45 protein-coding genes and 3 pseudogenes are annotated in these 47,248 nt (G+C 59.5%); 30 read left to right on the top strand and 18 right to left on the bottom strand.

The window, feature by feature from the left end; translation table 11 throughout:
• Positions 1 to 110: 110 nt before the first annotated feature.
• From AACY52_RS24650 to recX, 5 genes and pseudogenes are all read left to right on the top strand, one after another.
• Entirely contained in the window at positions 111 to 617 is a 507-nt protein-coding gene (locus tag AACY52_RS24650; protein ID WP_339560870.1) for a glycoside hydrolase family 19 protein, read from the top strand.
• A 13-nt stretch (positions 618 to 630) separates the two neighbouring features.
• Positions 631 to 846: pseudogene (locus AACY52_RS24645) on the top strand (lysis protein); the annotation flags it as partial.
• Between the two features lie 81 nt (positions 847 to 927).
• A complete protein-coding gene (locus tag AACY52_RS24640) occupies positions 928 to 1,428 on the top strand; it encodes a nicotinamide-nucleotide amidohydrolase family protein (protein WP_339418236.1) in 501 nt (166 codons plus the stop codon).
• 84 nt (positions 1,429 to 1,512) lie between these two features.
• Positions 1,513 to 2,571 carry a recombinase RecA gene (gene recA, locus AACY52_RS24635; RefSeq protein WP_048720087.1) on the top strand — a complete coding sequence of 353 codons (1,059 nt, stop codon included), beginning with the start codon at positions 1,513 to 1,515 and terminating at the stop codon, positions 2,569 to 2,571.
• Positions 2,572 to 2,579: 8 nt separating this feature from the next.
• A complete protein-coding gene (gene recX, locus AACY52_RS24630) occupies positions 2,580 to 3,047 on the top strand; it encodes a recombination regulator RecX (protein WP_339418233.1) in 468 nt (155 codons plus the stop codon).
• Positions 3,048 to 3,178: 131 nt separating this feature from the next.
• On the opposite strand, the gene AACY52_RS24625 is transcribed toward recX, so the two are convergent.
• Positions 3,179 to 4,291 (bottom strand): TIGR00730 family Rossman fold protein, encoded by a 1,113-nt coding sequence (locus AACY52_RS24625; RefSeq protein WP_339493530.1) that lies wholly within the window; start codon positions 4,289 to 4,291, stop codon positions 3,179 to 3,181.
• A gap of 293 nt (positions 4,292 to 4,584) precedes the next feature.
• Positions 4,585 to 5,025: a PA3611 family quorum-sensing-regulated virulence factor gene (locus tag AACY52_RS24620; protein WP_049709734.1), complete on the bottom strand. Its 441-nt coding sequence runs from the start codon at positions 5,023 to 5,025 to the stop codon at positions 4,585 to 4,587.
• Between the two features lie 179 nt (positions 5,026 to 5,204).
• Here AACY52_RS24620 and AACY52_RS24615 point away from each other — a divergent pair, with 179 nt between their 5' ends.
• The 3 genes from AACY52_RS24615 (at position 5,205) to AACY52_RS24605 (ending at position 7,265) form a co-directional block, all read left to right on the top strand.
• Entirely contained in the window at positions 5,205 to 5,924 is a 720-nt protein-coding gene (locus AACY52_RS24615; protein ID WP_339427108.1) for a tRNA-uridine aminocarboxypropyltransferase, read from the top strand.
• A 252-nt stretch (positions 5,925 to 6,176) separates the two neighbouring features.
• A complete protein-coding gene (erdR, locus tag AACY52_RS24610) occupies positions 6,177 to 6,827 on the top strand; it encodes a response regulator transcription factor ErdR (RefSeq protein WP_065872500.1) in 651 nt (216 codons plus the stop codon).
• A 75-nt stretch (positions 6,828 to 6,902) separates the two neighbouring features.
• Positions 6,903 to 7,265, top strand: coding sequence for a diacylglycerol kinase (locus tag AACY52_RS24605; protein ID WP_339418227.1), 363 nt, complete (start codon positions 6,903 to 6,905; stop codon positions 7,263 to 7,265).
• Between the two features lie 3 nt (positions 7,266 to 7,268).
• Here AACY52_RS24605 and AACY52_RS24600 read toward each other — a convergent pair whose 3' ends face one another.
• On the bottom strand, positions 7,269 to 8,195 hold the full coding sequence (locus AACY52_RS24600) for a LysR family transcriptional regulator (RefSeq protein ID WP_049709730.1): 927 nt from the start codon (positions 8,193 to 8,195) through the stop codon (positions 7,269 to 7,271).
• Positions 8,196 to 8,320: 125 nt separating this feature from the next.
• Here AACY52_RS24600 and fpr point away from each other — a divergent pair, with 125 nt between their 5' ends.
• Complete coding sequence (fpr, locus tag AACY52_RS24595; protein ID WP_003189055.1) at positions 8,321 to 9,100, top strand: ferredoxin-NADP reductase; 780 nt, start codon at positions 8,321 to 8,323, stop codon at positions 9,098 to 9,100.
• Between the two features lie 45 nt (positions 9,101 to 9,145).
• Here the strand turns inward: fpr and tsaA are convergent, their stop codons facing one another.
• From tsaA to AACY52_RS24560, 7 genes and pseudogenes are all read right to left on the bottom strand, one after another.
• Complete coding sequence (gene tsaA, locus AACY52_RS24590) at positions 9,146 to 9,841, bottom strand: tRNA (N6-threonylcarbamoyladenosine(37)-N6)-methyltransferase TrmO (protein ID WP_339560869.1); 696 nt, start codon at positions 9,839 to 9,841, stop codon at positions 9,146 to 9,148.
• Between the two features lie 3 nt (positions 9,842 to 9,844).
• Positions 9,845 to 10,306 carry a DUF1456 family protein gene (locus AACY52_RS24585; RefSeq protein WP_049709728.1) on the bottom strand — a complete coding sequence of 154 codons (462 nt, stop codon included), beginning with the start codon at positions 10,304 to 10,306 and terminating at the stop codon, positions 9,845 to 9,847.
• A 68-nt stretch (positions 10,307 to 10,374) separates the two neighbouring features.
• Entirely contained in the window at positions 10,375 to 11,085 is a 711-nt protein-coding gene (locus AACY52_RS24580) for an rRNA pseudouridine synthase (protein WP_339560868.1), read from the bottom strand.
• A 71-nt stretch (positions 11,086 to 11,156) separates the two neighbouring features.
• Positions 11,157 to 11,630 carry a GNAT family N-acetyltransferase gene (locus tag AACY52_RS24575; protein WP_339418222.1) on the bottom strand — a complete coding sequence of 158 codons (474 nt, stop codon included), beginning with the start codon at positions 11,628 to 11,630 and terminating at the stop codon, positions 11,157 to 11,159.
• A gap of 97 nt (positions 11,631 to 11,727) precedes the next feature.
• Positions 11,728 to 13,053 carry a 30S ribosomal protein S12 methylthiotransferase RimO gene (rimO, locus tag AACY52_RS24570; protein WP_339418220.1) on the bottom strand — a complete coding sequence of 442 codons (1,326 nt, stop codon included), beginning with the start codon at positions 13,051 to 13,053 and terminating at the stop codon, positions 11,728 to 11,730.
• A gap of 127 nt (positions 13,054 to 13,180) precedes the next feature.
• Positions 13,181 to 13,438, bottom strand: a pseudogene (locus AACY52_RS24565) (transposase); the annotation flags it as partial.
• 395 nt (positions 13,439 to 13,833) lie between these two features.
• Positions 13,834 to 14,778, bottom strand: coding sequence for a fimbrial protein (locus tag AACY52_RS24560; RefSeq protein ID WP_339560867.1), 945 nt, complete (start codon positions 14,776 to 14,778; stop codon positions 13,834 to 13,836).
• A 168-nt stretch (positions 14,779 to 14,946) separates the two neighbouring features.
• Between AACY52_RS24560 and AACY52_RS24555 the strand changes: the two are divergent.
• From AACY52_RS24555 to AACY52_RS24540, 4 genes and pseudogenes are all read left to right on the top strand, one after another.
• A pseudogene (locus AACY52_RS24555) lies at positions 14,947 to 15,455 on the top strand (helix-turn-helix domain-containing protein); the annotation flags it as partial.
• 343 nt (positions 15,456 to 15,798) lie between these two features.
• A complete protein-coding gene (locus tag AACY52_RS24550; RefSeq protein ID WP_339560866.1) occupies positions 15,799 to 17,700 on the top strand; it encodes a potassium transporter Kup in 1,902 nt (633 codons plus the stop codon).
• Between the two features lie 126 nt (positions 17,701 to 17,826).
• Positions 17,827 to 18,933: an NADH:flavin oxidoreductase/NADH oxidase gene (locus AACY52_RS24545; RefSeq protein WP_339560865.1), complete on the top strand. Its 1,107-nt coding sequence runs from the start codon at positions 17,827 to 17,829 to the stop codon at positions 18,931 to 18,933.
• Positions 18,934 to 19,207: 274 nt separating this feature from the next.
• Positions 19,208 to 19,393 (top strand): hypothetical protein, encoded by a 186-nt coding sequence (locus AACY52_RS24540; RefSeq protein ID WP_339418214.1) that lies wholly within the window; start codon positions 19,208 to 19,210, stop codon positions 19,391 to 19,393.
• 49 nt (positions 19,394 to 19,442) lie between these two features.
• Here the strand turns inward: AACY52_RS24540 and AACY52_RS24535 are convergent, their stop codons facing one another.
• The 8 genes from AACY52_RS24535 to AACY52_RS24500 form a co-directional block, all read right to left on the bottom strand.
• A complete protein-coding gene (locus AACY52_RS24535; protein ID WP_339435873.1) occupies positions 19,443 to 21,068 on the bottom strand; it encodes a glucan biosynthesis protein D in 1,626 nt (541 codons plus the stop codon).
• A 316-nt stretch (positions 21,069 to 21,384) separates the two neighbouring features.
• Entirely contained in the window at positions 21,385 to 22,809 is a 1,425-nt protein-coding gene (locus tag AACY52_RS24530; protein ID WP_339560864.1) for a gamma-aminobutyraldehyde dehydrogenase, read from the bottom strand.
• A 179-nt stretch (positions 22,810 to 22,988) separates the two neighbouring features.
• Complete coding sequence (locus AACY52_RS24525; RefSeq protein ID WP_339418211.1) at positions 22,989 to 23,798, bottom strand: ABC transporter permease; 810 nt, start codon at positions 23,796 to 23,798, stop codon at positions 22,989 to 22,991.
• Positions 23,788 to 24,717, bottom strand: coding sequence for an ABC transporter permease (locus AACY52_RS24520; protein WP_339418209.1), 930 nt, complete (start codon positions 24,715 to 24,717; stop codon positions 23,788 to 23,790). Before AACY52_RS24520 ends, AACY52_RS24525 begins: the two co-directional genes overlap by 11 nt.
• Position 24,718: 1 nt before the next feature.
• Entirely contained in the window at positions 24,719 to 25,753 is a 1,035-nt protein-coding gene (locus AACY52_RS24515) for an ABC transporter ATP-binding protein (RefSeq protein ID WP_339530409.1), read from the bottom strand.
• A gap of 138 nt (positions 25,754 to 25,891) precedes the next feature.
• A complete protein-coding gene (gene ydcS / locus AACY52_RS24510; protein ID WP_339418207.1) occupies positions 25,892 to 27,043 on the bottom strand; it encodes a putative ABC transporter substrate-binding protein YdcS in 1,152 nt (383 codons plus the stop codon).
• A gap of 149 nt (positions 27,044 to 27,192) precedes the next feature.
• Positions 27,193 to 28,650: a gamma-aminobutyraldehyde dehydrogenase gene (locus tag AACY52_RS24505; RefSeq protein WP_339418206.1), complete on the bottom strand. Its 1,458-nt coding sequence runs from the start codon at positions 28,648 to 28,650 to the stop codon at positions 27,193 to 27,195.
• A 133-nt stretch (positions 28,651 to 28,783) separates the two neighbouring features.
• Positions 28,784 to 29,695, bottom strand: coding sequence for a LysR family transcriptional regulator (locus AACY52_RS24500; RefSeq protein ID WP_339418205.1), 912 nt, complete (start codon positions 29,693 to 29,695; stop codon positions 28,784 to 28,786).
• Between the two features lie 191 nt (positions 29,696 to 29,886).
• On the opposite strand from AACY52_RS24500, the gene AACY52_RS24495 reads away from it, so the two are divergent.
• The 17 genes from AACY52_RS24495 (at position 29,887) to AACY52_RS24415 (ending at position 47,118) form a co-directional block, all read left to right on the top strand.
• Positions 29,887 to 30,597, top strand: coding sequence for a tellurite resistance TerB family protein (locus AACY52_RS24495; protein ID WP_065872488.1), 711 nt, complete (start codon positions 29,887 to 29,889; stop codon positions 30,595 to 30,597).
• Positions 30,598 to 30,744: 147 nt separating this feature from the next.
• Positions 30,745 to 32,367: a methyl-accepting chemotaxis protein gene (locus AACY52_RS24490; protein ID WP_339418203.1), complete on the top strand. Its 1,623-nt coding sequence runs from the start codon at positions 30,745 to 30,747 to the stop codon at positions 32,365 to 32,367.
• Positions 32,367 to 32,879, top strand: coding sequence for a chemotaxis protein CheW (locus AACY52_RS24485; RefSeq protein ID WP_339418201.1), 513 nt, complete (start codon positions 32,367 to 32,369; stop codon positions 32,877 to 32,879). The genes AACY52_RS24490 and AACY52_RS24485 overlap by 1 nt, the downstream gene beginning before the upstream one ends.
• Positions 32,876 to 34,135: a protein-glutamate O-methyltransferase CheR gene (locus AACY52_RS24480; RefSeq protein WP_339418199.1), complete on the top strand. Its 1,260-nt coding sequence runs from the start codon at positions 32,876 to 32,878 to the stop codon at positions 34,133 to 34,135. Before AACY52_RS24485 ends, AACY52_RS24480 begins: the two co-directional genes overlap by 4 nt.
• Positions 34,132 to 34,833, top strand: coding sequence for a chemotaxis protein CheW (locus AACY52_RS24475; RefSeq protein WP_339418197.1), 702 nt, complete (start codon positions 34,132 to 34,134; stop codon positions 34,831 to 34,833). Before AACY52_RS24480 ends, AACY52_RS24475 begins: the two co-directional genes overlap by 4 nt.
• The gene (locus AACY52_RS24470) at positions 34,830 to 37,097 is read left to right on the top strand and encodes a hybrid sensor histidine kinase/response regulator (RefSeq protein WP_339418195.1); all 2,268 of its coding nucleotides are present in this window, start codon (positions 34,830 to 34,832) and stop codon (positions 37,095 to 37,097) included. Before AACY52_RS24475 ends, AACY52_RS24470 begins: the two co-directional genes overlap by 4 nt.
• Positions 37,094 to 38,104 carry a chemotaxis response regulator protein-glutamate methylesterase gene (locus AACY52_RS24465; RefSeq protein WP_339418194.1) on the top strand — a complete coding sequence of 337 codons (1,011 nt, stop codon included), beginning with the start codon at positions 37,094 to 37,096 and terminating at the stop codon, positions 38,102 to 38,104. Before AACY52_RS24470 ends, AACY52_RS24465 begins: the two co-directional genes overlap by 4 nt.
• Positions 38,105 to 38,156: 52 nt before the next feature.
• Positions 38,157 to 39,158 carry a diguanylate cyclase gene (locus tag AACY52_RS24460; RefSeq protein WP_339455821.1) on the top strand — a complete coding sequence of 334 codons (1,002 nt, stop codon included), beginning with the start codon at positions 38,157 to 38,159 and terminating at the stop codon, positions 39,156 to 39,158.
• Between the two features lie 173 nt (positions 39,159 to 39,331).
• A protein-coding gene (gene prfB / locus AACY52_RS24455; protein WP_339418192.1) for a peptide chain release factor 2 occupies positions 39,332 to 40,427 on the top strand; the annotation gives its coding sequence in 2 pieces (ribosomal slippage) (positions 39,332 to 39,403 and positions 39,405 to 40,427; 1,095 coding nt in all).
• Positions 40,428 to 40,505: 78 nt separating this feature from the next.
• On the top strand, positions 40,506 to 42,005 hold the full coding sequence (lysS, locus tag AACY52_RS24450; RefSeq protein WP_339418191.1) for a lysine--tRNA ligase: 1,500 nt from the start codon (positions 40,506 to 40,508) through the stop codon (positions 42,003 to 42,005).
• Positions 42,006 to 42,111: 106 nt separating this feature from the next.
• Entirely contained in the window at positions 42,112 to 42,828 is a 717-nt protein-coding gene (locus tag AACY52_RS24445) for a TetR family transcriptional regulator (RefSeq protein WP_339418190.1), read from the top strand.
• Between the two features lie 146 nt (positions 42,829 to 42,974).
• Positions 42,975 to 43,535 carry a hypothetical protein gene (locus tag AACY52_RS24440; RefSeq protein WP_339560863.1) on the top strand — a complete coding sequence of 187 codons (561 nt, stop codon included), beginning with the start codon at positions 42,975 to 42,977 and terminating at the stop codon, positions 43,533 to 43,535.
• 21 nt (positions 43,536 to 43,556) lie between these two features.
• Positions 43,557 to 44,834, top strand: a complete 1,278-nt coding sequence (locus AACY52_RS24435) for a flavohemoglobin expression-modulating QEGLA motif protein (protein WP_339418188.1) — start codon at positions 43,557 to 43,559, stop codon at positions 44,832 to 44,834.
• A gap of 163 nt (positions 44,835 to 44,997) precedes the next feature.
• Positions 44,998 to 45,903: an alpha/beta hydrolase gene (locus AACY52_RS24430; protein ID WP_339560862.1), complete on the top strand. Its 906-nt coding sequence runs from the start codon at positions 44,998 to 45,000 to the stop codon at positions 45,901 to 45,903.
• Positions 45,900 to 46,226 carry a hypothetical protein gene (locus AACY52_RS24425; protein ID WP_017738324.1) on the top strand — a complete coding sequence of 109 codons (327 nt, stop codon included), beginning with the start codon at positions 45,900 to 45,902 and terminating at the stop codon, positions 46,224 to 46,226. The genes AACY52_RS24430 and AACY52_RS24425 overlap by 4 nt, the downstream gene beginning before the upstream one ends.
• Before the next feature lie 168 nt (positions 46,227 to 46,394).
• Positions 46,395 to 46,721, top strand: a complete 327-nt coding sequence (locus AACY52_RS24420; protein ID WP_339560861.1) for a hypothetical protein — start codon at positions 46,395 to 46,397, stop codon at positions 46,719 to 46,721.
• Between the two features lie 202 nt (positions 46,722 to 46,923).
• Positions 46,924 to 47,118, top strand: coding sequence for a hypothetical protein (locus AACY52_RS24415; RefSeq protein ID WP_339418185.1), 195 nt, complete (start codon positions 46,924 to 46,926; stop codon positions 47,116 to 47,118).
• Positions 47,119 to 47,248 lie beyond the last annotated feature (130 nt).

The raw sequence follows: 47,248 nt of genomic DNA, 5'->3' as shown, positions 1-47,248 counted from the left end.
AAGAAAAGTATTAATATCACGCATAAGAACGCCGGTTTTTTAGATGTGTTTGCTCGCACGAACATCATCCATCAAATCGGCGTTCTTGTTTCTGTCTTTCCCGTGATTCCGTGAAGAACCTTTTTTTAACGCCCTTGAATGCGGCTTTCGTTCGCTTCGAGATTAACCGTGCGAAGCGCATCGCCGCCTTCCTCGCCCAGATCGGTCACGAATCCGGCGAGCTGCGTTACGTCCGTGAACTGGGCAGCGATTACTATCTGAGCAAATACGACACCGGCAGCCTGGCCGCGCGCCTGGGCAATCGCCCCGAAGCGGATGGCGATGGTCAGTTGTACCGGGGCAGGGGGCTGATCCAGATCACCGGTCGGCGCAATTACCTGGCCTGCAGTCAGGCGTTGTTTGGTGATGATCGTCTGTTAAGAGATCCCATGTTGTTGGAGCAACCGCGGTGGGCGGCTGAGTCGGCCGCCTGGTTCTGGCAGAGCAATGGCCTGAATGAGCTGGCCGACGAGGACCAGTTCACCACCATTACGCGGCGCATCAATGGTGGGCTGAATGGGCTGGAGGATCGATTGCGGCTATGGGCGCGCGCGAAGGCGGTGTTATGCGTTTCCTAGTGGCCTGCCGCTTGATGTGCGGTTGTCAGTCCTTCTCGACGCCGCCGAACCCGTCAGTGGCGGTGCAGTGCCAGCCGCCACCGCCACCGGCAGCCTGGTTCATGCAACCCCGCGAGCCCGACTTGACCCGGCGCATGCTCAGCGAATTATCGGCATCACCGACGATGGTGATAACGCCCTGATCGCCTTGCGCGCCTGTCAGGCGTACGTGCGCGCCGTCGCCCGCTAGCTTCTTGAGACAGTTCGTCACTTGCGCGTGCGATTGGCTCCTGTAGGGTAAGCAAACCCCCGCCTACGTCTGGAGACGACCGTGAATGAAATCACTCAACTGGCTGCTGAACTGGGTCGCCGTCTACAGGTGCTGAACGCCCATATCACCGCTGCCGAGTCCTGCACCGGCGGCGGTATCGCGGAAGCTATCACGCGTATTCCGGGGAGTTCGGCCTGGTTCGAGGCGGGTTATGTCACTTATTCCAATCGGCAGAAGACGCGGCAATTGAATGTGCCGGAAACGTTGTTTCCAAAAGTTGGCGCCGTCAGCCAGGAAGTGGTGGAAGCAATGGTGCGTGGCGCGCAGGAAAAGAGCCTGGCGCGATTTGCTGTCGCGGTCAGCGGTGTGGCGGGGCCGGATGGCGGTTCGCCGGACAAACCGGTGGGCACCGTCTGGCTGGCCTTTGGCGTGGGTGAGGACGTCACGGCCGAACTCGAACACTTTACCGGCAACCGCGACGAGGTCCGCCGACAAACGGTAAAAGCCGCGCTAGAGGGTTTGTTGCGACGAGCTGCAGCAGAAATAGAAAATCAGGGGTAGGCGATCTCCGATCTTTGTGGAACAATACTGTCTACTTATACAGGTGTTGGCCGCCCCGGCCTTATTGATTACGTGAGGACTTTAATGGACGACAACAAGAAGAAAGCCTTGGCTGCGGCCCTGGGTCAGATCGAACGTCAATTCGGCAAGGGTGCCGTAATGCGTATGGGCGATCACGACCGTCAGGCGATCCCGGCTATTTCCACTGGCTCTCTGGGTCTGGACATTGCGCTCGGCATTGGCGGCCTGCCAAAAGGCCGTATCGTTGAAATCTACGGTCCTGAATCTTCCGGTAAAACTACCCTGACTCTGTCAGTGATTGCCCAGGCGCAGAAAATGGGCGCCACCTGTGCGTTTGTCGACGCCGAGCACGCACTGGACCCTGAATACGCCGGCAAACTGGGCGTCAACGTGGACGACCTTCTGGTTTCTCAGCCGGACACAGGTGAGCAAGCCCTGGAAATCACTGACATGCTGGTGCGCTCCAACGCCATTGACGTGATCGTGGTCGACTCCGTGGCTGCCCTGGTTCCCAAGGCTGAAATCGAAGGCGAAATGGGCGATATGCACGTGGGCCTGCAGGCCCGTCTGATGTCCCAGGCGCTGCGTAAAATCACCGGTAACATCAAGAACGCCAACTGCCTGGTGATCTTCATCAACCAGATCCGTATGAAGATCGGCGTGATGTTCGGCAGCCCGGAAACCACCACCGGTGGTAACGCGTTGAAGTTCTACGCTTCGGTCCGTCTTGATATCCGCCGTACCGGCGCGGTGAAAGAAGGTGACGAGGTTGTGGGTAGCGAAACCCGCGTTAAAGTCGTGAAGAACAAGGTGGCCCCGCCTTTCCGTCAGGCCGAATTCCAGATTCTCTACGGCAAGGGTATCTACCTGAACGGCGAAATGATCGACCTAGGCGTGCTGCACGGTTTCGTCGAAAAATCCGGTGCCTGGTATGCCTACAATGGCAGCAAGATCGGTCAAGGCAAGGCCAACTCGGCCAAGTTCCTGGCAGACAACCCGGACATCGCGGCCACGCTTGAGAAGCAGATCCGCGACAAGCTGCTGACCCCTGCGCCAGACGTGAAAGCTGCCGCCAACCGTGAGCCGGTTGAAGAAGTGGAAGAAGCCGACACTGATATCTGAAGCAAACGATGACAGTTGTACTGGATACACTCGTCGCCGTTCGGCGCACCGCGATGGACCTGCTCGCTCGACGCGAGCATGGTCGAGTCGAGCTGACGCGTAAATTGCGTCAGCGCGGCGGGGAACCCGAGATGATCGAAACTGCCCTCGACCGTTTGACGGAAGAGGGACTGCTTTCGGAAGCCCGTTACCTCGAAAGCTTTGTCTCCTATCGAGCCCGCTCCGGCTATGGCCCTGCGCGTATTCGCGAAGAACTGAGCCAGCGTGGCTTGCAGCGTGCGGATATCGATCTTGCCCTGCGTGAGTGCGGTATCAGCTGGCAGGCGCAGCTGGAAGACACCTGGCGGCGCAAGTTTTCTGGCCATCTTCCGATCGATGCCAGAGAGCGTGCGAAGCAGGGACGCTTCCTGAGTTATCGCGGGTTTTCGATGGAGATGATCAGTCGCTTGTTGAGCGGTCGGGATATGGACGACTGAACGCAGTTGGTCTAGTTAACGGGCGCTGCGACGATTCGACAAGCCCGCTCACTACAACAGTGTGTAGATACCTAAGCCGCCATAAGAAAGGCCCGCTATGAAAATAGTGGGCCTTTTTTTTGCTCAAAAAATCACGCCGGCTCCGGCGCCACCCGCTGCTGAGCCTTCCCCTGAGCCTGCGCCCAGTTCTCCGGTAAATTGATGTAATCCACCAGCTCCCGTAGCCGGCCCTGGTCGCGCCCGTTGAAGTTGAACACCAGTCGCGTCAAATGACTGAACCTTGGCTCGTCATGTTCTTTGCCGGTATACCCGTGCTGCTGGAAGTCCCCACTCAGCCGCAAGCTGGCAAACTCGCTCTGCAAATGGGCCAATGCCCGCTCACTGAGCGGATGATTCATGCGTACTACAAACTCACGTTTCAACCAGCGCGTGGAGTGGAAGTTGGCATAAAACTGGTTGATCTCTTCCACTGCCTCTTCGGCGCTGTACACCAGGCGTACCAGCTTGAGGTCGGTAGGCAGGATATAGCGGTTGGCTTCCAACTGACTGCGGATAAAATCCAGGGCACCCTGCCAAAACCCGCCGCCTGGCGCGTCCAACAGCACTACCGGTACCAGCGGGCTCTTGCCGGTCTGGATCAGGGTTAACACTTCCAACGCTTCATCCAGCGTGCCGAAACCGCCTGGGCACAACACCAATGCGTCGGCTTCCTTGACGAAGAACAGCTTGCGGGTAAAGAAGAAGTGGAAGGACAGCAGGTTCTCAGTGCCATCAATGGTCGGGTTGGCATGCTGTTCAAACGGCAGGGTGATGTTGAACCCCAGGCTGTGTTCAAGGCCGGCGCCTTCATGGGCGGCGGCCATGATGCCGCCGCCACCGCCGGTGATCACCATCAGGTTCGAGCGTGCCAGCGCTGCGCCGACTTCCCGGGCGAGGGCGTACAGCGGGCTTTCCACTGGAGTGCGTGCCGAGCCGAACACTGTCACTTTGCGGCGACCCTTGAACTGTTCGAGCGCGCGGAAGGCATGGTCCAATTCGCGGATAGCTTGGAGGGTGATCTTGGCGTTCCAGCGGTTGCGGTCGTCCTGGGCCATGCGCAGCACGGTGAGGATCATGTCGCGATACAGGGGGATATTCGGGCTGTTGGGAGCGATCAGTTGGAGTTGAGCTTCGACCTGCTGCGTGAGGTCGGCCCCGTTCTCTTCAAAATGTCGAAGCAGGCGGTCATTCGGTTCGTAAGGCATTCAACGTCTCCTTCTTGCAGGGCCCGGGTGGCCGACGAGAGGTTCGCCGGAGGCTACGACACTGCATGTGTCGCTGCTTGCCGCAGGGGGCAACCTTCTTTTGCCCTGAAAATGTTACAGAACAGCATGAACAATGCTGTGAATAAATGGCTGGAATGACTTGATCATGTGCCGAAAAACCCTTGGCTGGCAACCACTTATTGGTCGCTCAATAGGGGGGGCTTAGTTGCCTGGAAGGAGTTGGCGCGGGGGGAGTGCGCGCTGCCGGACAGCAGCGCGCGAAGGTAAAACGGCTACTTTTTCTTTTTCGCCGCAGCCGGTGCCGGGCAATCTGCTTCAACGAATTTGACCGACGCCACAGGACGGTTGGTCTTGTTCTCGGTGATTTCGTAGCGCATCACTGCACCTTTGGCCATCAGTTCGCGGTAGCCTTTGTTCAGGCACACGCTTTGGCCAAGCTGGAAGTACACAGCCTTGGGGTTGGCGCGCATCTGTTCGGCGCGGTCGGACATCACGCTCAGGTGATCGATCAGTTGCATGCCTTCAACGGTGTAGGCCACTTCCAGGGTTTTTTCGTCGATTTCCCGGGGCAGGTCCTTATTGCTCTCAGCCGCGACGCTTTGCAGCTTTCTGTTCATTTGGGCCTCCAGCAGCGAGGCCGCCTGGGCGCACACGGGCAATACCAGCGCGAGGGCGACGGATGGGGCGACAAGACGCAGCATGGAACGCAGCATGAAACTCTCCTGATTCGGTTACTGGTGCATAGACCAGCCACTGTGCTGTGCGTTCAGTGGCGCGCAATTATAGGTGTGCCCTTGCCACTACAGCCAGGCGTATCGCTGGTAAACTGCGGCCACTTAAGCCTTTCACGAGTTTCCACCGTGTCGATTTACCCGTTTCACCGGCGCATCCGATGAGCCACGCCGTCTCCCGCCTGCGTACCCAACGTCTGGCTCGCGCCGTGCGGCCGTTCCTCAATCGTGGGTCGCGTGCCGAACGCTGCCCCGGTTGCCGGGTCATCCCGCAATACTGCCTGTGTGCCTGGCGCCCCGAAGTCGAGGCCCGATCTGCCATGTGTCTACTGATGCATGACGTGGAACCGATGAAGCCCAGCAACACCGGCTGGCTGATCGCCGACGTAATCGACGACACCACCGCATTCGCCTGGTCGCGCACCGAAGTCGATCCGGACTTGCTCACCTTGTTGGCCGATCCGCAGTGGCAGCCCTACATCGTGTTCCCTGGTGAATTTGTGGCGCCCGAGCGTGTTGTCAGTGAAGTAAAGGTGGAGGAGGGCAAGCGCCCGTTGTTCATCTTGCTGGATGGCACTTGGAGTGAAGCGCGCAAGATGTTCCGCAAAAGCCCCTACCTTGAGCATTTGCCGGTACTCAGCCTGGCGCCGGAGCAACTGTCGCGCTATAAACTGCGCCGGTCCAAGCGTGATGATCATTTTTGCACCGCCGAAGTCGCCGCCCTGTGCCTCGAATTGGCCGATGACCAGGCTGCCTGCGAAGTACTCGATGCCTACCTCGACGTGTTCAGCACGCATTACCTGGCGGCCAAATTCCAGTTACCCCTGGACCCGACGGACATCGTCCATACTCGTCTTGCTCCCTATATACCTGCGGGATAGCCAGACGACGTTTGCATGATGGCACCCTAAACCCGCACGCCGCTAAAATGCCCGTGGGCGTAGTGCTTGACCCCCCAGGCTACGCTGGGCATGCTGAGCGCCGATTGGGGTGCAACCGTGAATTTTCGACGTCGTTTCAGGTGCTTTTGACGTTGAGCGTGCCCTGTGGCGACAGCTGCCTGGCTGCCGCCTTGTGTACTGGCGAGCCCTGAACCCATCAGGGCTCCCATAAAAAACAGGATCATTTAATCAATGGCCACATACGAAATCCTGATAGCCGATGACCACCCGCTGTTTCGCAGTGCGCTGCATCAAGCCGTGACCCTGGGCCTTGGCCCGGACGTGCGGCTGGTCGAAGTGGCCAGCATTGCCGAGCTGGAAGCCCGCCTTGCCGAAAAGTCCGACTGGGACTTGGTGCTGCTCGACCTGAATATGCCCGGCGCCTATGGTTTTTCCGGGCTGGTGCTGTTGCGCGGGCAATACCCGCAGATCCCCGTGGTGATGGTTTCGGCCCAGGAAGACGCCGATGTGGTGGTGCGCTCCAAGGAGTTTGGCGCCAGTGGTTTCATCCCCAAGTCCAGTGCCATGGAAGATATCCAGAAAGCCGTGCGCACCGTGCTTGATGGCGATGTGTCCTGGCCGCCGCAAGCGTTTGAAGAAATTAACGTGTCCGACGAAGCCAAGGCCGCGCGCGATGGACTGGCCAGCCTGACGCCGCAGCAGTTTCGTGTGCTGACCATGGTTTGCGAAGGTTTGTTGAACAAGCAGATTGCCTACGAGCTGAGCGTATCTGAAGCGACCATCAAGGCCCATGTCACGGCGATCTTCCGCAAGCTGGGCGTGCGTACGCGCACCCAGGCGGCATTGCTCCTACAACAACTTGAGTCAATCTCGCAGCATTAAGCGTTGAGCGGTTCACGCTTTTTTGACTTGGCGTGATCTAGTTTCCCCACTTCTTTGGTTCAGTTGCCTACGTCTATGTCGCCTTTCAAGGGTCAAACCGGTATCAAGCGTATCTTTAATGCAGGGGGTTATTCCCTGGATGGCCTGCGCGCGGCCTTCACAGGCGAGGCAGCATTCCGCCAGTTGGTGTTGCTGAACGTCATCCTGATCCCGCTGAGCTTTTTCCTGACTGTCAGCCGCGTCGAACGCGCGTTGTTGATCGCCGTGTGCCTGCTGGCCTTGATCGTCGAGCTGCTCAACTCGGCGGTTGAAGCCGCCATCGACCGCATCTCCCTGGACCGCCACCCGCTGTCGAAAAACGCCAAGGACATGGGCAGCGCTGCGCAGTTTGTCGCGTTGACCATGATCACGCTGGTGTGGGCTGTGATCCTGATCTAAGGCTCAGGCAATGCTCGGCAGCACGATCTCGTCGCTGCGCTGGACTCCAGCGGTAAAGGCCCGGCAAAGTTCCAGGAACTCGCGCATCGCTGAGGTCTGGTACTTCTGTTTATGCCAGATGAAGTAGAACTGCCGGGCCAGGTCCAGGTCCGGGGTTTCCACCGGCACCAAACTGCCACGTCGGAACGCGTCGCGCAGCGCCAGCCGCGAAATACAGCCAATCCCCAACCCTGACTCCACCGCCCGTTTGATGGCCTCAGTGTGTTCCAGCTCCAGGCGGATATTCAGCGCGCTGCGGTGATGGCGCATGGCCTGGTCAAACGTCAAGCGCGTGCCTGAGCCTTGTTCGCGCAAAATCCAGGCTTCATGAGTCAACTCTGCCATGGTCGCCACGCCACGCTTGGCCAGGTGATGCTGCGGCGCACAAAACACCACCAGCTCATCTTCCACCCAGGTTTGCACCTCGATGTCCGGGTGGCTGCAATCGCCTTCGATTAGACCCAAGTCAATTTCGTAGTGCGCGACTTGGTGCACGATATGTGCAGTGTTCTGCACATGCAGCTTCACCTGGCTCTCGGGATGTTGCTGCATAAAGCTGCCGATCAGCAGCGTGGCGAGGTAATTTCCGATGGTCAGGGTGGCGCCGACCGCCAGGGAGCCAAAACCGGACTTGCCGTTAAGCAGATCCTCGATCTCCTTGGCCTGGTCCAAAAGCGCTACGGCCTGGGGCAACAGCTGATGACCGAGGGCGTTGAGGCTCAGGCGCTTGCCCGCACGGTCGAATAATTGGCAGCTGGATTGACGCTCCAGTTCGGTGATCGAGGTGCTGGCGGCGGATTGAGATAAGGCCAGAAGGCCAGCAGCGCGGGAGACGCTTTCCTGCTGGGCGACGGCGACGAAGACTTGCAGTTGACGGAGAGTAAATCGCATATCGATATAACCGATAACCCTTATCTTAATAATCCAGTTAACAGATATTGTCGCCGCCATTAGAATGCTGTGCAATTGCGCATCTACACCTTTGGCGCAGACCCATTTCCAGGAGTCCCCCGTACATGAGCAACATGAACCACGAGCGTGTCCTCAGTGTTCATCACTGGAACGACACTCTGTTCAGCTTCAAGTGCACCCGTGATCCGGGCCTGCGCTTCGAGAACGGTCAGTTCGTGATGATCGGCCTGCAACAGCCCAACGGCCGCCCGCTCATGCGCGCTTACTCCATTGCCAGCCCGAACTGGGAAGAGCATCTGGAGTTCTTCAGTATCAAGGTGCCAGATGGCCCGCTGACTTCCCAGTTGCAGCACTTGAAGGAAGGCGACGAGATCATCATCAGCAAGAAACCGACAGGCACCCTCGTGCTTGACGATTTGAAGCCGGGCAAACACTTGTACCTGCTCAGCACCGGTACCGGCCTTGCTCCGTTCATGAGCGTGATCCAGGACCCGGAAACCTACGAGCGCTTTGAAAAAGTGATCCTGTGCCACGGCGTGCGTTACGTCAACGAAGTCGCTTACCGCGAATTCATCACCGAGCACCTGCCGCAGAACGAATTCTTCGGCGAGGCCCTGCGTGACAAGTTGATCTACTACCCAACCGTGACGCGCGAGCCTTTCGAAAACGAAGGCCGCCTGACCGACCTGATGCGCAGCGGTAAGTTGTTCAGCGACATCGGCCTGCCACCGATCAACCCCGAGGACGACCGCGCCATGCTGTGCGGCAGCCCGAGCATGCTGGATGAAACCAGTGAGGTGTTGAACAGCTTCGGCCTGAAAGTGTCGCCACGCATGCGTGAGCCAGGTGATTACCTGATCGAGCGCGCGTTCGTCGAGAAGTGATACTGGGTTAGTAAAAACACAGATCAAAAAATGCTTCCGGTTTCTTCAGTTGGCTGGAAGCACTTCCAACACACAAATCAGCCCAGCCTCGGGATAGTGCCAACGCACATCCACATCCCAGAACTGCGCGCCGTACTGTCGCTCCGGCCCCGGCGTCTGATACGCCGGCCGCGGGTCCTGCGCCAGGCACTGTTCAATCAACGCCACCAGCGGCTCATCCAAGCGCTGAGCGTGGCTCTGCGCCTGATGCAGCGCAGTCTTCAGCCATTGCACGGGAATCAGCTGCGGCGCAGCGCTGGCGATCCCGTTGGTGGCCGTGTCGACAATGTCGGCATACGGCACATACGGTTTGATATCCAGTACCGGCGTGCCATCAAGCAGGTCTATCCCGGAAATCCACAATCGCCCTGGCTCGACCCTGTCCAGTTTCACCACCGACTGGCCAATACCATTGGGGCGATGAGTCGCGCGGGTAGCAAACACGCCCATGGAGGTGTTGCCACCCAAGCGCGGCGGGCGCACTTTCAGGCGTGGCTTGTCTTCCAGGGCCTGGTGGAACAGAAACAACAGCCACACATGGCTGACCTGCTCCAGGCCCTGCACCGCCTCACCCCCGTCGAACGGCGCCACCAATTCCAGCACGCCCCGCGCGGCGGGTGCCAGCTGCGGTTGGCGCGGGATCGCGAACTTCTCCTTGAAGCAGGAGCGCACGAAACCGACGGGCGAGACGTGGTAATTCATGGCTTACGCACGAACCCGCAGGGTCAGGCCCTTGAGGAAGTTGCGCAGCAACTGGTCACCGCAGGTCCGGTAGTTGGTGTGGCCGAACTTGCGGAACAGCGCGCTCAACTCAGGCTTGGACACCGGGAACTCGGCCGCCTTGAGGATGGCGTGCATGTCGTCTTCCTTCAGTTCAAAGGCCACGCGCAGCTTCTTGAGGATGATGTTGTTGGTGATCGGGGTTTCAATCGGCTGCGGCGGACGGCTTTCGTCCTTGCCGCGCTTGAAGATCACCAGGCCATCAAGGAAGTGCGCCATGACTTCATCCGGGCAGAACACGAAACCTTCTTCCTCATCCTTCTTGAGGTAGGTCAGCAGGTCTTCCTTGGTTACGTCCATGCCGCCGAGCTTGGTGATCTCGACCATCTTGTTGTCGCTGATGTCGAGCATGTAGCGCACGCTGCGCAGTACGTCATTGTGAATCATGGTGGGCAATCCTGGTTTTCAACGGTGGACACCGCCCAGGCAGGCGGTGTCGATAATAGGGGAGCGGCTTAGAACTTCTCTTTGCCGGACAGGTAACGCCATTGGCCAACCGGCACTTTGCCGATGGACACGCCGCCGATGCGGATACGACGAATGGCGATGACCTTGAGGCCAACCGCTTCGCAAAACAGCGCGATTACACCCGGCTGCGGGTTTTTCATTGCAAAACGCAGGCGGTTTTCGTTCTGCCAGCTGGCTTTGACGGCCGGCAGTTCCTTGCCTTTGTATGTCAGGCCGTGGTTCAGGCGGTTGAGGCCGTGGGCAACCATGTCACCTTCGACTTCCACCACGTATTCCTGCTCGATCTTGGCGGCATCGGCGGTCAGCTTGCGTAGGATCTTCCAATCCTGGGTAAACACCAGAAGGCCGCTGGCCTTGGCTTGAAGGTCGGCGCTGGCGGTCAGGCGCAGGAAATGGCCCTTGAGCGGGCGCTTGCTAAAGCGGTGTTCTTCCGAGAGTGTTTCGGCGCTAATCGACGCCATGGCCGTTTCGGTCTCCACGCCCACAGGGGCGTGCAGCAGGATGGTCACCGGCTCAGGCACGGTGGCCTTGGCCTCGGGGTCGAGTTCGACCGTCTGGGTGGTGACCTTGAACTGCGGCTCGTCAATCACTTCACCGTCCACCGAGACCCAGCCGCCTTCAATGAACAGCTCAGCCTCCCGACGGGAGCAACCGACCAGTTCGATTAGACGTTTGGAGAGGCGTATGGGGTCAGTCATGACAAGGGCCGTAACAAAAGGGGGCGGCTATTGTACCTGCCTGGAGCCGGTTAATCCCGGCCCTATTTCATTTAACCCTGGCGGGCCTGTTGTTGCGCCTGGCGCAAACGCAGACGCAGCAACGGATAAGGCTGGCCGAGGCCATCATGCTCCGTGCGTCCGACTACCTCGAAGCCTTGCTTGAGGTAAAAGCCCAGGGCCTGGGGGTTCTGTTCGTTCACCTCGAGTTCGTCGGCGTTCATGCGTTCAATGGCATAGCGCAGCAATTGCCGGCCAAGGCCCTGGCCGCGGCGCTGCGGGTCGATAAACAGCATTTCGACCTTGCCCGCGGCCACGCCAGCGAACCCGGTGATGCATTGGTGCGAGTCCTTGGTGCAGATCAGCATCACCGTGTCCAGATAATGGGTCAGCACCAGATGCCTCAGCCGCTCGATGTAGCTGTCCGGCAAAAAATCGTGGGTGGCCCGCACTGAGGACTCCCAGATTTCAGTCAGTTTTTGATAATCGCTGGTTTTGGGGGTATGGATAACCGAATGCTGACGCATGCCGCTGCTTCCTGCCAGTGATGGGCGATGGGCAAACGATAGACCTAAAAAAGCCCCACATCTTGATCAGATGCAGGGCTTTTGATTTTGTCGCCGATCAGTCGCGCTTTTCAGCCCACAAATCGTACTCGTCGGCGTCCGTCACGGTGCACCAGACCTTGTCACCCGGCTTCAAACCGTTGGCATCGTCGATAAACACGTTACCATCGATTTCCGGCGCATCGAAGAAGCAGCGGCCAACCGCGCCTTGCTCGTCGACTTCGTCGATCAGCACTTCGATTTCCTTGCCGATGCGCAGTTGCAGGCGCGCCGAGCTGATAGCTTGCTGGTGAGCCATGAAACGCTCCCAACGGTCCTGCTTGACGTCGTCCGGCACGACGGCCAGGTCCAGCAGGTTCGCCGGGGCGCCTTCAACCGGCGAATACTGGAAGCAGCCGACGCGATCCAGTTGGGCTTCTGTCAGCCAGTCCAGCAGGTACTGGAAGTCTTCTTCGGTTTCGCCGGGGAAGCCGACGATGAAGGTCGAACGGATGATCAGCTCCGGGCAGACCTCGCGCCAGTTCTTGATGCGCGCCAGGGTCTTGTCCTCGAACGCCGGGCGCTTCATGGCCTTGAGCACTTTCGGGCTGGCGTGCTGGAACGGGATGTCCAGGTACGGCAGGATCTTGCCGGCGGCCATCAACGGGATCAGCTCGTCCACGTGCGGGTACGGGTAAACGTAGTGCAGGCGCACCCACACACCCAGGCTGCTCAAGGCTTCGCAGAGTTCGGTCATGCGGGTTTTGACCGGCGCGCCGTTCCAGAAACCGGTGCGGTATTTCACGTCGACGCCGTAGGCACTGGTGTCCTGGGAGATCACCAGCAGCTCTTTCACACCGGATTTGACCAGGCGCTGGGCTTCGTCAAGCACATCACCGACCGGGCGGCTCACCAGTTTGCCGCGCATCGACGGGATGATGCAGAAGCTGCAGCTGTGGTTGCAGCCCTCGGATATCTTCAGGTACGCGTAGTGGCGCGGGGTCAGCTTGATGCCTTGCGGCGGCACCAGGTCGATCAGCGGGTTGTGGTCCTGGCGTGGCGGCACCACTTGGTGCACGGCGTTGACCACCTGCTCGTACTGCTGCGGGCCGGTCACCGCGAGCACGCTTGGGTGCACATTACGGATATTGCCTTCTTCCACGCCCATGCAACCGGTGACGATGACCTTGCCGTTCTCTTTGATCGCCTCGCCGATCACCTCCAGCGACTCAGCCTTGGCCGAATCGATGAAGCCGCAGGTGTTGACCACCACCACGTCAGCGTCCTGGTAAGTGGACACAACGTCATAGCCTTCCATGCGCAGTTGCGTGAGGATGCGCTCGGAGTCAACCAGAGCCTTCGGGCACCCTAGCGACACAAACCCTACACGTGGATTATTACTCATATACTCACAGCCTGCAGGGTTAGCCCTGGTCGAAATTCGTGGCGCGCGATTCTAAGCGTTGATCAAATAATGCGCAAAAACAATTGTTGCTAATGAGTATTGTTAGCGCGTATGGAGAGACTGAAGTTAGTATGGATTTTTCTCGCTCAAGCCGGGCGATCCGGGTTTCCAGCTCCTGAATTTTCTGCTGCTCTGGGGTCAGCGCCTTGCTCTGCGGAGTGACGCCTTGGCGCTCTTTCTGAACCTGGTCAACCCTGCGGCGCAACGCTGACTCGCCAATACCGAGTGAAGGGCTGGCTTCGATGTAGCTGTAGTTTTGCCTGAGTACGAAGTCGGCAGCCTCGCGTTTGAATTCAGCAGAAAGGGTACGGCGTTGTTTGGTCATTTGACACCTCGATCTTGCGAGCATTCTCGTCTAAATGAGTGTCCGGTTTCATTCGACCACTACATATGGATCAGAGAATTCTAGGTACGCGGACAAGCGTGGCGATAATGGCCCAGCGTCTAGTCGCGCCTAAGAGTTGGATAGAATCTGAGGAGGTAAATGTATTGACGATACTAAGCGATCTGCTTGACTTGTTCGACTTGATGAATTCGCAGTTTGCCATCCATACACATGGATCAACACGGCTGACGAACAATGAGGTTTTTTTCTCACGAGTTCCGCTATTTCGTTAGAAGTCGCAAAAAATAGGGTCTTTCAGCTCTTTAGGTTGGATTACGATAGGCATGATAGAGGGCTCTTTAAGTCGTTTTATGTGATAAGGTAACTGAGCGAATTTATAAGTAACTCATAATGAAAGTGATCTCCGAGTTTGCGGTTCCAGCTTTTATTTCTCCAGTTCCTCCTGCTTTCCTAAAGTATCGTGCGAACATGGGGATTTCGAAATTTCCCCCGCCATTTGAGTAGTCGTTGAATGCATGTGTTAAGTTGAGATTTATTGGTTGCTCGCTACTGTCCATTAGTTGCAACGCAATGCCTTTGGCAGTTGAAGTGGAATTTAGGTTAATAATTCCTGAAGTTGGATCTATCGCAGGTGCTGTTGATGTTGCGATAAGTTTGTAATTTACTTTTTGGATGCCGGCTGGACAGTTGTTGAGTTTTATGTTGAAGCGCTTCGACGCATCGTTGTGGAAAATTTGACTCAAGTCCATGCTTCCCATGTCCACAGTTACATCGGGCGTTTCGCATGAGGGTACTACTATAGACATTCCATTGGTTGTGAGTGTAACCGGAAAAATCGTCCCTCTTTGGAGTGCTCCAATTTCTCCAGCAGGTATTCGAGCGTTATTTTTTATCGCTCCTATTTTTACAAATCTTAACGCGAAAGATGCGCCTGTGAAATAAATTGCGCTTCCGAAGTCGGGTCTAATATAATTGCTTGCCACTCCGTTATATGCTTCTCCGTCATGAATCCATTGCCACCCAATACCGGTGTCTCCAATAGGCTGTATGCTTCCGGGCACGTCCTTACCCAAGTAATTCTTGGTCCCTAGCAAATATGGGGCGGCGCAAATGTATTTGTCCTGATTGGTGATTGTAATTGGCGAGCTTTCATATATGATTTGGCCGTCAGGTGCGTCTCTAGGTATCGATGCAGTTTGGGGTAGTGTGATGTTATTCGTAAAGGCAGAGCTGCCTGGGTAGAATTGGCATGTTGCTGCGATTGCATTCGTTGTTGTGCTGCAGATAAAAAACAGTAGTAATAAATTTTTAATTTTCATAGTGGGGTGCAGCGTCTTTTATAAAAATTGGATTGTATTTTATGGTTTTTTTGGTGAGGGGCGAATAAGACGTTTCTTAAAGAGTCCGGCTAGTGTCGTGAGCGGTTAGTTCATTTTCTAGCGTGTAAAGATATACTGTGTGCCCCTCGCCTCGAGATGGTTCCACGCATGCCTCGACCAGTTGCTCCTTTTGCACTGCAACTCGCCGACGTAATTACGCTTCAAGGTTGGTTGCGCATGAGTACGCTGGAGCAAAGCCTCGGTCGGTGGGCGCGGATACTCCTTTTGCTCGCTGACGGGGTGACGCCCATGGCCATCTGTGGGGAGCTACAGATCACTTCGCCGACGGTGTTCAAGTGGCAAAAAACGCTACCTTGAGTAGGAAATCGAGGGGGCTGAGCGACCTTCCGCGTAGCGGTCAGCCCTTGAAACCGGGCGCTGAGAAAGTCAAATAAATCCTGATCTTGACAACTCAGCGGGTTTCGAAGGAGGCAACGCATTGGAGCGTTCGGTTGATGGCCAAATACGCGCACGTTACCACCTGGCGAGTTCGACAAATCTGGGCGGCGCCCGATCTCAAATCGCACCTACTGAAGACATTCAAGGTCAGCAATGATCCGCACTTCGCCGAAAAGGTCATTGATGTGGTCGGATTCTATCTGAGTCCCCCGGACAACCCAGGGAAAAAAAGCCAACCTTGGGGTTGGCTTTTGCGATGGTGGTGGACATGTCTAACCTCGGTATTGAATGACGCTGCCGGTCGTGCACGACGAGACAACGGATGGGCACTTGAAGTGTGCCTCTGATCAAAAAGTGCGCAATTCTAGCGACGGGCAGCGCACTTGACCAGCTTTATGCAGCGAAAAGCGACGAGTGCTGCGCTATGCTTCGCGCCGTTGCGCGTAGGTAAAATCCTAAGGTCAACAAAACGTCTGTTACGAGAAGTAAAACAGCGCATGCTAGGGTCCGCTTAGAGGCGTTGTTTATAAAGACCGCAGGTCAGAAGGGCAGGAGTGGTTGATGGGTCAGGCAAGTAGTCCGGCGGCAGGCGCCGAGCATTCCACCGCAAAGCCGATTGGCATGCTGGTGGCAGCGGTCGGGGTGGTTTACGGCGATATCGGGACCAGCCCGCTCTACACCCTTAAAGAGGTGTTCAGCGGCGGCTATGGGGTTCAGGTCAACCATGACGGTGTGTTGGGGATCCTGGCGCTGATCTTCTGGTCGCTGATCTGGGTCGTTTCGATCAAATACATGCTGTTTGTGCTGCGCGCCGACAACCAAGGCGAGGGCGGCATCATGGCCCTGACTGCACTGGCGCGACGGGCGGCGGGGGAGCGCAAGAAGCTGCGCAGCTTCCTGGTGGTGTGTGGCCTGTGCGGCGCGGCGCTGTTCTACGGCGACAGCATGATCACCCCGGCGATTTCCGTGTTATCGGCGATCGAAGGCCTGGAGCTGGCGTTCGACGGCTTGGAAAAATGGGTCGTGCCCATCGCCCTTGTCGTGCTGGTGGCCTTGTTCCTGATCCAAAAGCACGGCACTGACCACATCGGCAAGCTGTTTGGGCCTGTGATGGTGACCTGGTTCCTGGTCCTGGGCGGTCTCGGTGTGTATGGCATCACCCTGCATCCTGAGGTGCTCAGTGCCATGAACCCGATGTGGGCGGTGCGATTCTTCGAGGCTCACCCGGGCATTGGCGTGGCTATCCTTGGCGCGGTGGTGCTGGCACTGACCGGCGCCGAAGCACTGTACGCCGACATGGGCCACTTCGGCCGCAAACCCATTGCCCGCGCCTGGTTCATGCTGGTGCTGCCGGCGCTGGTACTCAATTATTTCGGCCAGGGCGCGATGCTGCTGGGTGACCCGGAAGCCGCGCGTAACCCGTTCTACCTGCTGGCACCCAGCTGGGCGTTGATCCCGCTGGTGGTGTTGTCCACCCTGGCCACGGTGATTGCGTCCCAGGCAGTGATTTCCGGTGCGTTCTCGTTGACGCGCCAGGCGATCCAGTTGGGTTACATCCCGCGGATGCATATCCAGCACACCTCCAGTGCCGAGCAGGGCCAGATCTACATCGGCGCGGTGAACTGGTCGCTGATGGTGGGTGTGATCCTGCTGGTGCTGGGTTTCGAATCCTCCAACGCACTGGCGTCAGCTTACGGCGTGGCGGTAACCGGCACCATGCTGATGACCACCATCCTGGTGTCGGCGGTGATGTTGCTGCTATGGAAATGGCCTCCGATTCTGGCCGTGCCGGTCTTGGTCTGCTGCCTGCTGGTGGACGGGCTCTACTTCGCTGCCAACGTGCCGAAGATCATCCAGGGCGGTGCCTTCCCGGTTTTGGCGGGGATTGTGTTGTTCGTGCTGATGACCACCTGGAAGCGCGGCAAACAATTGCTGGTGGAGCGCCTCGACGAAGGCGGCCTGCCATTGCCGATTTTTATCAGCAGCATTCGCGTCCAGCCGCCCCACCGGGTGCAGGGTACCGCCGTGTTTCTCACCGCACGCCCGGACGCTGTGCCCCACGCGCTGTTGCACAACCTGCTGCATAACCAGGTGTTGCATGAACAAGTGGTGTTGCTGACGGTGGTCTACGAAGACATTCCTCGCGTGCCGGCGGCACGGCGCTTCGAAGTGGATTCCTACGGCGAAGGCTTCTTCCGCGTGATCCTGCACTTTGGTTTTACCGACGAGCCGGACGTGCCCGAAGCGCTGAAGTTGTGTCACTTGGATGACCTGGATTTCAGCCCGATGCGCACCACGTACTTCCTCAGCCGCGAGACGGTGATCGCCTCTCGCATCAAGGGCATGGCGCGCTGGCGCGAGGCGTTGTTCGCGTTCATGTTGAAGAATGCCAGCGGCAACCTGCGCTTCTTCAAACTCCCGGTAAACCGAGTGATCGAGCTGGGCACCCAGGTCGAAATGTAAGCTTTTGCAACGCGGGAGCCGGTAATCGGCTCCCGCTTCTCTTTCTGAACCCTGTGCAATCCAGCGTTGTCGACTAGGCTCTAAGCACTGTTGAACAGTGCCCATAGAACCCAGAAGAGGTGCGCCATGAGTCAGCTGCTCGAACCCTATACCCTGCGCCAATTAACCCTGCTCAATCGCATCGCGGTTTCGCCGATGTGCCAGTATTCGGCGGTCGACGGCCTGGCCAACGACTGGCACCTGGTGCATCTTGGTAGCCGTGCGGTCGGCGGTGCGGGGCTGATTTTTACCGAAGCCACCGCTGTCACCGCTGATGGCCGCATCACCGCCCAGGACCTGGGCTTGTGGAACGACGCGCAGATCGAACCGCTGCGACGCATCACGCGTTTTATTGCAGCCCAAGGCGCGGTGGCCGGCATTCAACTGGCTCACGCCGGGCGCAAGGCCAGCACCCATCGGCCCTGGATCGGCAAGCATGGCGGTGTCAAGGCGGAGGAGGGCGGCTGGGTGCCGGTAGGGCCCTCGCCGATTGCCTTCGACCCTCAGCACACTCAACCCACACAGTTGGATGAGGGGCAGATCCAACAAGTCATCGCCGATTTTGTCGCCGCCGCCAAGCGTGCGTTGACCGCGGGTTTTGAAGTGGTGGAAATCCACGCGGCGCATGGTTACCTGTTGCATCAATTCCTGTCGCCGATCAGCAATCAGCGTCAGGACAGGTACGGCGGCTCGTTTGAAAACCGTATCCGCCTGGTGCTGCAGGTCACAGAGGCCGTGCGTGAAGCCTGGCCTCAGGAGCTGCCGTTGTTTGTGCGGGTGTCGGCCACCGACTGGGTGGAAGATGGCTGGAACCCCGACGAAACCGTGGAACTGGCGCGTCGCCTGAAAACCCTTGGCGTGGACCTGATTGACGTATCGTCCGGTGGCACGGCCGCTAATGCCGAGATCCCCACCGGCCCCGGCTACCAGACCCGTTTCGCCGAGCGGGTGCGCCAAGAGTCGGGCATGGCTACCGGCACCGTTGGCATGATCACCGAGCCGGCCCAGGCCGAGCACATCCTGCGCACCTGCCAGGCCGATATCATCTTCCTGGCACGCGAGCTGCTGCGTGACCCTTACTGGCCGCTGCATGCCGACGACGACCTGGGCGGGCGCAAGGCGATCTGGCCGGCGCAGTATCAAAGGGCGACCCATCGCGACCAGCCGATTCATGAGTCTGATCTGCGCGACTAATCCGCTGTTGGCGCTGACTGAAACCCACCCTGACCCGGTGGGTTTTTTTACGCGCGCAGGTGTCGGATATGTCTGTAGGTATTTGTTACCTAAGCAATTTATTTAAGTTAATACTCTAAAAAAATCCCACACGAGAGCAGTTTTTTTCTACGCTTAGGGTGAGCCTGATTTCTGGCCCAGGAAGTCAGTGGGTTTGCTCACTGAGGCATTGCGCTTCATGGGAGGCGGGTAATGGGCAACAGGAGTATTCGATGGATATCAGGAGAACCAGTCCATGGCCAAGTCCGATGGTGTAGCGGGTGTGGTGACGTCTTTTCTGACCCGCAGGATGTCGTTGCGGGGCCGAAGGTTGAGCTCAGATGAAATGGAATTGCTGGCGCAGTACCGCGCCCTGACCGAGAACGATCAGATGGCAATGCGCTATTTGATTGGGGCGATGAAGAGTGTGTCGCGGTTCTGAGGATCGTCGTTAAACAAGGTGGGAGCTGGCAAGCCAGCTCCCACCGGTATCAGCTGTACTTGCGCTGGTCCGGTGCCGGCGGGAAGTACTGATACAACCAGGTTTCACTCAAGGTGCGGTCCTGGGTACGGATAAACAGGCGCAGTTCCACCGGCTCTACGCTGTCGCTGGTCGGGTACCAGTCGAACAGGATGCGGTAGCCCTTGATGTTATCCAGCAGCAGCACGCTGAAATCCTTGACCTGGCCATGGGAGCACGTCACCACTGGCTCAATCCCCGTGCCGGGTGGCAGGCGGTCCAGGCCACCGCCCTTGAAGTCCACGGCGAAACGGCGCGCCCACACCTCAGGGTAGTGCTCACCCGGCGCCCAACCTTCGATAAAGCCACCCATGCCTGAACGGGTCGCGTCAACCTGGGCCAACGGCGTGCTCACCGGTGGCAGGGCGCTCCAGTACAGCTTGTAGCCGTAGTTCAGTGATTCGCCGGCTGCTACGGGTTTTTTCGGGGTCCAGAAGGCCACGATGTTATCGAGGGTCTCGCCGGTTGTAGGAATTTCCAGCAGGTCGATGGAGCCTTCACCCCAGGCCGTAGTGGGTTCGACCCATAGGCTCGGGCGTTTGCTGTACCAGTCCACGGTGTCCTGGTAACTGGCGAACTCATGGTCGGTCTGCACCAGGCCAAAGCCTTTGGGGTCGGTGTCGGCAAACGCGTTGAACTGCAGCTTGGCCGGGTTGTTCAGCGGGCGGCAGATCCATTCGCCATTGCCGCGCCACATCGCCAGGCGGTCCGAGTCGTGGATTTGCGGGTGGATGGTGTCGCACATGCGGCGCTCATGGGTACCGCAGCTGAACATGCTGGTCATCGGCGCGATACCCAGTTGTTCGATGGCGGTACGCGCGTTGATGTGTGCATCGATCGCCATCACCACCTGGTTGGCCTGGCAGTCGATATCAAAGCGGTAGGCGCCGGTGGCGCTCGGCGAGTCGAGCAGGGCGTAGACCACGAAGCGGGTGGCGTTCTTGTCCGGGGTTTCGAACCAGAACTGCGTGAAATCAGGGAATTCCTCGCGTTTTTTCGCGTAGGTGTCGATGGCCAGGCCACGGGCGGAGAGGCCGTACTGGCCGCTGGAATCCACTGCGCGGAAGTAGCTGGCGCCGAGAAACGACAGTACATCATGGCGGCCCAGTTCTGGCGCCTTGAACAGCTTGAAGCCGGAGAAACCCAGGTCGCCGGTCAGCTGTTTGGTGTCGACCGTGGTTTTTTCATAGTTGAACAGCGAAGGGCGGAAATGCACCTCGCGGGCTTCGCGGGTCTTGGGGTCGACGCTGTGCATACGCACCGGCGTCTTGAATCCCATGCCGACGTGGAAGAACTGCACGTCGAGTTGGCCGTTCAATTCCTTCCACAACGAGTGGTTGCCGTCGTAGCCGATGGCGTTGAAATTCTGCGGGGTCATGGTCGCCAGGGTGGGCGGCAGCACTTGTTTGGTGTCTTTGTAAGCGGTCCCGGCGAGTTGCTTGGCCTGGGCCTTCAGCGATTCGAAATCGAACGCCACGGCCTTGCCATCGGCGGCACGGTTCCCGGCCCAAGCCTGGGCGGCTAGCAGGCCGCTGGCCGACAAACCAGTGTAAGCCGCAATGGCCATGGACGCTTTGAGCAAATTCCTACGGTGCATAGAGACAACCTGTCGTGAGCAAATCCCGCGCCGTTCCTGGCACGTAGCGGATCAGAAATTACGGTTCGGACATGCCTTCGGCCAAACGCAACGGACATTAAACAGACGCCGGATAGCTTAAGCGGTTCGATGACGTAGGAAAATTGATTGATAGCGGGGTGATTGAGTTGCAAGTGCGACAAGACATTTCCGGCTCTGATGCCAACACAGTACTTGATCTTTATGAAGATCAAATGTGTGCGGGCTTGCTCGCGAATGCGGTGTGTCAGTGACAGGATCTACCGACTGATTCTCCGCATTCGCAGGGGTAAAAGCTTCAGTGCTTGAACATCACATGGCGAACGGTGGTGTAGTCTTCCAACCCGTACAGGGACATGTCCTTGCCGTAGCCGGACAGTTTCTGACCGCCGTGGGGCATTTCGCTGACCAGCATGAAGTGGGTGTTCACCCAGGTGCAGCCGTACTGCAAGCGCGCGGCCAAACGATGGGCGCGCCCTACATCGGCGGTCCACACGGATGACGCCAGGCCGTAATCCGAATCGTTGGCCCAGCCCAGCACTTGGGCTTCATCGGTGAACTTGGTCACCGACACCACCGGCCCGAATACCTCGCGACGCACGATTTCGTCGTCCTGCTGCGCGTCGGCCAGCACGGTCGGCTCAAAGAAGAAACCATTGCCTTCTACCGCCTTGCCGCCGGTGACCAGGCGAATGTGCGGTTGTGCCACGGCGCGTTCGACAAACCCGGCGACACGATCGCGGTGTTGCGCGGTAATCAGCGGCCCCAGTTCGGTAGCGGGATCATCCTGCAAGCCGTACTTGATGCTGGCGACCGCGGCGCCGAGCTTTTCGACGAACGCATCGTAGATGTCTGCTTGCGCATAAATCCGGCATGCAGCGGTGCAATCCTGGCCGGCGTTGTAGAAGCCAAAGGTGCGAATGCCTTCTACGGCAGCATCGATATCGGCGTCGTTGAAGATGATCACCGGCGCCTTGCCGCCCAGCTCCATGTGCATGCGCTTCACGCTGTCGGCGGTGCTGGAAATGATGTTTGCACCGGTGGCGATGGAGCCGGTCAGCGAGACCATGCGCACTTTCGGATGATTCACCAGTGGACTGCCGACGGTTGGCCCACGGCCGAACACCAAGTTGAGTACACCGGCCGGGAAGATTTCAGCGGCCAGTTCGACCATGCGCAACGCGGTCAGCGGGGTTTGTTCCGACGGCTTGAGCACCACGGTATTACCTGCGGCGAGGGCCGGGGCGATTTTCCAGGCGACCATCATCAGTGGGTAGTTCCACGGTGCGATGGAGGCAATCACACCCACCGGGTCGCGGCGGATCATCGAGGTGTGCCCGGGCAAGTACTCACCGCCGGCCGAGCCGCTCATGCAACGGCTGGCGCCGGCAAAGAAGCGGAATACGTCGGCAATCGCCGGGATTTCATCGTTCAGCGCGGCGCTGTAAGGCTTGCCGCAGTTGTCCGATTCCAGCTTGGCCAGCTCTTCGCCATGGGCTTCGATCACGTCCGCCAGCTTCAGCAGCAACAGCGAGCGATCCTTGGGCGCGGTTTGTGACCAGCCTTCAAAGGCGGCATCCGCTGCGCGCACGGCGGCGTCGACCTGGGCTTCGCTGGCTTCCTTGATCTCCACCAGTACGCGGCCGAGTGCCGGGTTGAACACGGCCTGGGCCGGGCCTTCGCCCTCTACCAGTTGGCCGTTGATCAAAAGTTTGGTCTGCATGGTTCAGCTCTCCTAAAAACGCGTGTTATTTCTCTGAAGAAACTGGCTCTAAATGTGGGAGCGGCGGTGCGACGATTCGACTTGCTCGCGAATACGGTGTGTCAGTCGGCACATGTGTATCTGATGTACCGCATTCGCGAGCAAGCCCACATTTAAACCGCGTTCCTCCAGTCGCCAAGTTATTTACCGCCACTCCCCGCCACGCTTTCACCACCGCGCGTCAGGTAATAAGCCCCGAGAATAGGCACCATCGTCACCAGCATCACCAGCATCGCCACCACGTTGGTCACCGGCACATCGCGTGGGCGGCTGAGCTGGTTGAGCAGCCACAGCGGCAAGGTGCGCTCGTGGCCGGCGGTGAAGGTGGTGACGATGATTTCGTCGAACGACAGCGCAAACGCGAGCATGCCGCCAGCCAGCAGCGCCGAGCCGAGGTTGGGCATGATGATGTAGCGAAAGGTCTGCCAGCCGTCGGCACCCAGGTCCATCGAGGCTTCGATCAGGCTGTGGGAGGTGCGGCGCAAGCGGGCAATGACGTTGTTGTAGACAATCACCACGCAGAACGTCGCGTGGCCGATGATAATGGTGAACATCCCCGGCTCAATGCCCAGCGTCTTGAACGTCGCCAGCAGCGCGATACCGGTGATGATCCCCGGCAGCGCAATCGGCAGGATCAACATCAACGACACGCCTTGCTTGCCGAAGAACTCGCGGCGATACAACGCGGCCGACGCCAACGTGCCGAGCACCATCGCAATCAGGGTGGCGATGGCGGCGATCTGCAAGGACAGCTTGATCGACTCCAGCACGTCCGGCCGGGCGAAGGCCACGCTGAACCACTTCAAGGTAAAGCCTTGGGGCGGAAAGCTGAACGCGGCTTCTTCGGTGTTGAAGGCGTAGAGGAAGATGATCAGGATCGGGAAGTGCAAAAACACCAACCCGCCCCAGGCTGCGATCTTCAAACTCAAACTGGATTTTTCAGAGTGCATCGAAGGCCCCCAGGCGTTTGACGATGGACAGGTAAACCGCGATCAGCACGATGGGCACCAACGTGAACGCTGCGGCCATGGGCATATTGCCGATGGCGCCTTGCTGGGCGTAAACCATGCCGCCGACGAAGTAACCCGGTGGGCCCACCAGTTGCGGCACGATGAAATCGCCCAGGGTCAGCGAGAACGTGAAGATGGAACCGGCGGCAATCCCCGGAATCGACAGCGGCAATATCACCTGCATAAACGTCTGGCGCGGTTTGGCCCCAAGGTCAGCCGAGGCTTGCAATAGCGACGGCGGCAAACGCTCCAGGGACGCCTGGATCGGCAGGATCATGAACGGCAGCCAGATATAAACGAAGACCATGAACCGCCCCAGGTGCGAGGTGCTCAAGGTGCTGCCGCCCACGCCGGGAATGCCCAGCACGAGCTGCAACACGGGCTCCAGCCCCAAGTGCTGCACGAACCACTGCGCCACGCCACCTTTGGCCAGCAGCAATGTCCAGGCATATGCCTTGACGATGTAGCTGGCCCACATCGGCATCATTACCGCGACGTAGAAAAACGCTTTGGTCTTGCCCGTGGTGTAGCGCGCCATGTAATAAGCAATCGGGAACGCGATCACCGCACTGGCAATCGACACCACAATCGCCATGCTCAAGGTGCGCACAATGATGTCGAAGTTCGACGGCTGGAACAGCGCGGCGAAGTTGGTCAGGGTCAGGTCCGGCGTGACCGCCATGGTGAAGTCGTCAAACGTATAGAAACCTTGCCACAGCAGGGTCAGCAACGAACCCAGGTAGATCGCGCCGAACCAGATCAGCGGCGGCACCAGCAGCATCGCCAGGTAGAGGTTGGGCTTGCGGTACAGCAGGTTGGAAAACCTGCGCATCGGTGGTTGGGTTAGGGCCAGGCTCATGTCACACCTCGCCTGCGATATCGGTCAGCGGTGTCATGGCTTCCCGCGCCCAGCGGGCGGTGATGGACTGGCCGACCTGATGGGCACTGCTGATGTCCAGCCACTGGTTGTTGGCCTGGCTGATGTTCAACGTCTGGCCGTTTTCCAGCTTCAGCTCATAGCGCGTGGCGCTGCCCTGGTACTGGATATCGTGCAGCAAACCGCTGACTTCCACGTCGCCGGCACCCAGCGGGCCTTCGGCAAAACGCACGTGCTCCGGACGGATCGAGAAGGGCTGCGGGTTGCCGCTGAGGCGCTGGGCCAGTTCGCCGCGAATCACGTTGGACGTGCCGACAAACTCGGCGACAAAGGCCGTGGCGGGCTTCATGTACAGGTTGCGCGGGGTGTCGACCTGCTCGATGCGACCCTTGTTGAACACCGCCACACGGTCAGACATCGACAGCGCTTCGGTCTGGTCGTGAGTCACGAAAATAAAGGTGATGCCGAGCTGGCGTTGCAGCTTTTTCAGCTCGCTCTGCATCTGCTCACGCAGCTTGAGGTCGAGTGCGCCCAGCGGCTCATCCAGCAGCAATACGCGTGGGCGATTGACCAGGGCGCGGGCCAGGGCTACGCGCTGACGCTGCCCACCGGAAAGCTGCACCGGCTTGCGCTCGCCATAACCGCCGAGGGCGACCATGGCCAAGGCTTCTTCGGCGCGATTGAGGCGTTCGGCCTTGCCCACGCCCTTGACCTTGAGGCCGTAGGCGACGTTGTCGCGCACATTCATATGCGGGAACAGCGCGTAGTCCTGGAACACAGTGTTTACATCGCGTTGATACGGCGGCAAGCCGGCGGCTTCCTCGCCGTGGATACGGATCGAGCCTGCGCTCGGTTGCTCGAACCCGGCGATCAGGCGCAGGCAGGTAGTCTTGCCCGAGCCGGAAGGGCCGAGCATGGAAAAGAACTCGCCGTCCTGGATATCGATGGAAACCCGGTCAACGGCTTTCACTTCGCCGAACTGACGGGAAACGTGGGTGAATTGGACTGCAAGTGTCATGGTGCGGTGCTCCAAAAAAGCATCTGTGGGAGCGGGCGTGCTCGCGAATGCGGTGTGTCAGTCAACATGTCTGTCACTGTTCAACCGCGTTCGCGAGCAAGCCCGCTCCCACATTGGTTCTATGTCGTTTGGTAGAAATTACCGCCCGCCCATGATCGCAATGTAATCCTGGGTCCAGCGGCTGTACGGCACGAACTTGCCGCCTTCAGACTGCGGGGTTTTCCAGAAAGCGATCTTTTCGAACTGGTCGAACCCATTGGTCTTGCAGCCCTCGGCGCCGAGCAGTTCGCTTTCCTTGCAGGCCGCCGGCACCGCCGGCAACGAGCCGAACCACGCGGCGACATCGCCCTGGACCTTGGGCTGCAGCGACCAGTCCATCCACTTGTAGGCGCAGTTCGGGTGCTTGGCGTCGGTGTGCAGCATGGTGGTGTCCGCCCAGCCGGTGGCGCCTTCTTTGGGAATGGTCGAGGCGATCGGCTGTTTCTCGTTCTGCAAGCCGTTGACCTGGTACGGCCAGGCGCTGGAGGCGACCACGCCTTCGTTCTTGAAGTCACTCATTTGCACGGTGGTGTCGTGCCAGTAGCGGTGGATCAGCGGTTGCTGGGCGCGCAACACTTCGAGCACGGCCTTGTACTGGGTTTCGGTCAGTTCATACGGGCTTTGAATGCCCAGCTCTGGCTTGGTCGACTTGAGATACAGCGCCGCATCGGCGATATAGATCGGGCCGTCATACGCCTGCACGCGGCCTTTGTTCGGCTTGCCGTCTGGCAGGTTCTGGGCGTTGAACAGCACGTTCCAGCTGGTGGGGGCGGTCTTGAATACCGTGGTGTTGTACATCAACACGTTCGGGCCCCATTGATACGGGGTGCCGAAGGTCTGTTGGCCGACCACATACCACGGCGCATCCTTGAGGCGCGGGTCAATGTTCTTCCAATTGGGGATCAGCGCGGTGTTGATCGGCTGCACCCGCTTGCCGACGATCAGCCGCAGCGAGGCATCGCCCGACGCGGTGACCAGGTCATACCCGCCCTTGGCCATCAGGCTGACCATTTCGTCTGAGGTGGCGGCGGTTTTCACATTCACCTTGCAGCCGGTTTCCTTCTCGAAACCTGTGACCCAGTCGTAGGCCTTGTCGCTTTCGCCACGTTCGATATAGCCGGGCCAGGCGACGATATCCAGTTGGCCTTCACCCGCGCCAACGGCCTTGAGCGGTTCGGCGGCCTGTAGGCTGGCACTGGCGAGCAGCGCGGTGGTCAGGGCACTGAGCAGTGCGGTCTTATGCGCGGACATGGGGGTTCCCTCTTCTTTAATTATGGTCGGGGCAGTAAAAGCAGTTGTACGTGTTGTTTTTTGTTTTAGCGTAGCCCTTGGCTTCAAGCTGCAAGCCGCAAGAAAAACCCATCCGTATTTACTTGGAGCTTGCAGCTTGAACCTTGCGGCTAAAGTGTATTTCCGTGCCGGGCCATGATGTGCCTGACAACGCTATAGTCCTGCAATGAATCACTCGAGAGGTCTTTTCCATACCCCGAGCGCTTCAAGCCGCCGTGGGGCATTTCGCTGACCAGCATGAAATGGCTGTTGATCCAAGTGCAGCCGTATTGCAGGCGCGCCGCCACTTGCATGGCCTTGTCCAGGTTCTGGGTCCACACAGAGGACGCCAGGCCGTATTCGGAGTCGTTGGCCCAGTCCACCGCCTGTTCCAGTTCGTCAAAGCGGGTCACGGTCACTACCGGGCCGAACACTTCGCGCTGCACGATTTCATCGTTCTGTTTACAGCCGGCGAGCAGGGTGGGCTGGTAATAGAAGCCCGCGCCGGAATGCACAGCCGCGCCGGTGATGCGTTCGATATGCGGCTGGCCGAGGGCGCGTTCGACAAAACTGGCCACACGGTCGCGCTGGCGTGTGCTGATCAACGGGCCCAGTTCATTGTCCGCGTCGCGTTTACCGGCAAAGCGCAGGCTGCTGACCGCTGCGCCAAGCTCGGCAACCAACTTGTCGTGAATGCCGGCCTGGGCGTAGATGCGGCACGCGGCAGTGCAGTCCTGGCCGGCGTTGTAATAACCATAGGCACGCACGCCCTCGACCACGGCATGCAGGTCAGCATCGTTGCACACGATCACCGGCGCTTTGCCGCCCAGTTCCAGGTGCGTGCGTTTAAGGGTTTTGGAGGCCGCTTGCAGGATTTTCTGCCCGGTGACGATATCGCCGGTCAGCGACACCATACGCACCTTGGGGTGGCTGACCAGATGACTGCCGACGCCTTCGCCGCCGCCACACAGAATGTTGATCACTCCGCGTGGCAAGCGCTCTTTAAGCACAGGGGCCAGCGCCAGGATCGACAGCGGCGTGTGCTCCGATGGTTTGAACACCAGCGTATTACCGGCGGCCAGGGCTGGAGCGATTTTCCACGCGGCCATCATCAGCGGGTAGTTCCACGGTGCAATCGAGGCCACGACGCCGATGGGGTCGCGGCGCACCATGCTGGTGTAGCCCGGCAGGTATTCGCCGCTCAGTTGCCCGGTCTGGCAGCGCACGGCGCCGGCGAAGAAGCGGAACACATCGACAGTGGCGCTCAAGTCATCCTGGCGCGCCAGGTGCAAGGGCTTGCCGCAGTTCAGGGATTCCAGGCGGGCCAGGTAGTCGGCTTGTTTTTCGATGGCATCGGCGATGCCCAGCAAGATGTTCGAACGTTGTTGCGGCGTGGTGCGTGACCAGCCGGTAAAGGCTCGGTGGGCGGCGAGGATCGCAGCCTCCACCTGCTCGGTGCTGGCTTCGGCGATCTGGGTGAGTACTTCACCGGTGGCCGGGTTGAGGATCGGCTCGACAAAACCCTGGCCCTGGACCAGTTCGCCGTCGATCAGCAACGCAGTGAGCAGCGGGGTGGGCGCGCCGGACATTTTTCGCGATCTCTTTTCTTGGATGGCCATGGGCGTTCTCTTACGAGGCACCTGACCTTTCTCTTATGGATGAGCTGAGAGTAGAGGTCAGGCGCGAGGTCAACAAATACTAAATACTGAATGCAGCATTCGATTAAATAGATGGCTTGCGTGGGTGCGGCTGTTCACGCGCAACCGTCAGGAACGGGTCGACCAGTGCCGGTCGCGCCGTGCCGCGGCGCCAAGCCAGGCCTACATCGAGGGTTTGGCTGAGGTCGGCAATCGGCCGCGCTTCGATAATGTCGCCTTCAAGGGACCAGGGGCGGTAGGTCATGTCCGGCTGGATCGACACGCCCAGGCCGGCCGCTACCAGGCTCCGCACGGCTTCGGTGGAGGCGGTACGCAGGGTCACATGCGGCTGCAGGCCCGCACCGGTCCACATGCGCTGGGCGTTATGGCCCATTTCGTCGACGTTCAACTGAATCAACGGCTCGCGCGCCACATCGGCCAGGTTGATGCTGTCGTGTTCCAGCAACGGATGTTGCGCCGGCAGCCATAACCGGTGAGGCGAATGAGTCAGTACTTCGGTTTGCAGGGCGTGACGGTCTTCGAGGTTGGACAGGATAAGCACGCCCACGTCGATCTCGCCGCTGACCAGCAAATGCTCGATATACGGGCGCTCATCCTCCATCACGCGGATTTCCACGTTGGGGTAGGCGCGCTGGAATCGTGTCAGCAAATCTGCGAGGTAATAGCCGGCCACCAGGCTGGTCACGCCGATGACCAACTGCCCGGCGACTGGGTCGGTGCTCTGTTGCAGGCTGCGCTTGGCGTTGTCGACGGTGGCGAGGATCAGGTGCGCCTGGCGCAGGAATTGATGGCCTTGATGCGTGAGTGTCATGCCCTTGGCGTGACGGTTGAACAGGTTTACGCCGATTTCCTGCTCCAGTTGCTGGATCGCCAGGGTCAGTGTGGACTGGGAAATGAACGCAGTTTGCGCGGCGGCGGAGATCGAGCCGGTCTCGGCCACGGCAATAAAGTGCCGGATTTGACGCAAGGTCATCATGCTGGAATTACCAGTGGGGTGTTTTTATAGATTTGCTCAAGTGTATATCGATTTAAGCGAAGGGCAGTGGCAAGCTTCAAGCCGCAAGCGCTGCGTTACATCTGGAAGCACTCTAAGCAAAGGCTTTTTGGCTCTTAGTTTTACGCTGGAGGCCTATGGGTCCTACGAACCCAAGTGTCTGGAGGCTTTGAATGAATACCCGTGGATTGCTCGATCAGTTGCTCAAGTCTGGCCAGGACATGTTGCAAAACAAGGCCGGCGGCCAGCGGAAACAGGACGATAAAGGCGCTCTTGGCGGCTTGCTCGGCGGTGGCGGCTTGGGCAGCCTGCTCGGTGGTGCGGGTGGCGGCGCGCTGGCAGCCGGCGCGATGGGCCTGTTGCTGGGCAATAAGAAGGCGCGCAATTTCGGCGGCAAGGCCCTGACTTACGGTGGGTTGGCGGCGTTGGGGGTGATTGCCTACAAAGCTTACGGTAACTGGCAAGCGCAACAGGCCAATGCACCCCAGGGTGAGCCGCAAACCATCGACCGCCTGCCACCGGCTCAGGTTGAGCAACACAGCCAAGGCATTCTCAAGGCGCTGGTCGCGGCAGCCAAGGCTGACGGCCATGTGGACGAGCGCGAGCGCGCGCTGATCGAAGGCGAGTTCACCAAGCTGGATAACGACCGCGAGCTGCAAAGCTGGCTGCATGCCGAACTGAACAAACCCCTGGACCCTGCCGATGTGGCGCGGGCGGCCGGCACTCCGGAAATGGCCGCCGAAATGTACATCGCCAGTGTGATGCTGGTGGATGAGGAGAATTTCATGGAGAAGTCCTACCTCGATGAACTGGCCCGTCAGCTTAAACTCGAGCCTGGGTTGAAGTTGGAGCTGGAAAAACAGGTGCGCCAGGCCACACTTTAAACGCGCTTGTTAATACAATCACCCCGGCTGCCTTAGCAGCCCGGGGTGTTTTTGCATTTCGTGCGCGCTGCATAAAAACCCATTGATAAATGAGGGCACCTGCTCAGCTATACTCCCCCCATTTGAATGGCCCTTCGAGGAATTACTGTGAAGAACTGGACCTTGCGCCAACGGATCTTGGCAAGCTTTGCGGTCATTATCGCCATCATGCTGTTAATGGTTGTGGTCTCCTACTCACGGTTGCTGAAGATCGAAACCAGCCAGGAGGTGGTGCGTGACGACGCGGTACCGGGCGTTTACCTCAGCTCGATGATCCGCAGCGCGTGGGTCGACAGCTACCTTGAAACCGTCGATATCATTGGTCTGCGCGACGGAAAAACGCTCAGCAACAACGATAGGTCGCACTACAAGTCCTTCGAAGCGCGTATCGAACAGCAGATGGCCAACTATGAAAAAACCATTCATAACCAGGCTGACCGCATGGAATTCGATAACTTCAAGGCGGCGCACACGACGTACAACAAAGTCCTCGCCCAGGTGCTGGAGCGCATCGAAGCCAACGACCTGCCAGGGGCTAGCGTATTGGTCGAGGAGCAATTGACGCCTATCTGGACTGAAGGGCGCATGAAACTCAACGACATCATCACTGAAAACAAGAACGTGTCTGACCGCGCCACGGCGGCGATCGACGAGGCAGTCTTGTCGGCCAAGATCAGCATGGCTGTGTCGCTGCTTATCGCCATCCTTGCCGCCGGCCTTTGCGGCCTGCTGCTGATGCGCGCGATCATGGCGCCGATGCAGCGCATCGTCGAGATCCTTGAAACCATGCGCACCGGTGACCTGAGCAAACGCCTGAACCTGGAGCGCAAGGACGAATTCGGTGCGGTGGAGACCGGCTTCAACGACATGATGACCGAGCTCACCGGCCTCGTGTCCCAGGCCCAGCGCTCGTCGGTGCAGGTGACCACCTCGGTCACCGAGATTGCCGCCACGTCCAAGCAGCAACAGGCCACCGCCACTGAAACCGCTGCGACTACCACTGAGATCGGCGCCACGTCCCGCGAAATCGCTGCCACGTCCAAGGACCTGGTGCGCACCATGACCGAAGTGTCCACCGCTGCCGACCAGGCGTCGGTCGCCGCCGGTTCCGGGCAGCAAGGCCTGGCGCGCATGGAAGAAACCATGCACTCGGTGATGGGCGCCGCCGACCTGGTGAACGCCAAGCTGGCGATCCTCAATGAGAAGGCCGGCAACATCAATCAGGTGGTGGTGACCATCGTCAAGGTCGCTGACCAGACCAACCTGCTGTCGCTCAACGCGGCCATCGAGGCCGAGAAGGCCGGTGAATACGGTCGCGGTTTTGCCGTGGTTGCCACCGAAGTTCGCCGCCTTGCCGACCAGACCGCCGTGGCCACCTACGACATCGAGCAGATGGTGCGCGAGATCCAGTCGGCGGTGTCCGCAGGTGTGATGGGCATGGACAAGTTCTCCGAAGAAGTACGTCGCGGCATGTTCGAAGTGCAGCAAGTGGGCGAGCAGCTGTCGCAGATCATCCATCAGGTACAGGCGCTGGCGCCGCGGGTGTTGATGGTCAACGAAGGCATGCAGGCCCAGGCTACCGGCGCCGAGCAGATCAACCACGCGTTGGTGCAACTGGGGGATGCCAGCAGCCAGACTGTCGACTCGCTGCGCCAGGCCAGCTTTGCCATTGATGAGCTGAGCCAGGTTGCGGTCGGTCTGCGCAGCGGCGTGTCGCGTTTCAAAGTCTGATGAGCGATCACGCGGCTAGACACGGTGTCGTCCCGGCAGCGAAAAAGGCGTTGTTCCTGGTGTTCCACATCGGCGACGAGCGTTTTGCCCTCAGGGCCACGGAAGTCGCCGAGGTACTGCCGCGCCTGCCACTCAAACCGATTGCCCATGCACCGCAGTGGGTGTCGGGCATTTTTGCCCATCGTGGCGCGCTGGTGCCGGTCATCGACCTCAGCGCCCTGGCCTTCGGCACGCCGGCCCAGGCGCGCACCAGCACGCGCCTGGTGCTGGTCAATTATCAACCGCAGTCTTGGGTTCAAGCGCGTTGGCTGGGGCTGATCCTGGAACAAGCCACCGACACCCTGCGTTGCGACCTTGGCGAGTTCAAGCCTTATGGCCTGGATAACCGCGAGGCGCCTTACCTGGGGCTGGTGCGTGAAGACACCTTGGGTTTGATGCAGTGGATTGGGGTTAACGAATTGCTCACCGACGAAGTGCGCGCCTTGCTGTTTTCTGCAGAGCCGAGCGTATGAGCCACGACCCGCGTTTTTTTGCCTTCCTGAAAGAGCGCATCGGCCTGGACGTTGCGTCTGTGGGCGAAGCCATTATCGAGCGTGCGGTGCGCCAACGCAGCCAGGCCGTCAATGCCCAAGGGGCCGGCGAATACTGGCAGCACCTGCAAAGCTGCGAGGATGAACAGCAGGCGCTGATCGAGGCGGTAATCGTCCCCGAGACCTGGTTTTTCCGTTATCCCGAATCCTTTGCAACCCTCTCCCGCTTGGCCAAGGCCCGCCTGCTCGACATCAAGCAGATGCGCGCCCTGCGCATCCTCAGCCTGCCGTGCTCCACCGGCGAAGAACCTTATTCGATTGCCATGGCGCTGCTGGATGCCGGTTTGGCTCCGCACCAGTTCAAGGTGCTGGGCTTGGATGTCAGCCCACTGTCGGTTGAGCGCGCGCGACGCGGGGTGTATGGCAAGAACTCGTTTCGCGGCGGCGATCTGGCGTTTCGCGACCGACATTTCACCGAATTCGGTGACGGCTACCACATCGCCGACCGCGTGCGCGAACAGGTGCGCCTGCAAGTCGGCAACCTGCTTGACCCGGCGCTGCTGGCCAATGAGGCGAGCTACGACTTTGTGTTTTGTCGCAACCTGTTGATCTATTTCGACCAGCCGACCCAGAAGCAAGTGTTTGATGTGCTCAAAGGCTTGACCCATGAGGAGGGCGTGCTGTTTATCGGCCCGGCCGAGGGCAGCCTGCTGGGGCGCCATGGCATGCGTTCGATTGGTGTACCGCAGTCATTTGCGTTCAGTCGGCAGGCTGAGCCGGTCAAGCCGGAGCCGGTGTTTGTGCCTATCGCCGCGCCCTTCCCGCAGCGCAGTGCGGCGCCGATTCCCACCAGGCCGCGGCCCTTCAGCGCGGTCAGCGCCCAAGTGTTGCCAATCAAGGTGGCGCATTCCGACGCGGCTGATCTGCTCAGTCGGATCGCCTCCCTGGCCAACGAAGGCAAAAGCCTTGATGCCCGCGCCGCTTGCGAGCAATACCTGAACAACCACCCGCCGGCCGCCCAAGTGTTCTACTGGCTTGGGCTGCTCAGCGACGTGGCCGGCAGTGCCCTGGAGGCCCAGGGCTATTATCGAAAAGCCTTGTACCTGGAACCCCAGCATCCGCAGGCGTTGATGCACCTGGCCGCGTTGCTTGAGTCCCAGGGTGACAGCGCGGGGGCGCGCCGCTTGCAGGCGCGCGCCGCGCGGAGCGAGCGAGCTGACAGTGAGTCCAAGCGATGAATAACACCGAGGCGCTCGATACCGCAGGCCTGGACCTGACCCTGGCTGACACCCAAGCCATCGATGACTGTTGGAACCGCATCGGCATCCATGGCGACAAGTCCTGCCCGTTGCTGGCGGACCACATCCATTGCCGCAACTGCTCGGTGTACTCGGCTGCGGCCACGCGATTGCTGGATCGCTACGCATTGCAGCAGGACGCGCATCGCGCGTACAACGCGGTCGAATTGGGCGAGGAGGTGGTCACGCATTCCCTGCTGATGTTCCGCCTCGGCGAAGAATGGCTGGGCATTGCCACCCGTTGCCTGGTGGAAGTGGCGCCGTTGCAACCGATTCACTCCCTGCCACACCAACGCTCCCGCGCCTTGCTTGGCGTGGCCAACGTGCGCGGCGCGCTGGTGGCGTGCCTGTCGCTGGTGGAGTTGCTGGGCCTGGACGCCACCCCCCAGAGCGCCAGCGGTGGGCGCATCATGCCGCGCATGTTGATCATCGCCGCCCAGGATGGTCCGGTGGTGGTGCCGGTGGATGAAGTCGACGGTATCCATGCTGTTGATGAGCGCACCCTGAAGGCCGCATCGGCCTCCGGCACCCAGGCCAGCGGCCGCTTTACCCAGGGTGTGCTGCAGTGGAAAGGCCGCAGCCTGCGTTGGCTGGACGAGGCGCAATTGTTGTCCGCCGTGACCCGGAGCCTCACATGACCCCCGACCAGATGCGCGACGCCTCACTGCTGGAACTGTTCAGCCTGGAAGCTGATGCGCAGACCCAGGTACTCAGCGCGGGCCTGCTGGCCCTGGAACGCAACCCGACCCAGGCTGACCAGCTTGAAGCGTGCATGCGCGCGGCGCACTCGCTCAAGGGCGCCGCGCGCATCGTTGGGGTGGACGCCGGAGTCAGCGTGTCCCACGTCATGGAGGATTGCCTGGTCAGCGCCCAGGAAAGCCGCCTGTACCTGCAACCCGAACATATTGATGCGCTGCTGCAAGGCACTGATCTGCTGATGCGCATCGCCACGCCGGGCAATGACGTGGGGCCGGCGGACATCGAAGCTTATGTGGCGTTGATGGAGCGCCTGCTGGGCCCGTCCCAGGCGCCGGTCAAGGCAACGCCGCCGGCAGCGCCGGAGCCGGTCGTTGAAGAACTGCCGCCGGAACCCGAGCCCGCTCCGCCGATTACCGCCGAGCCGCCTCGCCAGAACAAACGCATGACCGAAGGCGGCGAGCGCGTACTGCGGGTGACCGCCGAGCGCTTGAACAGCTTGCTCGACCTGTCGAGCAAATCCCTGGTGGAAACCCAGCGGCTCAAGCCCTACCTGGCCAGCCTACAGCGCCTCAAACGCATTCAAAGCCAAAGCGTGCGCGCCCTCGACACGTTGGACGGCCAGCTCAAAACCGTGGGTTTTAACCTCGAAGCCCAGGAAGCCTTGGCCGACACCCGCCGCTTGTTGAGCGAAGCTCAGGCCTTGCTGGCGGAAAAACATGCCGAGCTGGACGAGTTCGGCTGGCAGGCCGGGCAGCGTGCCCAGGTGCTGTATGACACCGCCCTGGCCTGCCGTATGCGACCGTTTGCCGATGTCCTCGCTGGGCAGGTGCGCATGGTGCGCGACCTTGGCCGCAGCCTGGGCAAGCAGGTGCGCCTGGAGATAGAGGGTGAAAAGACTCAGGTCGACCGCGACGTGCTGGAAAAGCTCGAAGCGCCACTCACCCATTTGTTGCGCAATGCCGTTGACCACGGCATCGAAATGCCTGAGCAACGCCTGCTCGCGGGCAAGCCGGCTGAAGGCCTGATCCGCCTGCGCGCGTCCCATCAGGCCGGTTTGTTGGTGCTGGAGTTGAGCGACGACGGCAATGGCGTCGACTTGGAGCGCTTGCGCGGCACCATCGTCGATCGACATCTGTCGCCGTTGGAAACCGCCCTGCGCCTGAGCGAAGAAGAGCTGCTGACGTTCCTGTTCCTGCCGGGGTTCAGCCTGCGCGACAAGGTCACCGAAGTGTCCGGGCGCGGGGTCGGCCTGGATGCGGTGCAACACATGGTCCGCCAACTGCGGGGTGCGGTGGTGCTGGAGCAGGCGGCGGGGCAGGGCAGTCGTTTCCACCTGGAAGTGCCGTTGACCTTGTCGGTGGTGCGCAGCCTGGTGGTGGAGGTCGGCGAAGAAGCCTACGCGTTCCCGCTGGCCCATATCGAGCGCATGTGCGACCTGGCGCCCGACGATATTGTGCAACTCGAAGGCCGCCAGCATTTCTGGCACGAGGGCCGGCATGTCGGCCTGGTTGCCGCCAGCCAGTTGTTGCAGCGCCCGGCGGGGCAGAGTCAGTCAGACACGTTGAAAGTGGTGGTGATCCGCGAGCGCGATGCCGTGTACGGGATTGCCGTGGAGCGTTTTATCGGCGAGCGTACGCTGGTGGTGTTGCCGCTGGATGATCGCCTGGGCAAGGTCCAGGACATCTCCGCCGGCGCCTTGCTCGACGACGGCTCGGTGGTGTTGATCGTCGACGTTGAAGACATGCTGCGTTCGGTGGACAAGTTGCTCAACACCGGGCGTTTGGAACGTATTGCCCGGCGCAGTCAACAAACCACCGAGGCGCCGCGTAAACGGGTGCTGGTGGTGGATGACTCGCTGACCGTGCGTGAGCTGCAACGCAAATTGTTACTCAATCGTGGCTATGAAGTGGCCGTCGCGGTCGATGGCATGGACGGCTGGAACGCCCTGCGTTCCGAAGACTTCGACCTGCTGATCACAGACATTGATATGCCTCGCATGGACGGTATTGAATTGGTCACACTCTTGCGCCGTGACAGTCGCCTGCAATCGTTGCCGGTGATGGTGGTGTCCTACAAGGATCGCGAAGAAGACCGGCGTCGTGGACTGGATGCCGGCGCCGACTATTATTTAGCCAAAGCCAGTTTCCATGATGACGCGTTGCTGGACGCGGTGGTGGAACTGATCGGAGGCGCGCGCGCATGAGGATCGCAATCGTCAATGACATGCCCCTCGCGGTTGAGGCCCTTCGCCGTGCCTTGAGTTTCGAACCTGCTCACCAGGTTGTGTGGGTGGCAGCCAATGGCCTGGAAGCGGTGCAGCGCTGCGCTGAGCTGACCCCGGATCTGATCCTGATGGACTTGATCATGCCCGTAATGGACGGCGTGGAAGCCACTCGGCAGATCATGGCCGAGACCCCGTGTGCCATCGTTATCGTCACCGTCGACCGCCAAGCCAATGTCAGCCGCGTGTTCGAAGCCATGGGCCATGGCGCCCTGGATGTGGTGGACACGCCGCCGCTGGGCGTGGGCAACCCCAAGGATGCCGCGGCGCCGCTGCTGCGCAAGATCTTCAATATCGGCTGGTTGATCGGCCAGCGTGGAAGCCGCCTGCGTGCCGACGCCGCCCCGCCGCGCGCCACCGGCAAGCGCCAGAGTCTGGTGGCTATCGGTTCCTCGGCAGGTGGCCCGGCGGCCCTGGAAATCCTGCTCAAGGGTTTGCCTCAAGACTTTCCCGCCGCCATCGTACTGGTGCAGCATGTGGACCAGGTGTTTGCCGCCGGCATGGCCGAGTGGCTGAGCAGCGCCTCTGGCCTGCCGGTGCGCCTGGCCCGCGAGGGTGAGCCACCGCAAAGCGGTGTCGTGCTGCTCGCCGGCACCAACCACCATATTCGTCTGTTGAAGAATGGCACGCTAGCCTATACCGCAGAGCCAGTGAACGAGATTTACCGGCCGTCGATCGACGTGTTTTTCGAAAGCGTGGCGAGCCACTGGAATGGTGACGCCGTTGGCGTCTTGCTGACTGGTATGGGGCGCGACGGGGCCCAAGGCCTCAAGTTGCTGCGTGAACAAGGTTATCTAACCATCGCCCAGGATCAGCAGAGCTCGGCGGTGTATGGCATGCCCAAAGCGGCGGCGGCGATTGATGCTGCTGTTGAAATTCGCCCACTGGACACAATTGCGCCCCGATTACTGGAGGTCTTCGCAAAATGATCAAGACCCTCCAGGGTGCTGGCCAGCAGGAAAGTAATTCAGGTGATTGCACATGAATGATTTACAGATCGACGACATCAAGACCGATGAAAATGCTGCCATGGTGTTGCTTGTCGACGACCAAGCCATGATCGGCGAAGCCGTGCGACGTGGCCTGGCCCATGAAGAAAACATCGACTTCCACTTCTGCGCCGACCCGCACCAGGCGATTGCCCAGGCGATCCGCATCAAACCGACCGTTATCCTGCAAGACTTGGTGATGCCTGGCCTCGACGGCCTGACGCTGGTGCGCGAATACCGCAACCACCCGGCCACGCAAAACATTCCGATCATCGTGCTTTCCACCAAGGAAGACCCGCTGATCAAGAGCGCGGCGTTTTCGGCCGGCGCCAACGACTACCTGGTCAAGCTGCCGGACAATATCGAACTGGTGGCGCGCATCCGCTATCACTCGCGCTCCTACATGACCTTGTTGCAACGGGACGCGGCTTATCGAGCGCTGCGAGTCAGCCAGCAGCAACTGCTGGACACCAATCTGGTGCTGCAACGCTTGATGAACTCCGACGGCCTCACCGGGCTGTCCAACCGCCGCCACTTCGACGAATACCTGGAACTGGAATGGCGTCGTGCCATGCGCGACCAGACCCAACTGTCGCTGCTGATGATCGACGTGGATTTTTTCAAGACCTACAACGACAGCTTCGGCCACGTCGAAGGCGACGAAGCCTTGCGCAAGGTCGCCGACACCATCCGCGAAGCCAGCAGTCGCCCCTCGGACCTGCCGGCGCGCTACGGCGGTGAAGAGTTCGCCTTGGTACTGCCGAACACCTCGCCGGGCGGCGCACGCCTGGTGGCTGAAAAGCTACGCATGGCCGTTGCCGCGCTGAAAATCCCACACATAGCGCCGGCTGAGGGGGCGAGCCTGACCATCAGCATCGGCCTGTCGACCATGACACCGGTGCAGGGCACGGACTGCCGACAGTTGATCATGGCGGCGGACAAGGGGTTGTATATGGCCAAGCATAATGGGCGCAATCAGGTGGGGATTGAGTGACCTGAAGGCGCTGGAAATCTAATGTGGGAGCGGGCTTGCTCACGAGTTTGATCCGTATCGTTCTATGGATCGTGTACAAGGCCCGCGCCTTTTCGCCCAGCGGGCTGCCGTTCCCCCCCGTTTGCCGTTATACTCGTCGGCTTTCAAAAGTTCGCCAACGAGTGCTGCCCGCCATGGAAATCAACCCGATCCTTAACACCATCAAGGACCTGTCCGAGCGCTCCGAAACTATTCGGGGGTATCTTTGACTACGATCAAAAGCATGAGCGTCTGACCGAAGTCAATCGCGAGCTTGAAGATCCTGCTGTCTGGAACAAACCTGAATACGCCCAGGAACTGGGCCGCGAGCGCGCTGCGCTGGCGCAGATCGTCGACACCCTCGATGAACTGAACACCGGTCTGGCTGATTGCCGTGACCTGCTGGACATGGCCGTCGAAGAAGACGACGAAGGCGCAGTGGGCGATGTCGTCGCCGAGCTGGCCCGTCTCGAGGACAACCTCGCCAAGCTCGAATTCCGCCGCATGTTCAGCCACGAAATGGACCCGAACAACGCCTACCTGGACATTCAGGCCGGTTCCGGCGGTACCGAAGCCCAGGACTGGGCCAACATCCTGCTGCGCATGTACTTGCGCTGGGCTGACAAGCGCGGTTTCGAAGCGACGATCATGGAACTGTCCGCCGGTGAAGTCGCCGGTATCAAGGGCGCGACCGTGCATATCAAGGGCGAGTACGCCTTTGGCTGGCTGCGCACCGAGATCGGCGTGCACCGCCTGGTGCGCAAGAGCCCGTTTGACTCCGGCAACCGTCGCCACACCTCGTTCTCTGCTGTTTTCGTCTCGCCAGAGATCGACGACAAGGTCGAGATCGAGATCAACCCGGCCGACCTGCGCATCGATACCTACCGCTCCTCCGGTGCCGGTGGCCAGCACGTAAACACCACCGACTCGGCCGTACGTATTACCCACGTACCGACCAACACCGTGGTCAGCTGCCAGAACGAACGCTCCCAGCACGCGAACAAGGACACCGCCATGAAAATGCTGCGGGCCAAGTTGTACGAGCAGGAAATGCAGAAGCGCAACGCCGCTTCCCAGGCGCTGGAAGACACCAAGTCGGATATCGGCTGGGGTCACCAGATCCGTTCTTATGTGCTTGATGCGTCGCGGATCAAGGATTTGCGCACTAACATCGAACGCAGCGACTGCGACAAGGTGCTCGACGGTGATATCGACGAATACCTGGAAGCCAGCCTGAAGTCAGGCCTGTAACCCTTTTTTAGGAGCCGGCACGCCGGCGATCCCCGGCCGCAGGCCGGGGGCAACGAACCTGATGGAATATTTAAAGACATGAGCGACCAACAACTCGACCAAGCCCTGCAACAGGAAGAAAACTCCCTGATCGCCCTGCGCAAGGAAAAGCTGGCTGCCGAGCGCGCCAAGGGCAATGCCTTCCCCAACGACTTCCGCCGCGAAAACTACTGCGATGCCTTGCAGAAGCAATACGCGGACAAGACCAAGGAAGAGCTGGCGGAAGCGGCGATCCCGGTCAAGGTGGCAGGTCGCATCATGCTCAACCGCGGCTCGTTCATGGTGATCCAGGACATGACCGGTCGCATCCAGGTCTACGTCAACCGCAAGACCCTGCCTGAAGATACCCTGGCCTCGGTGAAAACCTGGGACATGGGCGACATCATCGCCGCCGAGGGTACCCTGGCCCGTTCCGGCAAGGGCGACCTGTACGTTGAAATGACCAGCGTACGCCTGCTGACCAAATCCCTGCGCCCGCTGCCGGACAAGCACCACGGTCTCACCGACACCGAGCAGCGCTACCGCCAGCGCTATGTTGACCTGATCGTCAACGAAGACGTGCGCCACACCTTCCGCGTGCGTTCGCAAGTCATCGCGCACATCCGCAGCTTCTTGATGCAGCGTGACTTCCTGGAAGTTGAAACCCCGATGCTGCAAACCATCCCCGGTGGTGCTGCAGCCAAGCCGTTCGAAACCCACCACAACGCACTGGACCTGGAAATGTTCCTGCGTATCGCGCCTGAGCTGTACCTCAAGCGCCTTGTGGTTGGCGGGTTTGAGAAAGTGTTCGAGATCAACCGCAACTTCCGTAACGAAGGCGTTTCGACGCGTCACAACCCAGAATTCACCATGTTGGAGTTCTACCAGGCCTACGCCGATTACGAAGACAACATGGACCTGACTGAAGAACTGTTCCGCGAACTGGCGCAGTTGGTCCTGGGCAGCACTGACGTGCCGTACGGCGACAAGGTGTTCCACTTTGGCGAACCGTTCGTGCGCCTGTCGGTGTTCGATTCGATCCTCAAGTACAACCCCGAGTTGACCGCTGACGACCTGACCGACATCGACAAGGCACGCGCCATTGCCAAGAAAGCCGGCGCAAAAGTGTTGGGCTTCGAAGGCCTGGGCAAATTGCAGGTGATGATTTTCGAAGAGTTGGTGGAGCACAAGCTGGAACAGCCGCACTTCATTACCCAGTACCCGTTCGAAGTATCGCCGCTGGCCCGTCGCAACGATGACAACCCGAACGTCACCGACCGTTTCGAATTGTTCATCGGCGGCCGCGAAATCGCCAACGCCTACTCCGAGTTGAACGATGCGGAAGACCAGGCCGAGCGTTTCATGGCCCAGGTGGCCGACAAGGACGCCGGCGACGACGAAGCCATGCACTACGATGCCGACTTCGTGCGCGCCCTGGAATATGGCATGCCGCCAACCGCCGGTGAAGGGATCGGCATCGACCGCCTGGTGATGCTGTTGACTAACTCGCCGTCGATCCGCGATGTGATCCTGTTCCCGCACATGCGGCCACAAGCGTAACCTTAGCGAAATCCAGAGCCGCCTTTTATAAGGCGGCTTTTTTATGCGGCGTTTATAAGCGTCAAGCAAACAGCGCCAGGTTTTGATCTATTCAAGGATGTGTGTCGTGAACCGCGTAATGGCTCAAGAAGGCGCCGCCGGCATTGCTGCTGCCGTGGCTGAAAGCGTCCAGTACCAGGGCCGTAAGGCCAGTCGCCGAGGCAGTGAGCAACGCAGGCAAGACATTCTCGATGCGGCGATGCGCATCGTGGTGCGTGATGGCGTACGGGCCGTGCGCCATCGTGCAATCGCGGCAGAGGCGGGGGTGCCGTTGTCGGCCACGACCTACTATTTCAAGGATATCGACGACTTGCTCACCGATACCTTCGCTCAATACGTCGAACGCAGTGCCGCGTTCATGGGCAAGCTATGGGTACGTAACGAGGGCCTGCTGCGCGAAATGGTCGCCTATGGCGATGGCAGCCCACAGTCGCGTTCACAACTGGCCGATGATATTGCGCGTTTGACCGCTGACTACGTGTTGCGCCAACTGACCAACCGCCGTGAGCACCTGATGGCCGAGCAGGCCTTTCGCCAGGAAGCGCTTCTGAACCCGCGGCTGGCAGAACTGGTGCGTTCCCATCAGCAGATTCTGTTGCAGGGCACTGAGCAGTTTTTCCAGGTACTGGGCTCCCGCGAACCGCAACAGGATGCCAAAGTGTTGACGGCGATAATCAGTCGGATGGAATATCAGGGCCTGCTGAGCGGCGCAGAGCCTCTGACCGGTGAAGAGATGCTTGAAATTCTCAAGCGTTACATGCATTTGGTGTTGGCCTCGGTGTAGTCACAAGTCGACGCTGCTTTATGTGGGCGCTGGCTTGCCTGCGCTGCAGACAACTCGGTAAATCAGGCACGGTTGGTTGATGCCATTGCAGGCAAGCCAGCTCCCACATAAACGGGTGCCATGCACGATATTCAGTGGAGTACACGATGAAAGCCTGGCGAATCGCGGTAATTGCCTTGTCGTTCCTGCTGCTCAGCGGTTGCCTGGTGACCTTCAAGGACCCGCTGCCGGCCCATGAGGCCGCGCTGCCGGCCCTGCTGGGGAAATGGTCGAGCAAAAACGCCTGGGGCGAGCCGCTCAACCTGCACATCACTCGCGTGGGGGACCACCGTTATAAAGCCGTGAGCTACCCTACAGCCAAGCCGGGCCCGCGTGATGAGTACCTGTTTACTGTTTCCCGGCATGGTAGCCGCTGGTACTTGTCGGCGCCGTTGCCGGCCAAACTGGGCGGGCATTTCATCCTGGCGGGGTTTGACTTTGAGGGTAAGAGCGGCGAAAAACATGAATTGGTGGTCTATAACCTGGACCTTGAGCAGATCCACCAAGCGATAGGCCAAAAGACGTTGCACGGCAGTACTGTGGAAACCGTGGAAGGCGACGGCGTATTGGTCGACAGCCCCATGGACCAAGTGTTTGCCTACCTGGATGACCCGGCCAACGCCGATGTATTCGTGGAAGCCGTGCGCTACCAGCGCACGGGCAAATAACGTTTAAAGAGGAAGCACCGGGTGGACGATTACCAGCAGACGATACGCACCTTGTCTGATCGCATTGTGCTGGCGCAGACACCGATTCGCGTCCTCGACGCCGTGAAGTGGGACGACAACATTCGTCAGGGATTCCTCAAGGCCAAGGGCAAGGAAATGCCCGCCGTGGACCGCGACTATTACCTGAATCGGCCACTGACGTTCGACTCCAGCGCGGTAAAGCTGGAGTTCCAGAACATCGAGCGCGACATTACCCGTCGCCTCGGCCAGTTCAGCCCCGTGGGGCAGATCATGCGCCGCATGTGCCGGGAATATCGCATGGTGGTGCGCATGCTTGAAGCGCGCGGTACCGAGGATTTCGGCCTGATATCCCAGGAACTCTATGGCGCCGCCTCCGATGCGTTCCACGCGGGCGACCCGACCCTGGCGGACCTGGGCCTGATGCTTTCTGACTATCTGAACAACATCGACGGCCGTGGCGATTTGAAGGATGAAGCCAAGACCCTCACCGCCCAGGACGCCGTGGCGCTGCTGCAAACACGCCTGAACAAGGTATTTGGCGAGGCCGAAGAGACTATCCGCGTGTTTGAGTCCGACGGTATTGTCGCTGACGCCGCGGCGGGCGCCGACTACATCAAGATCCGCGCCGACGCGATGTTCAATGACCGCGACGTGCGGGCCCTGGAAGTGCATGAAGGCCTGGTGCATGTTGGCACCACGCTAAACGGGCAGAACCAACCGATCTGCACGTTCCTGTCCAAGGGCCCGCCGTCCTCCACCGTGACTCAGGAAGGCCTGGCGATCCTGATGGAAATCATCACCTTTGCCTCCTACCCGAGCCGCCTGCGCAAACTGACCAACCGCACCCGTGCCATTCACATGGTGGAGGAGGGCGCCGACTTCCTGCAGGTGTTTGAGTTCTTCCGCGAGCAAGGCTTTGAGATGGGCGAAAGCTATGGCAACGCCAGTCGCGTATTCCGTGGCTCGGTGCCGAACGGTCTGCCGTTTACCAAGGATCTGTCCTACCTCAAGGGCTTTATCATGGTCTACAACTACATTCAGCTCGCCGTGCGTAAAGGCAAGCTGGAGCAAGTGCCGCTGCTGTTCTGCGGCAAGACCACCCTGGAAGACATGCGAACCCTGCGTCAGTTGGTCGACGAAGGCCTCGTGGTGCCGCCCAAGTACCTGCCGGAGCAGTTCCGCGACATGAATGCACTGGCGGCATGGATGTGCTTTTCCAACTTCCTCAATCATTTGAGCCTGGACCGGATTGAGGCGGATTATTCGAATATCCTTTGAAGAAACCGCGCCAAACATGTGCGAGCTGGGTCGCCTGCGATGGCGGTCATTCAGTGAAAACACCTGTGACTGATACACCGTTATCGCAGGCAACCCCAGCGCCCACATTTGATCTCATTTGTTCTTGAGAAATGAGTACAACCTTCCAGCGAGGCTTCAACGGATGAGAATCCTCGGCATTTTGTGCCTGCTACTCACTTTGAACGGCTGCAGCTCCCTGCTGTTCTACCCCGAGCCCGGCCTGCCTTTCACACCGGAAAAAGCCCACCTGCAATACCGCGACGTCACCTTGACCACCGCCGACGGCGTGAAGCTGCACGCCTGGTGGCTACCGGCCAAGCCCGGCGTGCCGCTCAAGGGTACGGTGCTGCACTTGCACGGCAACGGCGGCAACCTGGCCTGGCACCTGGGCGGCAGTTGGTGGTTGCCTGAGCAGGGTTACCAAGTGCTGCTGCTGGACTATCGCGGTTATGGGCTGTCGGAAGGCACGCCATCATTACCCGCGGTCTATCAGGATGTTGATGCGGCGTTCCGCTGGATCGACAAGGCGCCCGAAACCCAGGGCCAGCCGCTGATCGTTCTGGGCCAAAGCCTGGGTGGCGCGCTGGCGGTGCACTACCTGGCAGCCCACCCGGAACGCCAATCCCGGCTCAAGGGGCTGGTGCTGGACGGCGTGCCCGCCAGTTATCGTGACGTAGGACAATTCGCCCTAAGTACCTCCTGGTTAACATGGCTGTTTCAAGTGCCCCTGTCCTGGCTGGTACCGGACGCCGACAGTGCTATCCGCGCCATGCCTCAGCTGACGGGTGTGCCGAAACTGTTGTTTCACAGCCTGGATGACCCGGTTGTGCCAGTGGCCAATGGCATCCGCCTGTACCAAGCCGCGCCGCCGCCAAGGGTGCTGCAGTTAACCCGGGGCGGCCATGTGCAAACCTTTGCCGACAAGACCTGGCAAACCGTGATGCTGCGCTACCTGGACGACCCGCGGCACTTCAACGGCCTACGCCGCCTGGGCGAAATTCCGAACTATCCCACTCCAAGAGTGGATTCATCAGAGAGCCCGCAATGAGCGAAGAACGCAATATGATCCCGCTGATCCTCACCGGTATTGGCACTATCATCGGTACCGTCGGTTGCCTGTGGTTCTACGGTTACCTGCACTTTGCCAAACCCGAAGATGCGCTGCTGCTCAGCGATTTCACCATGCTCAAGACCGTGCCCGGCGAGGACTACAAGATCTCCCTGACCCCGGCCGCGCAAGTCGCGCAATGCGTGGATGGCGTGCTGGTGATGTTCGACACCGAGCAGAAAGGCCTCAGCGGTGTGCTGGTGAACAACAAGAAGCAGGCCGTGCGATGCATGGGGCAAGAAACCCCGCAATTGCAGCAGTGAACGCTGTTTTCAGCGCTGTGGGAAAGGTCCATTTTACGTACCGATTAATGATTTAACGCCTGTCAGGCGTTCAGCCGGCTGGAACCAGTCTGGCGCGCTCACCACAGATTATGGGCTGATTGGCAATGCTGATCAGCCCATTTTTTCATTAGTCTGGAGTGAGCATATATGGCTGGTATAAACGGAGTGTCGGGCGTAGGGCGCATGGGCGCTGGTGCCAATGTTGGCGGGGGCTCCCAATCAAACCAAGGCCTCGATCAGCAGATTCGAGACGTTCAAAACAAAATCAAAGACATGCAGGCACAAGGTGCTAAAGGCGGTCAGGGTAGCGAGGGCGGAGGTGGCCTCGATGAACTGATGAAACTGCTGGAGAAGCTGCTGGCACAAAAGTCTCAGGGCGCGCAAGGCGATCAAGGCGCACAAGATGGTCAGGCTGGCAGTCAGGGCCAAATCCAAATGCCGCAGACACAGGGCTCAGGCAAGGTCGGCGTTTAATTCGCGCGCCCTCAAAAAACCGCCTCTATCGGGCGGTTTTTTCATGTTGATTCAAACCGACAACCAGCAACGGAGCGGGCGGTGTAACGTGTGGCGCGGCAGCTCACGCCGTTGCCGGGGACACTTGCGGAGGAAATGTCTGGAACCGTTTCGACTCAAACTCCCACATAAAATGGTGCAACCTACTCAGATTGGGTCGAGGATGAAAATACATATTCCTGTATTGGAAAACATGTTGGCCATGGCAAGACAGCATGTGGCGCTGGAACAGGAAGCCGCTCGCAGGTACAAGCGCGATCAACGGATGGATGAGCCGGCCAGCGCAAAGATTGAAATGCCTGCCGAGGATACGAATCGCACCATTCAGTTTGACGAGCCGAAAAAAAACCCACCGTGAAGTGTAATGCTGTTCACTTAAGCATTTGAGCTCACGTCGAAGTTCCTAGAAAATCCGATGCCAGATATCTGGCATCGGATTTTTTATGTCTGTTCAGCAGCACCTGCTCGACCTCGGCGACCTTTTCAAC

Source organism: Pseudomonas sp. EA_65y_Pfl1_P113 (genome assembly GCF_963970525.1).
Taxonomy (GTDB): Bacteria; Pseudomonadota; Gammaproteobacteria; order Pseudomonadales; family Pseudomonadaceae; genus Aquipseudomonas; species Aquipseudomonas tritici.
The sequence above is the reverse complement of the archived record's forward strand: the minus strand, read 5'-3'. Positions and strand labels throughout refer to the sequence as shown.

Excerpts from the sequence above, each read along its gene's own strand:
- AACY52_RS24540 (WP_339418214.1), top strand. The coding sequence starts at position 19,208 with ATGGCCAAGTCCGATGGTGTAGCGGGTGTGGTGACGTCTTTTCTGACC.
- AACY52_RS24575 (WP_339418222.1), bottom strand. The coding sequence starts at position 11,630 with ATGCGTCAGCATTCGGTTATCCATACCCCCAAAACCAGCGATTATCAA.
- AACY52_RS24620 (WP_049709734.1), bottom strand. The coding sequence starts at position 5,025 with ATGCTGCGTTCCATGCTGCGTCTTGTCGCCCCATCCGTCGCCCTCGCG.
- AACY52_RS24420 (WP_339560861.1), top strand. The coding sequence starts at position 46,395 with ATGGCTGGTATAAACGGAGTGTCGGGCGTAGGGCGCATGGGCGCTGGT.
- AACY52_RS24530 (WP_339560864.1), bottom strand. The coding sequence starts at position 22,809 with ATGCAGACCAAACTTTTGATCAACGGCCAACTGGTAGAGGGCGAAGGC.
- AACY52_RS24470 (WP_339418195.1), top strand. The coding sequence starts at position 34,830 with ATGACCCCCGACCAGATGCGCGACGCCTCACTGCTGGAACTGTTCAGC.
- AACY52_RS24550 (WP_339560866.1), top strand. The coding sequence starts at position 15,799 with ATGGGTCAGGCAAGTAGTCCGGCGGCAGGCGCCGAGCATTCCACCGCA.
- AACY52_RS24460 (WP_339455821.1), top strand. The coding sequence starts at position 38,157 with ATGAATGATTTACAGATCGACGACATCAAGACCGATGAAAATGCTGCC.
- AACY52_RS24475 (WP_339418197.1), top strand. The coding sequence starts at position 34,132 with ATGAATAACACCGAGGCGCTCGATACCGCAGGCCTGGACCTGACCCTG.
- AACY52_RS24605 (WP_339418227.1), top strand. The coding sequence starts at position 6,903 with ATGTCGCCTTTCAAGGGTCAAACCGGTATCAAGCGTATCTTTAATGCA.
- AACY52_RS24520 (WP_339418209.1), bottom strand. The coding sequence starts at position 24,717 with ATGAGCCTGGCCCTAACCCAACCACCGATGCGCAGGTTTTCCAACCTG.
- rimO (WP_339418220.1), bottom strand. The coding sequence starts at position 13,053 with ATGAGTAATAATCCACGTGTAGGGTTTGTGTCGCTAGGGTGCCCGAAG.
- recX (WP_339418233.1), top strand. The coding sequence starts at position 2,580 with ATGACAGTTGTACTGGATACACTCGTCGCCGTTCGGCGCACCGCGATG.
- AACY52_RS24495 (WP_065872488.1), top strand. The coding sequence starts at position 29,887 with ATGAATACCCGTGGATTGCTCGATCAGTTGCTCAAGTCTGGCCAGGAC.
- AACY52_RS24465 (WP_339418194.1), top strand. The coding sequence starts at position 37,094 with ATGAGGATCGCAATCGTCAATGACATGCCCCTCGCGGTTGAGGCCCTT.
- fpr (WP_003189055.1), top strand. The coding sequence starts at position 8,321 with ATGAGCAACATGAACCACGAGCGTGTCCTCAGTGTTCATCACTGGAAC.
- AACY52_RS24600 (WP_049709730.1), bottom strand. The coding sequence starts at position 8,195 with ATGCGATTTACTCTCCGTCAACTGCAAGTCTTCGTCGCCGTCGCCCAG.
- AACY52_RS24425 (WP_017738324.1), top strand. The coding sequence starts at position 45,900 with ATGAGCGAAGAACGCAATATGATCCCGCTGATCCTCACCGGTATTGGC.
- AACY52_RS24535 (WP_339435873.1), bottom strand. The coding sequence starts at position 21,068 with ATGCACCGTAGGAATTTGCTCAAAGCGTCCATGGCCATTGCGGCTTAC.
- AACY52_RS24615 (WP_339427108.1), top strand. The coding sequence starts at position 5,205 with ATGAGCCACGCCGTCTCCCGCCTGCGTACCCAACGTCTGGCTCGCGCC.
- AACY52_RS24505 (WP_339418206.1), bottom strand. The coding sequence starts at position 28,650 with ATGTCCGGCGCGCCCACCCCGCTGCTCACTGCGTTGCTGATCGACGGC.
- AACY52_RS24430 (WP_339560862.1), top strand. The coding sequence starts at position 44,998 with ATGAGAATCCTCGGCATTTTGTGCCTGCTACTCACTTTGAACGGCTGC.
- ydcS (WP_339418207.1), bottom strand. The coding sequence starts at position 27,043 with ATGTCCGCGCATAAGACCGCACTGCTCAGTGCCCTGACCACCGCGCTG.
- AACY52_RS24580 (WP_339560868.1), bottom strand. The coding sequence starts at position 11,085 with ATGACTGACCCCATACGCCTCTCCAAACGTCTAATCGAACTGGTCGGT.
- AACY52_RS24515 (WP_339530409.1), bottom strand. The coding sequence starts at position 25,753 with ATGACACTTGCAGTCCAATTCACCCACGTTTCCCGTCAGTTCGGCGAA.
- AACY52_RS24485 (WP_339418201.1), top strand. The coding sequence starts at position 32,367 with ATGAGCGATCACGCGGCTAGACACGGTGTCGTCCCGGCAGCGAAAAAG.
- AACY52_RS24585 (WP_049709728.1), bottom strand. The coding sequence starts at position 10,306 with ATGATTCACAATGACGTACTGCGCAGCGTGCGCTACATGCTCGACATC.
- AACY52_RS24500 (WP_339418205.1), bottom strand. The coding sequence starts at position 29,695 with ATGATGACCTTGCGTCAAATCCGGCACTTTATTGCCGTGGCCGAGACC.
- AACY52_RS24560 (WP_339560867.1), bottom strand. The coding sequence starts at position 14,778 with ATGAAAATTAAAAATTTATTACTACTGTTTTTTATCTGCAGCACAACA.
- AACY52_RS24625 (WP_339493530.1), bottom strand. The coding sequence starts at position 4,291 with ATGCCTTACGAACCGAATGACCGCCTGCTTCGACATTTTGAAGAGAAC.
- erdR (WP_065872500.1), top strand. The coding sequence starts at position 6,177 with ATGGCCACATACGAAATCCTGATAGCCGATGACCACCCGCTGTTTCGC.
- tsaA (WP_339560869.1), bottom strand. The coding sequence starts at position 9,841 with ATGAATTACCACGTCTCGCCCGTCGGTTTCGTGCGCTCCTGCTTCAAG.
- AACY52_RS24525 (WP_339418211.1), bottom strand. The coding sequence starts at position 23,798 with ATGCACTCTGAAAAATCCAGTTTGAGTTTGAAGATCGCAGCCTGGGGC.
- AACY52_RS24415 (WP_339418185.1), top strand. The coding sequence starts at position 46,924 with ATGAAAATACATATTCCTGTATTGGAAAACATGTTGGCCATGGCAAGA.
- recA (WP_048720087.1), top strand. The coding sequence starts at position 1,513 with ATGGACGACAACAAGAAGAAAGCCTTGGCTGCGGCCCTGGGTCAGATC.
- AACY52_RS24480 (WP_339418199.1), top strand. The coding sequence starts at position 32,876 with ATGAGCCACGACCCGCGTTTTTTTGCCTTCCTGAAAGAGCGCATCGGC.
- lysS (WP_339418191.1), top strand. The coding sequence starts at position 40,506 with ATGAGCGACCAACAACTCGACCAAGCCCTGCAACAGGAAGAAAACTCC.
- AACY52_RS24440 (WP_339560863.1), top strand. The coding sequence starts at position 42,975 with ATGAAAGCCTGGCGAATCGCGGTAATTGCCTTGTCGTTCCTGCTGCTC.
- AACY52_RS24545 (WP_339560865.1), top strand. The coding sequence starts at position 17,827 with ATGAGTCAGCTGCTCGAACCCTATACCCTGCGCCAATTAACCCTGCTC.